The sequence below is a fragment of the Streptomyces sp. NPDC001100 genome (genome assembly GCF_053598575.1).
In genome coordinates this window covers 254982-308678 of sequence record NZ_JBSFKO010000009.1, presented here as the reverse complement: position 1 = coordinate 308678, position 53697 = coordinate 254982, and the positions used below count along the sequence as shown (strand labels likewise).

35 protein-coding genes and 6 pseudogenes are annotated in these 53697 nt (G+C 69.2%); 21 read left to right on the top strand and 20 right to left on the bottom strand.

What is annotated here, in order from left to right:
• A pseudogene (locus ACWDEW_RS16310) lies at window positions 1-640 on the bottom strand (jacalin-like lectin); the annotation flags it as partial.
• A 168-nt stretch (window positions 641-808) separates the two neighbouring features.
• A complete protein-coding gene (locus tag ACWDEW_RS16305) occupies window positions 809-2365 on the bottom strand; it encodes a ricin-type beta-trefoil lectin domain protein (RefSeq protein ID WP_450513367.1) in 1557 nt (518 codons plus the stop codon).
• 640 nt (window positions 2366-3005) lie between these two features.
• On the opposite strand from ACWDEW_RS16305, the gene ACWDEW_RS16300 reads away from it, so the two are divergent.
• Complete coding sequence (locus ACWDEW_RS16300; RefSeq protein ID WP_450513365.1) at window positions 3006-3557, top strand: hypothetical protein; 552 nt, start codon at window positions 3006-3008, stop codon at window positions 3555-3557.
• On the opposite strand, the gene ACWDEW_RS16295 is transcribed toward ACWDEW_RS16300, so the two are convergent.
• On the bottom strand, window positions 3487-6687 hold the full coding sequence (locus ACWDEW_RS16295) for a family 78 glycoside hydrolase catalytic domain (RefSeq protein ID WP_450513363.1): 3201 nt from the start codon (window positions 6685-6687) through the stop codon (window positions 3487-3489). The two genes, ACWDEW_RS16300 and ACWDEW_RS16295, sit on opposite strands and share 71 nt — an antisense overlap.
• A gap of 200 nt (window positions 6688-6887) precedes the next feature.
• On the opposite strand from ACWDEW_RS16295, the gene ACWDEW_RS16290 reads away from it, so the two are divergent.
• Together ACWDEW_RS16290 and ACWDEW_RS16285 are read left to right on the top strand one after the other, a co-directional pair.
• A complete protein-coding gene (locus ACWDEW_RS16290) occupies window positions 6888-7403 on the top strand; it encodes a TetR/AcrR family transcriptional regulator (protein ID WP_450513361.1) in 516 nt (171 codons plus the stop codon).
• Between the two features lie 112 nt (window positions 7404-7515).
• Window positions 7516-8700 carry a CocE/NonD family hydrolase gene (locus ACWDEW_RS16285; protein ID WP_450513360.1) on the top strand — a complete coding sequence of 395 codons (1185 nt, stop codon included), beginning with the start codon at window positions 7516-7518 and terminating at the stop codon, window positions 8698-8700.
• Between the two features lie 182 nt (window positions 8701-8882).
• Here ACWDEW_RS16285 and ACWDEW_RS16280 read toward each other — a convergent pair whose 3' ends face one another.
• Entirely contained in the window at window positions 8883-10088 is a 1206-nt protein-coding gene (locus ACWDEW_RS16280; protein ID WP_450513358.1) for an FAD-dependent oxidoreductase, read from the bottom strand.
• 1023 nt (window positions 10089-11111) lie between these two features.
• Between ACWDEW_RS16280 and ACWDEW_RS16275 the strand changes: the two genes are divergently transcribed.
• Both ACWDEW_RS16275 and ACWDEW_RS16270 read left to right on the top strand, forming a co-directional pair.
• Window positions 11112-12503 (top strand): potassium channel family protein, encoded by a 1392-nt coding sequence (locus ACWDEW_RS16275; RefSeq protein WP_450513392.1) that lies wholly within the window; start codon window positions 11112-11114, stop codon window positions 12501-12503.
• 552 nt (window positions 12504-13055) lie between these two features.
• On the top strand, window positions 13056-13949 hold the full coding sequence (locus ACWDEW_RS16270) for a LacI family DNA-binding transcriptional regulator (RefSeq protein ID WP_450513356.1): 894 nt from the start codon (window positions 13056-13058) through the stop codon (window positions 13947-13949).
• Between the two features lie 312 nt (window positions 13950-14261).
• On the opposite strand, the gene ACWDEW_RS16265 is transcribed toward ACWDEW_RS16270, so the two are convergent.
• Window positions 14262-14759 (bottom strand): MarR family winged helix-turn-helix transcriptional regulator, encoded by a 498-nt coding sequence (locus ACWDEW_RS16265; protein WP_450513354.1) that lies wholly within the window; start codon window positions 14757-14759, stop codon window positions 14262-14264.
• Between the two features lie 138 nt (window positions 14760-14897).
• On the opposite strand from ACWDEW_RS16265, the gene ACWDEW_RS16260 reads away from it, so the two are divergent.
• Entirely contained in the window at window positions 14898-16241 is a 1344-nt protein-coding gene (locus ACWDEW_RS16260; RefSeq protein ID WP_450513352.1) for an aminomethyl transferase family protein, read from the top strand.
• A 200-nt stretch (window positions 16242-16441) separates the two neighbouring features.
• The gene (locus ACWDEW_RS16255) at window positions 16442-17353 is read left to right on the top strand and encodes a LysR family transcriptional regulator (protein WP_450513351.1); all 912 of its coding nucleotides are present in this window, start codon (window positions 16442-16444) and stop codon (window positions 17351-17353) included.
• A 166-nt stretch (window positions 17354-17519) separates the two neighbouring features.
• Here ACWDEW_RS16255 and ACWDEW_RS16250 read toward each other — a convergent pair whose 3' ends face one another.
• On the bottom strand, window positions 17520-17654 hold the full coding sequence (locus ACWDEW_RS16250; protein ID WP_450513349.1) for a hypothetical protein: 135 nt from the start codon (window positions 17652-17654) through the stop codon (window positions 17520-17522).
• Window positions 17655-18413: 759 nt separating this feature from the next.
• Complete coding sequence (locus ACWDEW_RS16245) at window positions 18414-19397, bottom strand: LysR family transcriptional regulator (RefSeq protein WP_450513347.1); 984 nt, start codon at window positions 19395-19397, stop codon at window positions 18414-18416.
• 125 nt (window positions 19398-19522) lie between these two features.
• Here ACWDEW_RS16245 and ACWDEW_RS16240 point away from each other — a divergent pair, with 125 nt between their 5' ends.
• From ACWDEW_RS16240 to ACWDEW_RS16230, 3 genes are all read left to right on the top strand, one after another.
• Window positions 19523-20956: an MFS transporter gene (locus ACWDEW_RS16240; RefSeq protein WP_450513345.1), complete on the top strand. Its 1434-nt coding sequence runs from the start codon at window positions 19523-19525 to the stop codon at window positions 20954-20956.
• A gap of 232 nt (window positions 20957-21188) precedes the next feature.
• Window positions 21189-21356: a transposase gene (locus ACWDEW_RS16235; protein WP_450513343.1), complete on the top strand. Its 168-nt coding sequence runs from the start codon at window positions 21189-21191 to the stop codon at window positions 21354-21356.
• 89 nt (window positions 21357-21445) lie between these two features.
• Window positions 21446-21712 carry a hypothetical protein gene (locus ACWDEW_RS16230; RefSeq protein ID WP_450513341.1) on the top strand — a complete coding sequence of 89 codons (267 nt, stop codon included), beginning with the start codon at window positions 21446-21448 and terminating at the stop codon, window positions 21710-21712.
• A 593-nt stretch (window positions 21713-22305) separates the two neighbouring features.
• Here the strand turns inward: ACWDEW_RS16230 and ACWDEW_RS16225 are convergent.
• Complete coding sequence (locus ACWDEW_RS16225; protein WP_450513339.1) at window positions 22306-23301, bottom strand: Lrp/AsnC family transcriptional regulator; 996 nt, start codon at window positions 23299-23301, stop codon at window positions 22306-22308.
• Between the two features lie 96 nt (window positions 23302-23397).
• Between ACWDEW_RS16225 and ACWDEW_RS16220 the strand changes: the two genes are divergently transcribed.
• The 4 genes and pseudogenes from ACWDEW_RS16220 to ACWDEW_RS16205 form a co-directional block, all read left to right on the top strand.
• Window positions 23398-23634 (top strand): hypothetical protein, encoded by a 237-nt coding sequence (locus tag ACWDEW_RS16220; protein ID WP_450513337.1) that lies wholly within the window; start codon window positions 23398-23400, stop codon window positions 23632-23634.
• Between the two features lie 399 nt (window positions 23635-24033).
• Window positions 24034-25677 (top strand): DHA2 family efflux MFS transporter permease subunit, encoded by a 1644-nt coding sequence (locus tag ACWDEW_RS16215; RefSeq protein ID WP_450513335.1) that lies wholly within the window; start codon window positions 24034-24036, stop codon window positions 25675-25677.
• Between the two features lie 515 nt (window positions 25678-26192).
• The gene (locus ACWDEW_RS16210; protein WP_450513333.1) at window positions 26193-26393 is read left to right on the top strand and encodes a hypothetical protein; all 201 of its coding nucleotides are present in this window, start codon (window positions 26193-26195) and stop codon (window positions 26391-26393) included.
• Between the two features lie 328 nt (window positions 26394-26721).
• Window positions 26722-27993, top strand: a pseudogene (locus tag ACWDEW_RS16205) (ISKra4 family transposase); the annotation flags it as partial.
• 768 nt (window positions 27994-28761) lie between these two features.
• Here the strand turns inward: ACWDEW_RS16205 and ACWDEW_RS16200 are convergent.
• Window positions 28762-30339 (bottom strand): alpha-1,2-mannosidase, encoded by a 1578-nt coding sequence (locus ACWDEW_RS16200; protein ID WP_450513332.1) that lies wholly within the window; start codon window positions 30337-30339, stop codon window positions 28762-28764.
• Between the two features lie 409 nt (window positions 30340-30748).
• Here ACWDEW_RS16200 and ACWDEW_RS16195 point away from each other — a divergent pair, with 409 nt between their 5' ends.
• Window positions 30749-30979, top strand: a complete 231-nt coding sequence (locus ACWDEW_RS16195; protein ID WP_450513330.1) for a hypothetical protein — start codon at window positions 30749-30751, stop codon at window positions 30977-30979.
• Window positions 30972-33641, top strand: coding sequence for a lectin (locus ACWDEW_RS16190; RefSeq protein ID WP_450513328.1), 2670 nt, complete (start codon window positions 30972-30974; stop codon window positions 33639-33641). Before ACWDEW_RS16195 ends, ACWDEW_RS16190 begins: the two co-directional genes overlap by 8 nt.
• A 400-nt stretch (window positions 33642-34041) precedes the next feature.
• Here ACWDEW_RS16190 and ACWDEW_RS16185 read toward each other — a convergent pair whose 3' ends face one another.
• The 7 genes and pseudogenes from ACWDEW_RS16185 to ACWDEW_RS16155 form a co-directional block, all read right to left on the bottom strand.
• Window positions 34042-34518 (bottom strand): hypothetical protein, encoded by a 477-nt coding sequence (locus tag ACWDEW_RS16185; RefSeq protein WP_450513326.1) that lies wholly within the window; start codon window positions 34516-34518, stop codon window positions 34042-34044.
• A 444-nt stretch (window positions 34519-34962) separates the two neighbouring features.
• Window positions 34963-36759 carry a RecQ family ATP-dependent DNA helicase gene (locus tag ACWDEW_RS16180; protein ID WP_450513324.1) on the bottom strand — a complete coding sequence of 599 codons (1797 nt, stop codon included), beginning with the start codon at window positions 36757-36759 and terminating at the stop codon, window positions 34963-34965.
• A gap of 191 nt (window positions 36760-36950) precedes the next feature.
• Window positions 36951-39767 (bottom strand): BTAD domain-containing putative transcriptional regulator, encoded by a 2817-nt coding sequence (locus ACWDEW_RS16175; protein WP_450513322.1) that lies wholly within the window; start codon window positions 39765-39767, stop codon window positions 36951-36953.
• 938 nt (window positions 39768-40705) lie between these two features.
• Window positions 40706-43048 (bottom strand): alpha-L-fucosidase, encoded by a 2343-nt coding sequence (locus ACWDEW_RS16170; RefSeq protein ID WP_450513320.1) that lies wholly within the window; start codon window positions 43046-43048, stop codon window positions 40706-40708.
• Window positions 43049-43774: 726 nt separating this feature from the next.
• A pseudogene (locus ACWDEW_RS16165) lies at window positions 43775-43974 on the bottom strand (response regulator transcription factor); the annotation flags it as partial.
• 43 nt (window positions 43975-44017) lie between these two features.
• Window positions 44018-44536 (bottom strand): sensor histidine kinase, encoded by a 519-nt coding sequence (locus tag ACWDEW_RS16160; RefSeq protein WP_450513318.1) that lies wholly within the window; start codon window positions 44534-44536, stop codon window positions 44018-44020.
• Between the two features lie 99 nt (window positions 44537-44635).
• On the bottom strand, window positions 44636-45364 hold the full coding sequence (locus ACWDEW_RS16155; RefSeq protein ID WP_450513316.1) for a TetR/AcrR family transcriptional regulator: 729 nt from the start codon (window positions 45362-45364) through the stop codon (window positions 44636-44638).
• A gap of 89 nt (window positions 45365-45453) precedes the next feature.
• Between ACWDEW_RS16155 and ACWDEW_RS16150 the strand changes: the two genes are divergently transcribed.
• The 4 genes and pseudogenes from ACWDEW_RS16150 to ACWDEW_RS16135 all read left to right on the top strand — a co-directional run bounded on the left by ACWDEW_RS16150 (window position 45454) and on the right by ACWDEW_RS16135 (window position 48246).
• Entirely contained in the window at window positions 45454-46314 is an 861-nt protein-coding gene (locus ACWDEW_RS16150; protein WP_450513314.1) for an SDR family oxidoreductase, read from the top strand.
• Window positions 46315-46472: 158 nt separating this feature from the next.
• Window positions 46473-46790 (top strand): annotated as a pseudogene (locus ACWDEW_RS16145) (IS481 family transposase); the annotation flags it as partial.
• 206 nt (window positions 46791-46996) lie between these two features.
• Window positions 46997-47542 (top strand): SigE family RNA polymerase sigma factor, encoded by a 546-nt coding sequence (locus ACWDEW_RS16140; protein WP_450513312.1) that lies wholly within the window; start codon window positions 46997-46999, stop codon window positions 47540-47542.
• Window positions 47539-48246: a SecDF P1 head subdomain-containing protein gene (locus tag ACWDEW_RS16135; protein ID WP_450513310.1), complete on the top strand. Its 708-nt coding sequence runs from the start codon at window positions 47539-47541 to the stop codon at window positions 48244-48246. Before ACWDEW_RS16140 ends, ACWDEW_RS16135 begins: the two co-directional genes overlap by 4 nt.
• A gap of 46 nt (window positions 48247-48292) precedes the next feature.
• On the opposite strand, the gene ACWDEW_RS16130 is transcribed toward ACWDEW_RS16135, so the two are convergent.
• Complete coding sequence (locus tag ACWDEW_RS16130; protein WP_450513308.1) at window positions 48293-48511, bottom strand: hypothetical protein; 219 nt, start codon at window positions 48509-48511, stop codon at window positions 48293-48295.
• 570 nt (window positions 48512-49081) lie between these two features.
• On the opposite strand from ACWDEW_RS16130, the pseudogene ACWDEW_RS16125 reads away from it, so the two are divergent.
• Window positions 49082-49486, top strand: a pseudogene (locus tag ACWDEW_RS16125) (SDR family NAD(P)-dependent oxidoreductase); the annotation flags it as partial.
• A gap of 12 nt (window positions 49487-49498) precedes the next feature.
• Here the strand turns inward: ACWDEW_RS16125 and ACWDEW_RS16120 are convergent.
• The 3 genes and pseudogenes from ACWDEW_RS16120 to ACWDEW_RS16110 all read right to left on the bottom strand — a co-directional run.
• Complete coding sequence (locus ACWDEW_RS16120; RefSeq protein WP_450513306.1) at window positions 49499-51598, bottom strand: pentapeptide repeat-containing protein; 2100 nt, start codon at window positions 51596-51598, stop codon at window positions 49499-49501.
• 412 nt (window positions 51599-52010) lie between these two features.
• Window positions 52011-52928 carry an endo-beta-N-acetylglucosaminidase H gene (locus ACWDEW_RS16115; protein ID WP_450513304.1) on the bottom strand — a complete coding sequence of 306 codons (918 nt, stop codon included), beginning with the start codon at window positions 52926-52928 and terminating at the stop codon, window positions 52011-52013.
• Window positions 52929-53184: 256 nt separating this feature from the next.
• A pseudogene (locus tag ACWDEW_RS16110) lies at window positions 53185-53697 on the bottom strand (hypothetical protein); the annotation flags it as partial.

The window sequence follows — 53697 nt, the reverse complement described above, 5'->3', positions numbered from 1 at the left end:
ACTCCGCGATCGTGTCGGCGGAGCGGGTGTAGCGGGTGTTGGTGTCGCCCATCACCACGACGGCGTTGCCCGCCGAGTGGGTGCTGATGAACGAGGTCAGCTGGCTGAGGTTGTCGGCGCGGGAGGCCTCGTCGCCGTCGTTCGTGCCCGCGTTGGTGTGCAGGTTGTAGAAGTCGACGTAGACGCCCTCGGAGAGGCGCTCGCGCATGAACGTGAAGCCCTTGGGGGTGAGGCAGTCGCCCGAGTCGATCTGGCAGGAGTTCCAGTGGACCCGCTCGAAGTCGTCCTCGTCGTAGGGGATCTTGGAGAGGGTGTTGAGTCCGCTGCCGATGCCCGCGCCGCCGCTGGTGGGGGTGCGGTAGGCGTGTGCGGTGTCGGCGGCGTAGAGGTAGGCGTGGTAGTTGAAGTCCTCCTCGACGTGGACGATGTCGTAGGGAGCGATCCGCTGGCCGATCGCCGTGGTGCTGGTGTCGCGGGGTGTCGAGGCGCTGGAGAGGCTCTCAGGTAGGCCCGCGACGTTGTAGGTCAGGGTGCTGAAGGACCCGGAAGCCGGGTCTGCGGCCGACGCGGGCGGTGCGGCTGCGGTGAGCCCGCCGAGGGTGGCTGCTGCCGCCGCGAGGCAGGCGAGGAGTCTGCGCATGGAGGGGGTGTCTCCTGGGGAGGGAAAGCGGTTGCGGTGGGAACATCGCAGAAGTTACCGCCGGTTACCCCGGTCTTGTCGAGGGTTCCGTCGTGCTTTCAAAGGAATCGCCTGCCATGCACGGGTGGTTCGAGACCGGGCCATTGGCGATTCATGACAACTGCGGCGCTATGTGCGGGAGGTGGGCGCCTGCCCCGTTGCTGGAGCCCGAAGGGTCCATCGCTGTCGGTCCGACGTGTCACGGCTCGCCACGACCGCCTCTGTCGACCGGTCGCCGTGGCCAGGTGCCACCGCGAGGTCCTGGCGCTCGCGCAGTAGGAGCTCCCCCTGCCGCGTGATGGTGTACGACACTTCGCCGGAGCGCACGACGCACTGTGAGAGTTGGAGCCTTCGGGTCCGAGGGGCGGCGGTCAGGCGGAGAGCGGGGTCGGCTTGGCTGCGCAGCAGGCCGTCGAATTCGTATGACCACTGTTCGGAATCGGTGGACGAACACGCCGTCAGGTGAATGCTCGCGCCCGCCGCGATCCGGCCGTCGACGGTCAGGCGGCGTCCGGTGGCGAGGCTGCGCAGCCTGCCTTGGGTCTGGCTTTCGGTGCCGGGATCGCGCGGTGGGGCGGAGGGGTCGGATGCGGTGCCGGCTGACGTGGTGGGGCTGGGCTTGGGGCTGGGGGAACTGTTGGCGGGGACGCCCCAGGTCGCCGTGGCCGGGCCGGGTGCACCGCTGTCGACCGGCCAGTTGTGGGCGGCCAGGACGATTGCCAGCAGGGCGAGGGAGGTCAGGGCCCCGGCTGCGGCTGCGCAATGCCCCTTCTCGGGCACGTTGCGGTGCCGGCCGCCCGTGGACGGACCTGTCGGCTCCCATTCCGGTGCGACTGTCCATTCTCCGGGGTCGCCCCGGCCGGGCCGCGTAGCCAGATAGCGGCGGCCTTCCCCGCCGAGCAGCGCCTCGGCGAGCAGAAGCCCCAGCCCGCCTTCGAAGAGCTCGAATTGGTCGGCAGCGGCTCGGCAGTAGGAGCACACCGCCAGGTGCTGTCGGACGTCGGGGAGCAGGGGGTCGCCGCGCCGAATGGGTACGTCGATAAGGCGGCTGTAGAAGCGGCACTCCGCAGACGGCGCGAATTGCATGTGGGCGTGCACCAGGCCCGCCCTGAATTGTTGGCGAGCCTGCTCCGCGGCCGCTCTCGCGACGACCGATTCCATACCGAGCAGAGCGGCAGGTATCTCTATGGGTTCCGCCTCGACTTCGATATGCCACAGAAGGCACTGCGCGAAACCGGACAGTGCCACGAAGGCGCGTTCGGCGAGTTTTCGGGGCGCCGGGGCTTCCGATGTGGTCGCGTGCAGACCACGACTGCCGATTGGTTTGCGTAGTTCTGGTATGGCTGTGCATATTCTGTCGTCTGCGGCCCAGGCGTGGACTGTCTCACGCACCGACATCAGCAGCAGCGGGCGTAGGGCTGCGCCGGTTGCGCTGTTCGCGAGTCGGCCCAGTGTTCGCTGAAATGCGCTGATGGCGATGTACTGGGCGGTGGGGCTCGCCGACGCCAGACAGAGGAGCGCGTAGTCGCGGACGGACGGCCAGTGGCGGGTCAGCAGCAGGGCCGTCGCATGGTGCCGCTCGTGGTCCTCGCCACCCAGCCGGGCTGCGAGGTCCGGATCGGGCTCCCCCGGGGGCGGTCCGGGACGGGGTGGGTAAGGCGGGCGTGGGGGGTAAGGGACCTGCACGGAATCCTTTCCTTTCCCATTGCAGGACGGCATGCGAAATGACGTTCCGTCGGAAAGTGGCGAGTGATTGGTGCGTACCTTAAGGATCGCCTTTTCGCCCGGTTGGGGGCCGTGGCTGTCCTAAGGGAGGCTCACCTTCGCATGTGCGAGTTATCTGCGACAAGCGCTTTCGCTGACCAGTTTTCAAAATTTCACATCAGGAGAGGGTTACCGGCGGTAGCCGTACTTGTATTCGAATGGCTTCTTGAATGCGAAGGTGAATCGCCCTGAAAGTGAACCGTGAAGTGCTTGAAGATTTGAGTTGCCGGCAGGCGTGGCGGCTTCGGTGTTATTTCTCTGGCAATTGCCGCGGCGGGCCGGGTCCTGCCCGGCGGCCATGTGGCGGGCTGTCGGGGCATGTCCGAACCGAAGACCAAGGAGCAGCGGCGCAGCGCGAGTGTCTCGGACGGTGAACTGTGTGCCCTGTCCGTGCGTTTGATGGCCAGGAACGTCGTGACGGGAGCTGGTAGTCGTTCCGCAGCGATCCGCTGGGTCGGCAGGGAAGGCGTCCTCGTCCGACGGCCGCGTCCATGAGGGCCCACCAGCCTCCACCGGCTTTGTCCTTGAGGACCGTGGGCTCTCGACCAGTTGGTGCGGATGCGTGGCGCTGTTCGAATCGGCGCACGAGTTCGTCGGACTCCCGCACCTCCGTGTACTGGCTCCCGAACGGCACCTCGTAGCCCGCCCCGATGCGCAGCAGCCGACAGTCGAGGGAGCGCCCGTGCCACGGCAGTACATGGACGCGGGCGACCAGCTCCTCCAGCTCGAAGGGCTTCGTGGCGTAGTGGCCGGGACCATCGTCAGCCCGTGCGCTTTGGCTCCGGTCCTGTCGTGGGCGGTGAGGAGGAGGACCCGACGCGTCGACGCCGGCGGCCCGGTGGATGCCGAAGGCGGCACCGTCCGGGCGTATCACCTTCAGGACGATCAGGACGATCAGGGCGAGGTGTTGGGCGACGCCGACCGGGACCGCGTCCTCGCCGCGCTCCGCCACGTACGCGAACAGGACGTAACGACAGGACATGTGAACGGGCCGGGGTGCTGCAACGACCTCGGCAACGGAAGCGGAAGTCGGGGCAATACCCTCAGGAAGGGGTGCGTTCCGCTTTCGTCGTGCCGGAGCCGACGGGCCCTATTCTCAGCACCGTACCGGTGACGTCTGTGAGGGCTTCGACCTTGACCCGCCCCCGTCCGCCTGGTGCCTTCGCCGTCACCCGGTACTCCGCCGGACGGGCGTCGCCGATCTCCACCTCCACCACCGCGCTGGAGTTGGGCGGCACCGTCACCCGGGTCGTGTGGGAGCCGTCCGATCGGTGCACGGCGACCTGGACCGGGCCGCGCACGGACGGCACCGTTCCCGCCACGTCGGTCAGGGTTCCGGTTCTGGGGCGGATCAGGAACTCCGCCGCGCCGGGGGCTGTGACGCGGACACCGAGTACATGCCGGGGGATCACGTTGGCCGGAGCCGAGGCCCAGGCGTGGGAGAACGTCATGTTGGACTTCAGCGAGGGATCCCAGGCCTCGGTGACGATGGTGGCCTTGAGTGTGTCGAGCATGTGCAGCCACGAATTGGTGGCCGTGGACGTGAGCAGACCGAGCGCGGCGTCGGCGCGACCGAGCCGGAAGAGGGCGTCCAGGAGGAACTGCGCCCCGTACACGCTCATCCGCATATCGCCCGAGGCAAGGGTGTCCCCGAGCCGGCCGAGCAGGTCGTCGTCCAGGGCGTCCGCGACACCGAGCGCGACCGGGAAGGCGGTGGCGTGCTGGGCGCTGTGCGTGGTGCCCTCGCCGTCGAGGAACCGGCCGGCCGCGCTGTCGAGCAGGGTGGCGCGCATGGCCGTTGCGAGGGTGTCGGCCCTGGAGCGCAGGGACGCCGCGTCGTCGTTTCTGCCGAGCGCCGCGGCGCTCTTGGACAGGGCGTCGAAGGCCGCGTGCTGGAAGGCGTTGACGACGGCGTTGACGTTGGTGAAGACGTATCCGTCGCGGCTGGCGGTGGGCCAGTCGACGAGGTCGCCCAGGTCCTGGCTGGTGGTGCCGGGCGCCTTGCTCACCAGGCCCCGGGAGTCGAGGTAGGTGGTGAGGTTCTTGGCGGCGAGCAGGTCGTAGTCCTTGGCGAGCTGCCGGTCGTCGCCGGTGGCGAGGTAGTCCTCCCAGGCGGACAGCGCGCACATCAGCCGGTACTCGGTGGGCCAGGTGCCCTTGCGGACCAGGTAGTCGTTGGACCAGCGGGCCAGGGCGTAGGAGCGCTGGACGCCGTACTCGGAGAGCTGGTTGATCAGCGCGTCGCCCTCGTAGGGGCCGCGCTCGCGGGTCGGGGTGTCGGTGTAGAGGTCGCCTCGGGTGGCTTCGATGGAGTACCGGCACAGCTCCCAGACCCGGTCGAGGTCCGGGTCGGAGCTGTGGAAGGACGCGTGCGACTCGTCCCAGTCGAGCTTGCGTGCGCGGCCCGTGATGACGGCGTCGGACAGGTCGAGCGTCGTGCGCAGTTCCGCCCAGCGGAAGCCGCGGTAGCCCCAGTGCTCGAAGCTCTGCTTCCCGTCGCGCAGGGTCCACACCTCGCGGTACGTGTTGGTGGCACGCAGCTGGTACCTGACGGTGCTGTCGGCGTTCAGTTCCTCGCCGAGCCGCACCTCGACGGTGTCGCCCGCGCTCCCGGTGACCTCCAGGGACAGCCCCCCGACGATCTCCCGGCCGAGGTCGACCAGCCAGCGGCCGTCGGCGACCTCGGTGACCGAGACGGGGGTGACGTCGTGCAGCCGCGGCGGTTCGATCGGGGCCGGGACGAGGCCGCTGATCGCGGCGCGGACGACGGGCGTGTGCCAGGCGCTGTCGTCGAAGCCGGGCCGGGTCCAGCCGACGGGTTCCTGGCGCAGGTCCCAGTACTCCTGCGGGATCGTGTAGTAGCTGCTGCCCGCGCTGCCCTTGGCGGGCAGCAGGCCGGCCTGGCGGCGTGCCTGCCAGTGGTCTCCCGAGGCGACGGTGGTCCGGCTGCCGTCGGTGTACGTGATCTCCAGCTGGGCCAGGAACTTCTGCTCCGAGGTGGTCCAGCACAGCGCGGCGAGCGCGTTGGGCCCACCGTCGCCCCGCAGGGTCGAGGTGATGTCGAAGGCCTGGTATGCGGTTCCGGTGCCGGAGCGCACGGAGGCCTGCCCGACCACGGTGCCGTTGCTCCACACCTTGGCCACGTACTGCCGGGCGGGGTCGGCCGAGGTGGCGGCGACGTAGAGGACGGCGGCGGCTGTCTCCTTGCCCGTGGCCGTGGTGTACTCGTGCCGCAGCAGCGCCCAGGTGTCGTCGGCCCCGTAGGAGGAGAGCGACGAGGCGCCGGTGGGGAGGGTGAGCGTGCCGCCGGAGACGGTGCCGGCGGAGAAGGTGCCCTTGTCGGAGGCGAAGTCGTCGTCGAGGAGCACGGTTCCGTCGGCGGCGGTGAACGTCACCCGGTCGTAGATCTGTGACTCGGTGAGGCCGTTGCGCAGGCCGATGTTGCCGGAGGAGTAACGGCTGTCGGTGGTGGTGTCGACGGTGGTGCCGCCGACGGTGGTGGTGAAGGTGGTGCCCGTCATGGTGACCGTGACGTCGAGCCACGCGCCGGTGGTGACGGCGAACGGCAGCCGGACCTCGCCGAGGACGGTGTACGTGCCGTTCACGCAGACGTGCTTGCGCAGGACGCCGGGAGTGCCGGCGCGCAGCTGCCACAGGTAGTTGGCGGCGGTGCTCGATGCGCGGAACCACAGGCCGGCCGCCACGGCGGTGATCTGCAGGCGGACGGCGAGCGTCCCGTCGGTCATGACCGGCCCGGCGGGCACCCAGATCGGCTCGGCCTCCCACGCGTCCTCGACCGAGGTGGCGAGCAGGGCGGGTGCCGACCAGGCGGAACAGTTCTCGCCCCAGCTGGCCACCCGCCACCAGTAGGCGGTACGTGGCTGGAGGGGCGGCCCGTCGTACGGCACGGCGACGGAGTCGGCAGATCTCAGTTTCCCCGAGTCCCAGACGAGCCGCCCGTCCTCGAAACCGCCTGGAGCGGCGGCCAGTTGCAGCCGATAGGCCCGCTGGAGGGTACCGGCGCCGAAGTCGGGCACCTGCCAGCTGAACCGGGGGCGCCCCCCGGCGCTCGTGCCGAGGGCTTGGGGAAGCAGGTCGGCCAGCGTGCCGGTCGGCGCGGGTGGCCTGCCGGGGGCCGTGCTGACGCTTTCGGCCGCGAGCGCCCGGGGTCCGGTCAGTACGACCGAGGCTGCCGAGGCGCCACCGAGCTGCAGGAGTCTTCGACGCGATAGGTCCCAGGACATGACGCACCCTCAACTGGTGAAAGGTTTCAATGCGATTGCCCGGAGGTTAGGGTTCCGCGTCCACGTGGTCAATCCCTGTGTCGAGAATTGATCAGGCTCAATAGTGAATCGATTTAACCGGTGCGAAGTCTTGGGCGGCCGGCCTGCGGGCACAGTTGTACGCTCAGGACCGCAGAGTCCGGCGCTCCCGTGCGGCCCTCATGACGGCAGCCGTGCGCCTGGTGACCGAACGAGGCACCACCGCCGTCCCCGTCACGGATCTCGCCGACGCGGCGGACGTCACCCGGAAACTGCTGTACCTGCACTTCGGTGACCGGGACGGGCTGCTCGTCGCGGCCGCGGCCGATCTCGTGGAGCGGGAGCTGGTGGCCCAGGCGGCTCGGGCGGCGAAGGACCTGCACGCTCAGGTGCTTGTGGCGGCCGGACACTTCGCCGAGCACCAGGCGTTCTACCGCCCGATGCCGACGGGGTCCTGCGCCTTCGCCATGGCCCGGACGCTCAACGGTGTGTTCGGCTCCCTGAACCGGGCGACCGTGCGGGACCTCTTCGGTGCACTGGACGAGGCCACTGTGAACGACGTGGCGACGTTCTTCGCCGGCGGCGCGAGCGCGGTCGTCCACGACTGGCTGATCGACGGCGCGGACCCCCTCGTCCCCGGCGAACTGGCGGACCGCCTTCTGTGCCTCGCGTCGGTCATCACCCCCCACCAGCCGTAGAACACGGCACGGAGAGCCCCGTGAACATCGGCAGCCGTCTCACCCGGCGCATACAACAACTGCGCCGCCCACCACCAGAGACCTCCGCGTCGAGCGCGGCCTGAAGGTACCGATGCGGGACGGAGTCGTCCTGCTCGCGGACCACTGGTACCCGAGGACCGGCAGCACCGGTCTGCCCACCGCCCTGATCCGTGTCCCCTACGGCCGTACCCGCGCGACCGCCTCGCAGATGGCCAGGCCGCCGGCAGAACGAGGCTTCCAGGTGCTGGTGCAGAGCACCCGCGGGACCTTCGGCTCCGGCGGCACGTTCTACTTCGAGCAGCAACGGCGGTACGCCGTCGTCGTCCTGGAAGGCGCGCACCATCCGGTCCCGCTGCTCGGGCGGGGTGCCGCCGTGCAGGAACGGGACGCGGTCCAGGTCGAGTTGGGCCGACAGATGGCGGGCCAGCAGGTCGCCCATCACCCGGTACTGGGTGAACACCAGTGCCCGCTCGCCCGCGGCCACCACCTCGCCGAGCATCTCGGTGGCTCGTTCGAGCTTTCCGGAGCGTCCGGCGAGCTGCCCCGCGTCGGTGTCCTCGGCGCCGAGGTACTGGGCGGGATGGTTGCAGATCTGTTTGAGGTGGGTGAGCAGCCGCAGGACGTTGCCCTGGCGGCGGATGCCGGTGCCCAAGCCCAACCCCTCCGGGCCCGTGTCGAACGCCTCGTCCACCGCGGCCCGGTACAGCTCGGTCTGTTCCGCGGTCAGGTCGCACGACACCGTCGACTCCAGCTTGGCGGGCAGTTCGATCCGCCAGTGCGCGCCAGAACTCCTGCATCCGCACCCGGGCCGAGGAGAGGAACCGCGTGCCCGGCGACCACGTGTTCCAGGGCCCAGCGCGCGGCCACCGACCAGGCGTACACCGACCTGTCCAGCCGTGTGCCGTCGTCCCTCGGCGCCAGCTGGGCCAGCGCACGCAGTACCTCGCTCAGCGGCACCAGCAGCGCGGGCACGTCCGCGTCGGCCAGCCGGCCACCCCGGGCAGCAATGTGGGCAGTCGATCGAGGACCCGCGTCCCGCCCTCCGGGCCGAGGAGGCCCCCTGACACGGCATCCGCCGCCGGGTCCGCCGTGCCCCAGAAGGCCATGCGCCCCCGCCCCGGCAGGTGGGCGTCCGGTACGAACGTCGCCTGCAGACGATGTGGCAGTCCAGGGGTTCCCACTGCATTCATCCAGTCGTCCTGTCCTTCGGGGTGCAAGGGGCCGACGGCCTCCGCGGGAGCCGGAGGTGTACGCGGGGGACGACGAGCAACTGTGACGCGCTCCCACGCTCAGAGGCTGCTCGCCTTCGCTGCCCGGTGATGGACATGCGGGGGAGCGGGGTGCTGGCGCGGCTCGGTCTCTCACATGTGGTCGAGCCGCTGTTGACCGTTCGGTTTACCGAGAGCCGTCGGCGGGCTCGGGCGGTGCGTCCATGCGCACCGCCCGAGGGAAGGGTGCCTATTCAGGCAGAGAGAGGTGGCCGATTACCTTCTGGCCGACGAACGCGGACATCCGCACCGCGTGGTACGCGTAGTCGCGCATGGCGTCCTCGTAGGCGCCGATGCCATCGAGGAGCGGTGTGTCGCCGAGCGCGACGGCGAGCAGTTGCTCGCCCAGAGTATGAGCATCGCGCAGCGCGGTGTTGGCGCCGATACCCAGGGCCGGGCTCATGGCGTGGATGGCGTCGCCCATGACGGTGACGTTGGAGGGTTCCCAGGCGTCGACGGGCACACAGCTACGGCATTTGAGGGCTTGCACAGTGCCGGTGTCCCACAGGCGGACCGTGTCGACCAGGGAGGGGTGCCAGGCGGCGACGCGCTGAAGTGCGTACTCCTTGAGTCGGTCGGGACCGGCGGTGAACAACTCGTCGTCGGGGAGCATCTGCTCGGCGAGGGAGTTGAAGATGCTGAGCGCGTAGTCGGCGGTGGCCTCACGCCGGAAGTCGGCGTCCTGCTCCGCGATCAGCGGCGAGGTGGGGTCGGTGCGCTCCAGCGGGCCCAGGGTCAGCCCGGTGAAGTCGGAGGCGTAGGCCAGCGAGAAGGCGTTGAACATCTGTGCCGGCAACTTGGCCTTGGCCTCGTCGGTGAGGTGGATCTTCGCAGCGATGTGTCGCGAGCCGAGATCGGCGATCCGGACCTGGGGCAGGCGCTGGGTGCGCACGGAAGAATTGATGCCGTCCGCGGCGATGAGCACGTCGGCCTCGACCGTGGCCCCGCCCCCAAGCAACACGGTGATCGACGAGTCGGGGTGAGCGCGGTAGCCGGTGACCCTGGAGCCGAAGTGCACGGCCTTTTCCAGACCGATGTAGAGGATCCGGCGCAGTGTCGAGCGGCACACCACCAGGTGCTCGGGGATGTCGGTGGGTACACCGGTGCCCTCCGTGGCCGACCTGTCCCGGCCGGGGCGGAGGTTGAACTGCTCGTCGAAGAGCATCATGTCCTCGCTCGGCATGCCGCAGGTCGCCAGGAACAGCTCCCACAGGCGGGGCTCCAGCGCTGCGTGCAGCGCGGAGGTGCCGGTGGAGTTGATGTGGATCCGGTAGCCGGCCTCGCGTGCCGCGATATCGGCGTCGCGTTCGTGGACGGCCACGTCCAGGCCGTGCCGGTTCAGGTAGTGGGCCAGCGTCAGCCCGGCGAGCCCGCCGCCGGCGATGACGATACGCATTTCAGACACAGTTCTCCCAGTGCAGATTGTTACTCGTACTCCGAGCACACCAGGACTCCCTTAGAGGGAGGACGTTGACGCAGCTGAGCGGAAAACCGGTGACCTGCGGTCCGGACTACCAACCGGAAAGCATTTTCGTGTGCCCTGAAAGCATACACAAAAGTGTGAGGCTGCCATCGGATCGGTCCTGCGATGTGCTGTTCTTCACTGATCTCATAAATCCTTCGGCGACTTCCGATCCAATGGCCAATTCAGCTTGACGAATCGATGGAATCCTGCTCGGGGAAGGTGATTTGACCATCTCGATATTTTCTGCTCACGTTCGTCTATCTTTTGTCTCGTTGCAGTTGAAACTCTTGTCCGTGCGTACTCCACCGCTGGTCGGGGGCACGAGTCCTGAAGAAGCAGGAGAGGCCTGCTTGATTCCGGCTCCTCCCGAACTCGCGGACGGAGCGCGCTGATTGGACGGACTATGGTCGGATACGTTCTTCATCACGATCTGTTGGTGGACGGCCCCATATAGCTCGTATCTCTGGCAGCCGTTCGCCCTTCGAGTGCGCGTACCGACAGGGTTGTTCAGTGGACGGGCGCCCTGCCGATCGGCCGGGTCGGATGTCTTTGGGGTCCCTGCAGGAGTGGACGTCGTTCCGCTGGTCGATCCGGTCCGTGGAGAGGGGGAGATCTTGTCTTTGCGGACCTGACTATGACCGCCGTGATCGCACGGGCGCTGATCGACGCCGCCAGCCGGGGAGGTGTCTGCGGCGCGCTCAATCAGCGCTTCGACTCCCGATATCCCGTTGAGGGCGCAATATTAGGTTTCGCCCGGCGTGCAGGACACCGCCTTTATCATCACCTCTACCGCAAGAGCGACCGAACCACCTCGCCCCTCCGGCGGCGGCTTGGTATGGCCAATGACGGGGGGACGCTGCGGACGGCACACCGACGCGCGGCTGTTGACCGGATCCGGCGTGGCGAGACTCCCTCATTACGCCCTCTTACGGCAGGACGTCCAGGACCGTGACCATGCACTCGGCACGCCCCAGCAGCAACCGCCACTACGTCGTGATTGGCGAGACGCACCTGGCCAGTCGGGTGTGCGCCACGCTGCACGCGGGCCCCCACGCGATCCAGCATCTCGCGCGGCCTCGTGACGAAGATCTCCGCACCGCGTTGAGTACACGGCCTCACGGAGTGGCTGTTCTTCTGCATGACGACGTGGCTGCGCTGCGCTATGCCCTCGCCCTCGCTCACCTCTCGCCGCTGACTCCGTTGATCGCCACGGTCTTCGACCGCACCGTGGCTGACGAACTGAGCCGCCTGCTGCCGCAGTGCGATGTCACCTCGCCGGCTGACCTGGTCGCGCCCGCGCTGGCCGGTCCGTGTCTGGACCCCGCAGTCGTCGCGGTGCAGCGGCACGGAAACCTGATCCGAGCGGTCCGCGAGAACCAGCATGTCCTGCGTGCTGGGGACTGGCACCAAAAGCCTCGGGCGCGGTGGAGGACTCGGGCCAACTGGGCACTGCGCCAGCTGCGGCCTCACGACGCCGGCACTCGACTGCTGATCGTCGGGATGCTTGCCGTCCTCGTCGCCCTGATGGGGGACTGGGTGTGGCTTGCCGGTCACGGCCACCCCGCGTCGGAGGCGTTCTTCGACGCGGCGCGGGTTGTCGCGGGCGTCGGCCCCGCTGTTGCTCCTACTGGGGCCCAGGCATATCAGGTGTTCGCCGGACTCGCGATGCTGGGCACTGTCGCATTCAGTGCGCTGTTCACCGCCGGAGTGGTGGACCGGATGCTCGGCCCGAGGTTGATCGGCCTTGTGGGGCCACGGACCCTGCCCCGCTCAGGACACGTCATCGTGGTTGGCATGGGGCAGGTGGGCATGCGCTTGTGTGTCGAGCTGCGCAGCCTTGGCATACCTGTCGTCGGCGTCGAACGTGACCCGCAGGCATCGGCTGCGCGACTCGCCCGCAACACGGGAGTGCCCGTGATGACGGGCGACGGCGGTGACCGCCATGTGCTTGAGCGCCTCCGTCTGGGTAGTGCCCGTGCCCTGGCCGCGGTTGGTTCGGACGACCTCGACAACATTGCCGTTGCGATCGCCGCGCACGGGGTCTCGGCCAACACACGGGTGCTCATCAGGGCAGGCGAACATGAGGCCATCGCCGAAACGCGTTCCTTGCTGCCCATGGGAACCATCCGGGATGTCACCGGCATGGCCGCCGCCTACATCGTGGCCCGCCTCCTGGGGCAACCGCCGGCAGGTGTGGTCGCCCATCAGGACGATGTTTTCCTCCAGAACCCCGATGACACCTTCAGTCGTAGTGTGCTGTCGGCCCGGGCCCGCTGCGAGCATCTGTCTGCAAACCCGGCGGAGTCGGTGTCAACGATCTCGAAGACAGTCACCTGGAAAGACTAGATCGATTTACCACCTTTCTAGTGAATTGCCCAATCGATTTCGTAACCCCATTCCCGCGGCGGCATGCGGGATCGGGGGGCGCCGATGTCAACCGCGCAGGACGTCGCCGTCAGGTGATCGAGGGCGTGCACGGCTACGACGGTGCCGATGTCTGTTCTCGCCCGGCTCGGGCGCGGGGTGCCCAGCGAGAGCGCCCGATGGATCATCGAGGCGTTGGAGACTGCACCCCGAGCTCTCTGCTGTGGAGGCTTCGGCTGGATTGACCATGGGATGGGCTCCTGAAGCTCGGCCTTGGAGGAGGAACGTCCGAAGATCGAACGAACAACTCGGTGCCGTGAAAGGTTCACCGGCCGTGGGAGGTTCCCCAGGGCGGTCGAGGTGCAGCCTGGTCTGGCAAGCTGAAACGATCTAGCGCGTAGAGTGAATCCAACGTGCTTACACGTTCTAGGGGCGGGTGGTTTCGGCGATGCCTTTTCGCGGGGCGTGCAGCGTGCAGAGGCGCGGATGGGAGTGGCCAGCATGGGCCGTTCAGGTCGGGTGACGTTGACCGACGTGGCCAAGGCGTCCGGTGTGTCGCGGGCGACGGTGAGTTTCGTACTCAATGACGACCCGCGCCAGACGATCTCCGCGGCCACCCGGGAGCGCGTGATGGAGGCCGCCCGGGACCTGGGATACGTCCCCCACGGGATCGCCCGCGCGCTGCGTGAGGGGTCTTCGCGCATCGTGGTGCTGAACGTCGACTGGGGAATGGAGGGCAACTTCTCCCGCAGCTATGTCCGGGGCCTGGACGAGGAGCTGGCCGAACACGACCATATGCTTCTCGTCAGGTACGGGCACTCGATCCCCGAGGCCACCCAGAAGCTTCTGGACACCATCGTGCCGCGGGCGGTGCTGCGGCTCGGCGAGGTCTACATGCAGGGCCACGCACCGAGTGAGGATGACTGGGAAAGCGGGTTTGCCGCTAACGCCGCGCTGCAGATCGGATACCTCGCTGATCGGGGGCACGCCCGAATTGCGATGGCGGTGCCTGACCATGACTTTCCGCTGATCGAGGCCCGGTTCGGTTTCGCGCAGGAGGCGGCCCGGCGTCGAGGGCTTCCACCATTGGAGTGCTTCGTCGTGCCGGGGCCGAGGGAGGCCGGTGCGGCCGCGGTCGAGTCGTTCCTGGCCACTCACCCTGAGGTGACGGCCCTGGCGGCCTTGGACGACGACATCGCGTTGCGCAGCCTCACAGCCCTTCGGGACCTCGGGATGCGGGTGCCCGAGGATGTGGCCGTGATCGGCTTCGACGAGACCGAGCACGGTTCCCTGTTCACACCGGCGCTCACCACCGTCCACATCGATGCCGAAGTCCTCGGACGGATCGCCGCCCGCAACGCCCTGGGCATCGACACCGGAGGACTGGCGCCCGTCCTGGGCCGGATCGTGGTGCGCGCGTCGGCGTGACTGCCCCAGGCCCGCGAAAGGCCGGCGGCGGGATGGCCGAACGGCAGTTCGGTCGACACGGTGCCCGCGCGGTTTTCTCGGATCCTCGTCGCGAGGCCAGCTGTCGCAGACGGACACCGGCTTGCCCCGGAGCTGACGTAGCCGAGACCGGGAACAGCCGGAAGCCGGGACGAAGTAGCCCCGTCCGGCTCCCAAGCCGCGCATCTGGGTTGCGCGGTTCTCCCACGCTGTCGCTGGACAGGCGATGGATTGGCGCGCTTCACGACAGCGACAGGGCCGTGGTCGCGCCGAAGTGTGGTCCACGGCCGTCCCTCACGATGTGCTGGGGACCACCGGCCACATCCCGGCGTAGGCGGGATCCTCGCCCTCCAACGCGAAGAGCAGCTTGCGCAGTTGACCGATGACCTCGTCCTTGCCTCCGTCGCCCAGGATCTCGGCGAGGGCGCTGTCGATCGCGGCGATGCGTGCCCGGCCGTCCGCGACTCCGGCGAGGCCCGCTTCGGTGAGCTCGTGCAGGATGACGCGCTTGTGCACCGGATGGGGCAGCCGGCGAACCCATCCGACGCGTTCGAGCTGTGAGAGGGCGGTCGTCACGCTCTGGGGCGTGATGTGGAAGAGCCGGGACAGGTCCGAGGCGGACATCAGACCGAGTTCGTCGAGGTGGACCGCGAGACCGAGCTGGGTCACGGTGACACCGAGTCCGTCCAGCGTGTCCTGAAGCCGGCCGTGCACGGCCTGCTGTGTCCGCCACAACACATGAGGCAGTCCGTCCTGCCATGCCGGACCCGCGCTGTCCTTCGCCGAAGCCATCGTCGCCCTCCGTCTGTACGGGACGTCAGTATCCGCCCGAGAACATTGTTTCAGACGTCTTAAAACTTTACAGCCATCTGTTATACGGTCACGGGGGCGCAGCGACGAAGCTGTGCGCCGCTGACCGAGAGGAATCCCATGCCCAGTCTCGAAGAAGAGATCAACAAGGCGGGAGGGGCGCTCGCCCTGCTTCGGCAGGGCCGCTCCGGGGCGTACCCGTTCCCGATCAAGCCCGAGTTCAGCAACTGGCGCGACGAGCAGGAGGCCTGGCGCAACAGCGCCGCGCTGATGGACCTCTCGCACCACATGACCGACCTCGTCGTGCAGGGCCCCGACACCTACCGGCTGCTCGAACACCTCGGGGCCAACAGCTTCCAGGGCTTCGGCCCAGGGAGCGCCAAGCAGCTCATCACGGTCCGCCCCGACGGCTACATGATCGGCGACTGCATCCTGTTCTGCGTCGGCGACCGCCACGTCCGGATCGTCGGCCGGCCGCCGGCCCTCAACTGGGTCCAGTTCAACGCCGCCACCGGCGACTGGGACGTCACCGTCCGCCGGGACGAGCGCACGGTGAACAACCCGAAGGGCCGGGAGCTGTTCCGGCTCCAGCTCCAGGGCCCGCACGCCGCCGCGATCTTCGAGAAGGTCAACGGCGGCCCCATGCCGGACATCCCGTTCTTCACCATGGGCCGCTTCAACGTCGGCCCGCACGAGGTCACCGCGCTCAACCACCGCATGTCCGGCTTCCCCGGCTACGAGTTCACCGGGCCGTACGCCGACATCGACTCGGTGCGCGACCTCATCGTGGAGGCCGGCGCCGAGTACGGCCTGCGCCAGGTCGGCGCCCGTGCCTACGCGTCCGTCGCCACCGAGTCGGGCTGGATCGCCAACACCCTGCCGGCGACCTACTCCGGCGAGGACATGAAGGCGTTCCGCGAGTGGCAGTCGGCGCGTTCGTTCGAGGGCAACCTCGCCCTCGGCGGCAGCTTCGTCGCGGACCGGATCGAGGAGTACTACACCACCCCGTGGGACCTCGGCTACGGCCACATCCTCAAGTTCGACCACGACTTCGTCGGCCGCGAGGGCCTTGAGGCGATCAGGGACCGGCCGCACCGCCGCAAGGCCTGGGTGCTCTGGGACCGTGACGACGTCGGGAAGATCTTCGCGAGCATGTACGAGAAGGGCGAGGGGCGCTTCAAGTACATGGAGATGCCGGCGGCGTTCTACACCGCCTGCCAGTTCGACCGCGTGGAGAAGGACGGCGAACTCGTGGGAGCGGCGATGCTCACCTCGTACTCCGCGAACGTCCGCGGCTGGATCTCGCTCGGCACCATCGACCCGACGGCCGCGGCCGGAGACCGGGTGGAGATCGTCTGGGGCGAGCCGAACGGCGGATCACCCAACCCGGCCGTCGAACGCCACGCCCAGACCCGCGTCCGCGGCACGGTCATGGCACGCCCGTTCGCGACGAAGAAGCGCTGACGCGCGGGCGATGCGGTTGGGCGGGCCGACCCGGCGCAGATGGGAAGACCCGAGGTCTCCCGGCGATGAGGGGCCTCTGTTACGATAACTAGATCGATCTAGTTGCTGTAAGGGCGGCGACCGGCTCCGCCCAACCGCATCACCCCATGTCCGACACGGTCCGGAGGGACACCGGTGCCGTGGCGGACCGGAGGAACACCATGGACCGTCTGCTTCTCATGCGCAGTTTCGTCATCGTCGCCGAGCTCGGCAGCTTCAACGGGGCCGCCAAGGCGCTGGGGTCGTCGGGATCACTGGTGTCGCGGCATGTCGCCGAGCTGGAGCGACAGGTCGGCGTCCGGCTGGTCAACCGCACGGCCCGCTCGGTGAGCCTCACCGAACCGGGCCTGCGCTACGCCGAGTTCGCCGCCCGCATCGTCAAGGAGATCGACGCCGAGGACTCCGACATCGCGGATCTGCACGACAGGGCGGAGGGCACGCTCAGCATCATCTGCCCGAAGTGGATAGGGAGTCTCGACCTCGGAGACGCCATCGCAGCGTTCTCCGCCGCCCACCCGAAGATCCAGATCCGGTTCGAGCTGGGAGGCGTGTCCGACCGGACCTACGACTTCCTGGACGGCGGTTTCGACCTCGCCTTCCACACCCGGGACCTGCGGGACTCCAGTGTGCGGCTGAAGAAGATCGCCTCGCTGCCCTTCGTCCTGTGCGCGTCGAAGACGTACGTCGACGAACACGGCGCCCTGCAACACCCCGGCGACCTGGCCGGTCGCGACTGTCTCGTGCACGTCAACGATCCCGTCTGGCGCATCGGACACGGACCCGCCTCCACCCTGCACAAGATCCGCAACGTGGCCTTCTCGTCCAACTCGTACATCGCCCTGCAGAAGGCGGCCGTCCACGGGCGCGGCATCGCCCTGCTGCCACAGCGGTCCGTCTACGACGACCTCGTCTCCGGGGCCCTGCAGGTCCAGCTGCCCGAACTGACGGCACCCGACCGGCCGTTGTACGCGATCCACGGCCCGGGACCGGGCACCCAGCGCAAGATCACGGTCTTCCTGGACTTCCTCGCCCAGTGGTTCGCCGAGAACCCGATCCCCACGATCGGTTTGTGACGCCAGTCCCGTACGAAACCTCGCCGGGTCGAGCCGCAAAGAAGCTCTCCCGCGGTTGTCGATGATGTGCTTGGCAGGCTGTCCGGTGGCCGTCAGCCGTACTTTCGTCAGTGTCTTGGGGCGTAGCCAAGTCTGTCGGTGCACTCCTGCGCGCGGCGAGTGGCGGCTAGGAGCGCTCCGGTTCGGCGCGGAACCCGGCGTACACGTCGTTGCCGAGGATCGCGACAACGCCTTCCGCCAGGTCGGCGGCGCTCCGGGACCGGCGGTTCTGGGTGCCCTGCTCACGGCCAGAGCTCTTCATGCCCTCCCGGGCCACGTCGCCGACGCCGGCGAGACGGGAAGGTCCCAGCAGGGCATCGTCTCGGCGGCGGACGCAGGCGAACTGGGTGCGGTCACCCAGATGAACCTGGGTGCGGACACCGGCCCGGCCCTCGGCGCGCCGGGCGTCTCTGTTTGGTTATGGCTGCGGCACTGATACTGATCGCCGCCCTGCGCCCCGTTGTCCTGTCGCGTCGTCCCCGGGAGACGAAGATCACTCCAGCCCAGAGTCGGACGGCAGTCACTCCGAGGCCGGCGTCGGCTCCGAACGGTAGCGCTGACGACGCTCGTAAGGACTCTTCCAATGCGGTGGCTCCGGCATCGGCGGTGCCTGACCACCGAGTCAAGTGACAGAGTGGCTACGGCGATCCGGCGCGATGAGGATCGGCCGCTCCTCGCCCAATGTCATGAGGGATCGTTGGATCCGACCGGATCATCCGGCTCGGGCCGATCGAGCAGGTCGACATGCCGGCCGTCGATGTCCGTTCCTTGTTCCTCCTGGTCTTCATCGACGCCGAACTACATCGAGGCCGACCAATGCGGCGTCAAACGCGTTGGGCCGTCACGTGGTCGAGGGTCTCGACGACTTCGGCGTCCGGGAGAACAAATGGCGGGCGATCTGCGCTGCGGGTATTCCGACGTCCTGTGCGGGCGATGGCTCGCTTGCTGAGAGAGTGAAGCCCCTTGTGCGGCTGTCGTTCGCGCGCCGACGAGGTGGTCGACCACATCGCCGAGCCCGGGATCACGTCGTCGGGGCAGGTGGGAGAACGTTCGATGATTGAGCCGTGGTCGGACGATGAGGGTTCGCTGCGATTGCTGCCTGTGTGTCCATCGGAGGGGCGGCGGGTCGCCGGAATGTGGTGTGCGCGCGGCGCAGGAAGGCGCGGGTCGCGGGACTGGCAGGTCCGTCGGTCTGCCACGCAAGGGCAATGGGACTGCGTAGCTGCGGTCCGGTGATCATCATCCAGTGGGCCTGGACGGGAAATCGAGGGCGGGGTACTACACCAATGCCCAGTCCTTGCCGGGCGAGTTGGATGACCACGGAGGGCTCCGTTGCTTCGCAGATGACCTGAGGATGCAGGCTTGCCGCAGCGCATGCCGCGTCGAGGCTGGTCCGCACGCCGGTGCCCCGGTACAAGGTGATCAGGGGGTGTTTCGTCAGGGTCGCCAGAGAGATCGTGTCGCGGTCGGAGAGCGGATGGCCGGGGCCGACGACGGCGACGAGCGGTTCGTCGAAGATCACCAGAGCGCCGATCCCGGACGGGGTTTCGCGGCCGAGGCCGATCAGGGCGACATCGCACTGTCTGGCCCGAAGCCGGTCTATCAGGTCGTCGGAGTTACCCACGGTCATGGAGATTTCCACATGCGGATGGTCCGCATGGAATGTGGTCAGCAGCACGGACAGGTCGGCCTGTGCGGCGGAAGTGGTGCCGATGGTGCCGATGGCCAGGTGGCCGCGCAACAGCCCGGTGAGTTCGTCCACGGCGTGCCTGGCGGCCGCAGCCGCGTCCAGTGCGGCCCGCGCGTAGGGCAGCACCGCCGCGCCGGCGTCGGTGAGCCGTACGCTTCGCCCGGACCGGTCCAGCAGCGGCTGCCCGAACTCGCGTTCCAGTCGGCGGATCTGCGCGCTCACACCGGATTGTGCGATGTGGAGGCGTTCCGCGGCGCGGGTGAAATTGGCTTCCTCCGCCACCGCGACGAAGTAGGCGAGCTGGCGGAGTTCCATAACGGATGATGCTAGCAACGAGCAAAACCTGCTGTTGGACGTCTGGTTGGCCGAAACCGCAGGGTGGGCGTATGCCATCTGCCGATCGGTCTCGTTCTCGTAGTCCCTGGTGGGCTCTCGCCGCGGTGTCGGCCGGGCTCTCCCTCGCGGTGCTTTCCACAACGGTGGTCAGCGTTGCCCTGCCCTACCTGGGTAAGGACCTGGGTGGCAGTGCCACTGGTCTGGAATGGGTGGTGGACGCCTATGTTGTGGTCTACGCCAGCATGCTGGCGCCTGGCGGAGTCCTCGGTGACCGATGGGGCCGCAAGGGATTGTTCCTTGCCGGGGTGGCATTGTTCGCGGTCGGTTCTGCGATCACCGGGCTGGCGCCGTCGATGGCGGTGCTGCTGGCTGGCCGGGTGATCCAGGGCCTGGGACCGGCACTGTTGGTTCCGGGCAGTCTGACCATCATCCGCGCTGTGTTCGACGACCCACGCCGCCGCGCGACCGCGATCGGACTGTGGTCGACCTGTGCCGGGCTGGCGATGGCCGCCGGCCCGCCACTGGGTGGGGTGATCGTGGCTGGGTTGGGCTGGCGATGGGTGTTCCTGCTCAACGTGCCGTTGGCCGGGCTGGTCTTCGTGCTGGGCGCGGTCTCCGTGCCCAGGCTGCCGCGCGCTGAGGCGCAGGACCGGTTTGACGTGCTGGGGGCGGCGCTGGTGGTATTCGCGCTGGCCGCACTCGCGTTCGGTGTGATCACCGCCCAGGACCGCGGATGGACTGCCCGGCTGGTCTGGATCGTGCTCGTGGCCGGCCTGCTGGCCCTGGCCGGATTCGTCAGACGGCAACTGCGTCAGCCCCGGCCACTGGTGGATGTCCGGCTGTTCCGCTCGCGCGCTTTCACCGCCGCGAACCTGGCCGCGTTCGTAGTGTTCTTCACCTTCATCGGTGGAATCGTCTACTTCACCGCGTACGTCCAACAGGCCCGGGGCGCATCCCCCATCAATGCCGGACTGAATATCGTCCCCATGGGCATCGCCTATGCGCTGGGCTCCGGAGTCTCCGGGCGGTTGGTCGGGTGGATCGGCGAACGCTGGCCACTGGTTCTCGGCCTCGTCGTGGCCGGTGTGTCGGCGCTCGGCCTGCTGCGGCTTGACGTCACCTCCCCGTACAGCGCGATCTGGTGGAACTTCGCGCTGCTCGGCGCTGGCATCGGGCTGTGCGGCACCCCCATGAACACCATCGCCATGTCCGCCGTCGACGCCAAACGGGCCGGCATGGCTTCGGCCGTCATCAACACGCTCCGGCAAGTCGGCCAGGTGTTCGGCGTAGCTGTGCTGGGGGCTCTCGTCTATGGCGCGGTACCCGGTGGACATGTGCGCAGCAGCGCCGACCGCGTCCGATTCGTCACCGGCCTGCACCATGCCCTATGGGTGTCCGGCCTGGCACTGCTTGCCACCGCAGCGATATGCGCGGCCCTGTTGTTCAGCCGTCCTGGAGCCCCAGAACCAACAGCGTCCACAAGTGCGCCCAGCACCCGCACGCTGTCACGGCGCGCACATCAGCCACCGCGAGGCTAGGAGGTCGTCAGGTCCGATCTTCGTCGGTCCGTGATCGCTCGACCGTGGGACTGATCCGCGTATGAGCCAACCGTTTGCCATGTGCCTGCGGGGATGTGGACCGAAGACCGTATCCGTGCGACTTGTCGGACGAGCATCGGGCGTTGGTCGAGGCGATGATCACGGCCTGGAATCAGGACCGGTTGAGGCGGTCGGCGACCGGAGACCCGGGGACTTGTGATCTCCGGAGGTCGTGAACGCGATCTTCTACCAGAACCGGACGGGCTGTCAGTGGCGCTGTCTGCCCCATGATCTGCCGCCCTGGTCGGCGGCACTCTGCTACTTCACGCTCTGGTGCCAGGACGGCTTTGGACAGCGGATCCAGGAACGTCTGCGCTGTCAGGTGCGGGAGAAGGCCTGACGATTGGAGGACCCGTCTTTCGTGATCACCGGCACCCAGCCCGTGCGTCTAATGGGACGCCGGGGCGCAAGCGGGGACTGGCCGTCTATGTGCAGGGGCTGGTCATCGGCGTCGTCCTGGCCGCCTACCCCCACGACAAAGCCGTCGGCGCCGCCCTGCTCGATCTAGCGGCCGAACGGTGCGGGAACCGTCTGGAGAAGGCCCTGGTGGACCAGGGCTTCAAGGACCAAGTCATCATCCACGGCGCGCGGTTGGACATCACGGCCGAGGTCGTGCGCCGCAACCCGGCCGGCCAGGGTATGGGCTTTGTCCCGCGGCCGAAACCGCGGGTGGTCGAACAGGTCAACGACACCTGATGCTGCACCGGCACCTGGCCCGCGAGTACGACTACCGGCCCGACAACTCCGTCCCATGCGGCTACGGAGCCTCCACCGCGAACATCTCCGTCGCCTCACCGTACCCGCCCCGCCCTGGCGCGCCACTCGCTGGCAGCCGCGTGAACATCACCGAGTCCCCAACAGATCTCCAGGGCCGCTACGACGAAGCCGTTGTCCGGGCCTATGAACGCCGCAGTCAGACAGAGGACTTGACCGGCGCACTCGCCGAGACCGGAGCGCGTCGCGGACCTGGCCGCCGCCTACCTGGCCATCGTGCTCGCCTTCAATCAGCACCAAGACCAGGCGTTCCGGGTTCGTGAACCGCACGAACTCCTCGGCATGCCCACAGATGACCCGGCCATGAACGTCACCCGCAGCCGTCACGGACGACTCACTTGCCAAGCTTCCTCACCCAACCCGGACGAGGCCGCTGCCAGAAATGAACTTGACCCCCTTTCGGTTCTCATCCCTATTTTCGAGAAGTCCGATCACTGAGCGCTGCTCAGGCCGTCGACAAATGTTGCTTGCTCTCGCATCCGCAACCACTCGGGGTGTGAGCACGTTACGGGCCCCTATGTGGATGTCGTATGGACCAGGCGGCCGTGGAAGATGAGGGAGGCTGCCTGCTTCAGGCGTCGGACGCGGATGCTGACCTCGTAGGCGCCGATGCCGTCGATGGCGGCGACGCTGGTGGTGAGGTAGCGGTAGAAGTCCTCGGCGTCGCGGCAGATGACGCTGACCATCAGGTTGTGGTGGCCGCTGATGGCACCGGTGAAGGCGACCTCGGGGTGTCGCGCGAGTGCTTCCCCGGTCTCTTCGAGGCGGGCGGGGGAGACGCGCAACCAGAGGGTGGCGTTGAGGGTGTGGCCGAGGCGCTCGGGCAGCAGCTCCACGTCGTAGAAGAGCGTGCCCGAGGACTCCAGGGTTTCCAGTCGGCGGGCGACGCGGGCGTTGGACCAGCCGGTGAGTTCGGCGAGGCGAGTGTTGGTGGTGCGGCCGTCCTCGGCGAGGGCGTCCAGCAGGGGAGTGTCCTCGTCCGTGGGGTGCCGCAGCGGTCCGGTGGGCGCGGTTGGCCGGTCGGCGGTGACCTGCCGCACCTGCTCTGGGGTGAGGCCGTCGCCGTAGGCGGTCCATTCACTGGTGCCGGTCTCGCCGAAGGAGTGCAGGAGGAGGTCGATGCTGACGTCAAGGACCGAGGCGGAACGGGGCAGTTGACGCAGAAGAATGTCGTCGCGCTCAGCCTCGACGGGGGAACGGATCATGCAGATGATCTCCGAGCCACCGGAGGCCAGGTTGGCGTAGGCGATGTCCGGCCGCTTGGCCAGGGAGTCCGCCAGGGGCCCGACTCGATCCGGGCGGGAGCGGATGCGGGCCACCCACTGGGCCTTGCCGTGAACGGCTGGGTTGACCAGGCCGACCACGCGCATCACCCCGCTGCGGCGGAGGGCGTGGTAGCGGCGGGCGGCCGTTTGCTCCGACACGCCGGTGACCTCTGCGATGTGCCGGAACGGGAGGCGGGGCGCACATTGGAGGATGTGGAGGATTTTCATGTCTACATCGTCGATCACGAGTGAAGTCTGTCATGCCACTGGTGCGAGGTAGAGGTTTTTGTTCACTTTGAGCTTTTGGCTTCATAGATGTGAGCTGCGAGGCGGATGCTGGTCATGTCCAAAAGAAAGGGCGTGACTTCCATGGGTATGCGGCTGGCGCCGACGGCGGCCTGTATCGGCATCTTCGCCGTGCTGACGCACCTCACCGCGGCGGGCGTGGCGCCGTCCCGCCGGACGGCGCTCCTACCGGCTGGTTTCTCCCGCATGCAACGGCTGGTCGATGACATGACCCCGAAGCCCGCAGCGGCACTCCTGGGGGCAGATCGGCGAGGGGTCGCCGTCGCCCTTTGACCGGGCCCGGAGTGCCCTCCTCTCCCCCCTGCGGGCGCTCCGGGCCTCTTGGCCCGTGCTGGCCAACGAGCCAGTGGCTCCACCGCGCACGAGCAGTACCACTTCCCCGGAGAGGTACCCGTCCCCATGGACCTCACCGCCGACGCCCTTCGATACCTCGTTCGTGCGTGCCCGCTCCCGAGCTGAGCCGCACGCTCCTCTGGCCGAGGGCCGAGCGGAATTCGGGCTGACGGCGTGAGCCGCGGGGCGCTGTCGCCCACCTGCGTCTGAGGGACACCGCCGGCTGCCTCCTCGGACAGTGGCTGCCCGCCTCACCATGGCAGCTCCTGAGCACCACCCACCCCTCCCCCCAACCGACTACGGTGCACCGCGCCGTACGGGAGAAAACGGAGAATTTCCGTGAACGTCACCACACCGGCGAGCCGGTCGACGGACAGGCGGGCGGCCACCATCGTCATGGCCTGCCTCGGCGTGTTCGTCGCGTACCTGCCGATCACCACGGTCGCCGTCAGCTTGCCCGCCATCCAGCGGGCGCTGAACACCTCCACTGCCGAACTGTCCTGGGTTCAGGACGCGTTCGTCCTGCCCATGGCCGCGTTCATCCTGACCGCTGGCGTCTTCGGCGACGTACACGGCCGCAAGAAGGTCTTCCAGGCCGGCCTGTTCTTCAGCGCCGTCGGCGCGACGGTCGCCCTTTGCGCACACAACATCCAGACCCTGTGGGCCGGACAGGCGCTGGCAGGCCTGGGCTCGGCCGCGCTGTTGCCCACCACCCTCGCGCTGATCAGCCATGCCGTGCCCGACTTCCGCGAGCGCGGCAAGTTCATCGGCATGTGGGCCATGGCCCTGCTTGCGGCTCTGGCCGTCGGCCCGGTCATCGCCGGAGTGATCCTCAACCACTACTCGTGGCGCTGGATCTACCTGCTGTCCATCCCCCTCTCGCTGGCCGCGATGGCAGTCGCCGCCCCGTTGCTGACCGACTCGCGCGCCCCGCAGGGCCGCAAGCTCGACTGGCCCGGCCAGATCAGCGCGGCCGTCGGCGTCACCGCCCTGGTCTACGGCGTGATCGAGGGCGGCGCCGACTCCTTCACCGCGCCGAAGGTGGTCGCCGCCCTCGCACTGGGCGTCGTCGCGCTGATCGCGTTCGTCGTGGCGGAGAAGCGCAGCGCCAGCCCCATGCTGGACCTGGCGGTCTTCCGCAGTGCGGCCTTCACCGCCACCGCTCTCATAGCCCTGATCACTTTCCTCGGACTGATCGGCTTCTTCTTCGTCCTCAGTCTGTACTTCGGCATGGTCCAGCAGCTCGGCACCCTGGAGGCCGGCGCCCGCCTGCTGCTCGTCCCCGCCGCCGCAATCGTGGCCGGCGCCCCGGCCGGACGGCTCATGCACCGTGTCCCGGCTCGCTGGATGATCACCGTCGGTCTGCTCTTGATCGCTGGTTCGCTGCTTGCCATGACCAACCTCGACGCCCACACCTCCTACGGCTCGATCGCCTGGCGGCTGATCGTGCTGGGCGTCGGTCTGGGCCTGGTCACCACCCCGATGACGGCCACCGCCGTCGCCTCCGTCCCGCACCACCTGGCGGGCATGGCCTCGGCCGCCAACAACGCCTTCCGCCAGGTCGGCGGTGCGCTCGGCCCGGCCGTCCTCGGCGCCCTGCTGTCCACGCGCGCCGTCCACACCCTGCCCCGCCACCTCGCCGACGCCGGTGTGACGGGCATCCAAGCCCACACGATCGTGGCCACCGCGAAGGACGGCGGGCTGGGCGCGGTCGCCGGGATGAATCTCGGCTCCACCGCCGGTCAGGTCTATGGCGCCTTGGGTGACTCCCTCATCGATGGCATGCGGCTGTGCCTCATCGTGGCGGCGATGCTGGTGCTGATCGCTGCTGTGTGCGCGGTCACCCTCCTGCGCCGCCCCAAGCAGGCCGCAGCGGGTGCGTCGAAGATCGCGGACAAGGCGCGCCACGGCCGGTCGACCTCGCCCAGTGAGGAGGCCCAGGAGGCGGGCTCCGCTCTGCCCCTGGGGCAGCGGCACGGCTGACCTGGGGATGTGAGGAACGGGGCATCACCTCGGGCCGGTGTGACCGGCCCGAGGTGTTCAGGATGGTCGGTTCGCCTGGTTCGACGACGAAACGGTCGGAGGCGGTGACCATCCACAGGTATCCGGCGGCCGCTGCCAGGGCCTCGAACTCGATGCCCGTGCAGTCCTGGTAGGCCTGGCTGAGCTGGACAATGCCCGCCTCGCCTCGGTGCTCGGCCAGCAAGTGCCGCCAGCGGTGCGTATAGCGGGCCAGGAAACCTGCGACGGACCAGTTGCGGCTGAGTGCTGGTTGCCAGTGGGTGCGGCTCTTCTGCGGTGAGCTGGTGATGCTGTGCGCCGTTGCCGTTCGTGGTCGTACGGCGGATCGTCGTGTCCCAGGGCGTGGTCTTGGAGGCGGCGATGGTGTCGTGGTCGGAGGAGTTCGATCGGCGGGAGGCTGCCGCACGGCGGGAAATCGCCGAACTGCTGGACAGCACAGGGGAGTTGACCAGGCTTCCTGCTGTGCGGGAAGAGGTGTGTCCCGGCTGGAGATCACCCGGGAGACGATGACGGAGATCCTGTCCGGCGACGAGGCGGTCACGGTGCCCGGGGCCGGGACGGAGCCGGAGGCCGGTGGACCGGAGGAGGGGCCCATCGGGATGGGGTCGCCGGTTGGGGGGCGGCTGGTGCCGCCGTGGACGCCCGGGCCGGTCGTGGGGGTCCTGCCACGTTCGTAGCAGGACATCGTCGAGACGCTCGCGGATGCGGTGCATCCGATGCGGGCGCATCACCTCTGTGCCGCGCCGGGTTTGTCGACGGACAAGAGCCAGGTGGAAGGCTTCCGGTCGAGACTGAAACGGCTGGTCGAGAGGGGCTGGTTGAGCGGGGCTGGTTGACGGAGGCGGAGCCGGGACTGTTCGCGCCGCAGCCCGCGGTGACGGCGGGCGCGGTTGCGCCGGAGCAGGGCCGCAGGGAGAGTTCGCACCGCCGCGCCGGTGTGGGGTCGGGCCCTCGTCCTGGCGTCGATGGTGCCAACCGATTCCACGCTCGAAAAGCGAGAGCCCGATGCCTGGAGCGTATGCGGCCGCCGCGGCGGCTGACCCCTTTGACCGAGCCGCTTCTTTCCTCGCTTCCCTCATCCATTCCCTCTCCCGTCCCGAGGCACTGCTCCTGCCCCACGAGTGGGTGGAGGAAGACGCCGAACAGGGAGTGAGGGAGCTGGTCCGCCTCCTCCTGCAGGGCCACTTGGACCTGCGCGCCCGCCGGGAAGAAGCCGAGCTGGCCATCCTGGACAGGGGCGGCCGTGCTCAGCTCGCCGCGGGTCGCACCCGGCTGGAGAAGGGCCACCGGCGCCAACTGGCCACCGTGGTGGGGCCGGTGACCGTCACCCGATGCGCGTTGCGCGCACCCGGCGTGCCCAACTGCTATCCGGCCGACCAGGTGCTGGGGCTGCCACGCGAACGGCACAGCCCGGGGCTGCGCCGGCTGGTGGTGCTGGAAGCCGCCCGCGGTTCCTACGACAGCGCCCTGGAAGCGATCGAACGCCGCTGCGGGACGCGAGCGGTCGGCAAACGCCAGGCCGAACAGCTCGTGCGGGTGGCTGCGGCGGACATTGCCGCCTTCTATGCCGCGCGCACCCCTGCCCCGGCAGCCAGTACGACGCTGTTGGCGCTCAGCGTCGACGGCAAGGGGATCGTGATGCGCCCGGAACACCTGCGGGAGGCCACGCGGAAGGCGACGGAGCGTGCGACGCGCACGTTCCGCAGCCGTCTGTCCACCGGGGAGAAGTCCTGCCGCAAGCGGATGGCCACGCTGGCCGTCGTCCACGACGCGGATCCGGCCGTGCGCAGGCCGCATGACATCATCGCCCCGCCCGGCGGCCGCACCACCCGCCGCACCCCGCGCAAGGGGCCCAAGGCCCGCGCGAATTGGCTCACCGCCTCGGTTCAACACGACGCGGACCAGGTCATAGCCACCGCGTTCGACGAGGCACAAGTCCGTGATCCGCAGCACCGCCGGTGCTGGGTGGTCCTGGTCGACGGCGCCGCCCACCAGCTCGAGTTGATCCACACGGAGGCCGCCCGACGGGGCGTCACCATCCATGTCGTCCTCGACATCGTCCACGTGATCGAGAAGTTGTGGGCGGCATCGCGGTGTTTTCACGCCGCCACCGATCCCGCCACCGATCCCGCCGCCGATCCCGCCGCCGAGACCTGGGTCGGGGCCATGGCCGCCCGGATCCTGGCCGGCGACGCCCTCGGTGCCGTCGTCGGCATCCGCACCCAAGCCGACAGGCTGACCCTTTCCGCAGACCAGCGGGCCGCAGCCGACCGGGCCTGCCGCTACCTGGAGAACAACGCCGCCTATCTCCACTACGACAAGGCCCTCGAGGCCGGAGCACTTTCTCGCCTTCACCGCCATTGCCGCGGCCCTCATATGCCACCGGAGGCTCACCAACTGAAATGACGTCTTATTGACCGTCCGTTGCGAGCCCCGTCAACTGCACTCAGCAGGGATCAGTCGCACCTGGCCTGGTGTGCTGAACTGGGGGTCAAGGGGTCGCAGGTTCAAATCCTGTCGTCCCGACCAGCTTTGACGCAGGTCGGAGGCCGTTCTCTCCTTTGGGGGAGGGCGGCCTTTCGTGTTCCCGGAGGGCTGGTGGTCGCAGGCCGGGTGCCGGGCCGGTTCGGGAGCCGGGCGGGGTGGGGGAGCGGAGTCGCTTGAGGGATTCGCGGAGTCGTCGGATGTGGTCGCGTGGTGATCGCAGTTGCTCCAGCCGGGCCTGACGGCCGGCTTTCTGTTCTGCCCGGGTGAGGCTCTGCCGGATGGTGTCGACGGCTTCGCGGGCAGCCTGCTGGGTGAGGTGGCTGTAGATGTTGGCCGTGGTGTCGGGGATCCGCAGGGTGATGGCAGTCGCGGCGCCAATTCCAGTGGCAAGAGTGCCATCGCCTACGGCCGTGAGGCGGAACGCGGTGGCCGACGCTGCGCCGCTCGGCCCAGCAGCGCAGCGTCGGCCTGGCGCGCTGCACCCGCTGCCCGTGGCCTGGTCAATCGGCCACGGTGGCGACGGCGATTCCTCGGACTCGCCGGTGCGGCGCCGGCGCTTCAGGAATTCTGCAGGTATGCCGCCAGCTTGCCGATGAGGCGGGCGGCGTCGTCCAGGCCGCGGGCCGTCTCGCCCAGGTCGCCGGCGAGGAGGTTCTGCAGGGCTTGCCCTGCTTCCTGGCCTTCCTGCCCGCCGGGGGTGTCTGACCAGGGGCCGGGAACGGTCGTACCCCGGTATCCGACGGGGTCGCCCCCGAGCGAGGTGCGGTAGCCGGTGAAGTCGGCGGCGCCCTGCGCCGGTCCGGCGGCGGACTCGTCGGTCAGGAACTGGATCCGGGAAAGCTGGGTCTGCTCGGAGCCGTGGTTGTCGGTGATGCTCAGACGGTAGTGGGCGTAGGACGCGGGGGAGACGACGGCGTACTCCTTCGTCTCGTATCGCTGCCTGAAGTGTTCGCGGGTGCGGGAGTCCACGGTCGTCCAGTGGCCACCGTCGTGCGATCCCTGGAGTTCCCACTCCTCCGGATCCCGCTCGGGGGCGTCGTTCGCCGAGGTCAGCCGGTAGACGGTGACGGCGGCAGGGTGCGCAAGGGTGAAGTCCAGCACGGCGGAGTCACCGTCCCCCAGCCATTTGCTCCGGGACTTGCTGAGCAGGTTCTCCGCGATCTCGCCCGCCGCCTCGAACTCGTCGCTCGCTTCGATGCCGACCACCGTACGCGTGATGTCCCGCAGTTCACCGGTGGGTTTCCGCACATCTGGCCTGTCGGCGGAGCTCAGAGCGACCGAGGCGCTGGTGCCTCGCCGGTCGGTCCAGGACACGCGCTCCACCGGCGCCCCTCCGTCGTCGAGCAGCAACCGCAGCTCGCCGGAGGGGGACCAGGTGCCGCCATGCCCCTCCTCGGTGGAGAACCGGTGCAGCCGGGCCGCGGCCGTGCCCTCGGGGTAGGCCCAGCGGTCGGCGAGCGAGCCGCGGTACTCGGTGACCGCGCCGTCGGCGGTCCTGCGGTGTCCCAGGAAACCGGTCTGGTCCGCGCGCAGCCCGACCGCCGCCTCCGAGCCGTCCGCCCCCCGCCACGCGAGGTGCGTGGGCATGGCACGCTCGCCCATGTCGATGTGGACGAGCAGTCGGGGCGCGGGCTGCCAGGCGGTGGCGCCGGGGGCACGGACCTCGGCACTGAAGGCGATGACGGACCGGTGGGCCGCCCGGGCCGCCCTGGCGCGCTCCGCCTGGTCCCGTTCGTGTGCGGGAACCACGGTGACGGCGCGCAGCCGCAGCAGTGTGTCCGAGCCTTCCGGGCTGCGTACTTCGAGAACGTTGGCACCGGTGGACAGGAGTTCCCCCGGTGCACTGAGGACGATGTCCTGCGGGTCGCTGTGCGGCCCGTCCGCCGGTATCGCCAACCGCTCCGCGAGGGCCTTGCCGTTGAGGAGGACGTCCATCGGAGCGCTCGCACCGAGAACGGTCACCGTGACGACGGACTCGTCGCTCTCCTCCCGCCCGTCGACCGTGAAGTCCACCTTGATGTGACCACCGGGACCCAGCGCGAGGTGTGAGGAAGCGATGCCGCAACGGTGGTGGGTGACCACGGCGTTCGAGAGCTGGGCCGGGTTGGTGGAGAAGTCGGCGAATGCGGGTTCCATGCGTGTCCCTACGTCGTTCGGGGTGCACCGGTGTGACCGGTCGAGATGTGCGTGGCGCGGCCTTGCAGGCCGCGACACCTGCAAAACGTACCGGCAGCCACTGACAACGGGCCTGTTGTGCCTACGAGTTGTGCGGCAATCAGAGTCAACAGGGCGGTAAAGAACGGTACTTGGCGAGTTGCAACGGGTGTCGATCTCCGGGCGCGGTGCTGCCCGGGCGTTGGATGAACAGCGCGGCGTTCGGTCCCGGGTGTGTGCGCCCCAGTGCGGCGAACCGCATGAGGTCTGTTCCGCATCACGGCTCGTACGTCGTTGCAGCGACGGCAACTTGTTACCCGGGCGTAGCGGATGGACACCTGCCTTGTCTAGGCTCTGCGCGACCACCGGGCAGTGCACGGAAGGATCTGACATGGGCATGCTCCATCGGCGACCGAGGGCTGCGCTCCTGTCCGTCCACCGTCCGACGGTCGTCACCGACGCCTACGACGTCCCGCCCGCGTTCAGTTCCTCCGCCCCGTCGCCGGCCGACGCCCAGGCGCGGGTCGCCCAACTCGCCGTGGGCAAGGCCTCGTACATCTCCGGCGAATGGATCACCGCGTCTGTGGACGGTGTGCTCGGCGAGGTGCTCACCCGTGGCTGACGCCCTGCGCCCCCGCGCGCTGCTGCGTGTCCTGGCCGTCGGGGCCGCGACGCTGGCGCTCTCCGTGTCCGGTCAGCCGGCCGGTACGGCACGGGCGGCAACCGGGACCGATCCCGTGTCACGGGTCAACCCCTACATCGGCACCGGTGGCAACGGCGACTTCAGCGCCGGGAACACCTTCCCCGGCGCCGACGTGCCGCACGGCATGCTCCAGTGGTCCCCCGACACCACGTCACGTCCGAAGGGCGGCGGCTACAACTACGCCGACTCGGCCGTCTCGGGCTTCAGCCTCACCCATGTCTCCGGAGTCGGCTGCGACGCGGCCGGGGACCTGCCGATCCTGCCAGTGGTCGGCTCCCTCGGCTCGGACCCGGCGTCCACGACTGAGTCCTTCTCGCACTCCAACGAGACGGCGTCGCCCGGCACTTACTCGGTCGGCCTGGGCAACAGCACGACCGTGGCGCTGACGACCACCACGCACGCCGGGATCGGCCAGTTCACCTTCCCGTCCTCCACCCGGGCGAGCCTGCTCCTCAAGGTGCGGGACACCCAGACGCCGTACGCCTCCTCGACGCTCGGCCTGTCCGGCGGGGACACGGTGACCGGGTCGATCACCAGCACCGGCTTCTGCGAGGACACCACCCCGGTCACGCTCTACTACGCGATCACCTTCGACCACCCCTTCACCGCCACCGGCACCTTCACCGGCGGCGAGTACCTGACGTTCGACACCACGAGCAGCAGGACGGTGGAGGCCCGGGTCGGCATCTCCTACACCTCGGTGGCGGAGGCCTCGGCCAACCGGGACGCAGAGGTGACCGGAAAAACCTTCGCCGCCGTCAGGTCGGCGGCGTCTGCGGCGTGGAGTACCGAGCTGTCGAAGATCGCCGTCACCGGCGGAACGTCCGACCAGCAGGACGTCTTCTACACCGCGCTCTACCACGCCTCGCTCTTCCCCGCCGTCATCAGCGACGCCGACGGCTCCTACCGGGGCTTCGACGGTGCGGTGCACACGGTGGGCAGCGGGCACGCGGCGAAGTACGCCGACTTCTCCACCTGGGACACCTACCGTTCGCAGGCCCAACTCACCGCGCTGCTCGACCCGTCGGCCGCCTCCGACATGGCGCAGTCGGTCGTCGACGACTACCAGCAGGGCGGCACGCTCACCAAGTGGGGCATGGAGACCAGCGAGACGCACATCATGGTGGGCGACTCCGCCGTACCGCTGCTCGCCGCCTACTACGCCTTCGGCGCCCGCGACTTCGACACGTCGACGGCCCTGTCCGCCATGGTCAAGGAACAGACGACCGACACCGACGTCACCCCCGGCGTGACATACCTGGACTCCTTCGGCTACCTGCCCACCAACTCGCTCTACGGCTGCTGCCACGAGTACGCCACCACCTCGACCCAACTGGAGTACGACACCGACGACTTCGCGCTGTCGGTGTTCGCGGGCGCCCTCGGTGACACCGCGACGCAGAAGAAATTCCAGGACCGGGCACAGGACTGGGAGAACATCTACAACTCCTCCTCCGGCTACATCCAGCCCCGGCACTCCAACGGCCGCTGGATGGACGGCTTCAACGCCAAGCTGATCACCGGCACGTCGAGCAACGACTTCGCCGAGGGCGACGCCTTCACCTACACGCCGATGATCCCCTTCAACCTCGCCGGGCTGGCCTCTCTGGAGGGCGGCTCCTCGTCCCTGGCGTCGTACCTGGACAGCGTGCTCGGCGGCTTCCAGGGCCTGGGCAGCGTCATCGGCACCCAGTCCAACATGGGCAACGAGCCGAGTATCGGGCTGCCCTGGGAGTACGACTGGGTGGGCGAGCCGTACAAGACCCAGTCCACCGTGCGGGCGGTCCAGGACCAGCTGTGGACCAACACCGCGGGCGGTCTGCCCGGCAATGACGACCTCGGTGAGATGAGTTCCTGGTACGTGTGGTCGGCCCTCGGTCTCTACCCGGAGATCCCGGGCACCGCCGACCTGGCCATCGGCAGCCCGATGTTCACCTCCGCGGTCGTCACGGCAGGCGGCCACACGCTCACGGTCAACGCCCCAGCGGCGGCGGACGGTTCGCCGTACGTCCAGTCGCTGAGCCTCAACGGCGGCTCCTGGAACAAGGCGTACGTACCGGCCTCGTACGTCGGCAGCTCCGCGGAGCTGGACTTCGCCCTCTCCTCGTCCGCCAACACCGCCTGGGCGGCGGCCAGTTCGGCCGCACCGCCGTCCTACGACGGCACCGCGGGCACCGGAGTGGCCCAGCCCAGCGGGCCGTTCATCGAGACCGCCACCGGCAAGTGCGCCGACGACGCGGGTTCGGGCACCTCGAACGGCACCGCCATCCAGATCTACACCTGCAACGGCACCACCGCGCAGACCTGGAAGGCCGCCCCGGACGACACCCTCCAGGTGCTCAACGACTGCATGGACGTGACGGACGGCGCGACGACCTCCGGTACGAGGGTCCAACTGCACACCTGCAACGGCACCCAGGCCGAGCAGTGGAAGGCGAACTCGGCCGGCGAGATCGTCAACCCGGCCTCCGGCCTGTGCCTGACCGATGCGAGCAACGGCGCCACGAACAGGACCCAGTTGACCATCGCCACCTGTACGGGCAGCACCGGCCAGCGTTGGACACCTCCCACGTCCGCGTGACGAACGTCGAAGAAGCGGCCACTTCGGACATGGCCCTGGAAATTCTGCGCTGTCATTGCTATCCGGCTGGGATGTCGTAGAAGGAGATGCGAAGCGGCGTCGGTTTGCGCCTGGGAGTGCCGGCCGGGTCGGCAGGAAGCCCGGTGTTTTCGGGGGCCTACGCGTTGTACGCGGCGCTCGCGGAATCCTGTGGCCGGTACGGCATCGCCCGGGCGGAAGCCTGCCCGGGTCTGATCCCGGTGCGGGTAGGGCGGCGTCCGCCCGGAGCGACGGTTCGGAACTCCGCAGGCGCGGGTTCAACAGCTCCTGGGAGTCGGTGGCGATGCCGCAGGAACATGACAGATCGTCGGATGAGTCGGTTCCTGCGGCATCGGGAAGGAGTCACTCACGCACGACAGGCTCAGCTGAAGACGAAGGGCCCGGGCGACTGTGCGGCGTTCGACGTACAGGTGACGGAGATGCCGAAGATCACCATCTTCAGCGAGCCCTGGTAGAAGTCCAGGCTGTCGCCGACGGCCACGGTGCCGGGAAGCGGGCCGACCTTGACCGCACCGCCCGCGGGTATGGCCGGGTTTACGGTCCCGCTGAACACCCGGTTGGCGCCGGTGGAGTTGGTCATGGTGAGCGTGGAGCTGATGGAGTTCGCCGACAGGGCGAGCGGCGTGGTGATGGCGGTGGAACTGAGGGTGATGGTGGCTGAAGTGCTGCTGACCTGGGTCGCGGTCAACGTGGCCGTGCCGCCCCCGAAGATTCCGCAGGAGGCGGTGATGGTGGCGGAGGTCGGGGTGACGGCGGCGGACGCGGAGGGCGCGAAGGCCAGCGTCGTGGCGGCGATGACACCAGCTGTGAGTGCCGCACCGGTGGCTAAGCGGTTCATGGGGATCGTGTTCCCTTCCCGTTGGTGGGAGTGCCATGTGTGGGATGGCGATCCCGGGCCGGGTGGGTGCGGGCACACTGCGGGGGATCGAATGTGACGGTCCGTCAGAACTTACGATCCCCATTGATACGCCAGTAACACGGGCCGACACAGTTGAAATTTGGCCGACTGTGTACGAGGGGCTGCACATCCGATCAGTGACGTGGGTTGCCCGGTGCGCGAGAGGAATCCTCCACACCGAACCGGCTCCCTCGGCATCCACCGAGCCGAAGGAGGCCGCGCTGCCGCCGGTGACCTGCGTAGGTGATGAAGCCGGTCCGGGGGCTGGCCATGGAGACTTCTTCCGGTCCCGCCGAGGCGATTTCGGAGAGCCCCGAAAACGACGAGTTCCAGTGAGCAGGGCGCAGGGCCGACTCCCGACGCCCGGAACTCGGGGGTCCGGCGTCAGCGCGGTGCGTCGGGCAGTGCGACGAGCAACTGCTTGTCCGTCACCACGGCCAGCGACAGGGTGCGGTAGCCGACCGACGTGAACAAGATGGTGATCTTGCCGTCGCCCTCGCTCATGACCTCGCCCTGGCCCCACTGGTCATGCTGCACGCGGACGCCCGGCAGGTAGGCGTGCTCGTCCCCGGTGGAGCGTGTGGCCGTCTCCGCCGCCCGGACGGTACCGGCAGCGGCGCCCGCGCGCGCACCGGCCCGGGGCCACCGGCGGCGCCGTGCGGTCGCCTTGTACGGATGTCCGGCGTCCCCGGACCGTCCACGCCTCGGCCCGTCCGCAGGCTTGACCGCGGCCGCCATGCAGTTGTCGCAGGCCGCGCACGGGACGGGCACGGAGTCGCCGAAGTATCCAAGGAGGAACCGCCGTCGGCAGTCGGTCGTCTCGGCGTACCCGCGCATCATGTCGACCCGGGACTGTTCGAGCTTGAGGTGCGTGGCGTGGACGGCGAGTGCGCTCTGCACCGCGGCGTCGACGTCGTCCTCCGCGGAGGCACCGAGCGCGCCGGTGAAGCGGCTGCCGTCCCGTCCGGTACGGACGGCGCCGGCTTCCTCCAGCAGGTTCAGCACGGAGGACAGTGCCGTCGCACTGAGTTCGCAGTCGGCTCGGAGCCCGGTTGCGCTCACGGCGCCCCTGTCGCCGCGCAGGCGCTCGGCGACGCGGCGCAGTGCGTCGGCGTCGGGAGCGCCGGAGGCGAAGAAGCGTTGCAGACCCAGGTCCTGCGGGCGGTAGGCGAGGATCGCCCTGGCCGGTGCGCCGTCGCGGCCGGCCCGGCCTATCTCCTGGTAGTAGGCGTCGAGCGAGCCGGGGACGGACGCGTGCAGCACGAACCGTACGTTCGCCTTGTCGATGCCCATCCCGAACGCCGAGGTCGCCACGACCACGTCGAGGTCACCGGAGCTGAACCGGTCCTGGGTCTGCCGGCGTTCGGTGGGGGAGAGGCCCGCGTGATAGCCGGCGGCGGAGAGCCCGAGGCCGCTCAACTGCTCCGCGTAGCTGTCCGCCGCCTTCCGCGTCCCCGCGTACAGAATCCCCGGCTTCTCCTCGACGGCCGCCCGTTCCACGACGAACCGCTCCTTGGCAGCTGCGTCCTGAAAGGCGGACACTTCCAGGTGGATGTTGGGACGGTCGAAGCCGGCCACTATCTCCACCGGGTCGTTCATACCGAGACGTTCGGCGATGTCGCGTCGTACCGGGGCCGCCGCGTTCGCGGTCAGGGCGAGCACCGGCGGATTGCCGAGCCGCTCCCGCGCGTGCCGCAGGCGCAGGTAGTCCGGCCGGAAATCGTGCCCCCAGGACGACACGCAGTGTGCTTCGTCCACCACCAGCAGCCGGGGGCGGACGGCGGCGAGCCGGTCGGTGACATCCGTCTTGGCGAGCTGCTCGGGAGCGAGGAAGATCACGTCGACCGAGGAGGAACTGATGCGGGCCCATGCCGTCTCGTTGTCGCTCTGGCGCTGCGCGGAGTTGATGGCGGCGGTGCGCAGCGCGCCGGATCCGAGCAGGCTCTGCATCTGGTCCCGCTGAAGCGCGATCAGCGGCGAGACGACCACGACCGGACCGCCGAGCAGGACCGCGGGCACCTGGTACACGGCGGACTTGCCCGCGCCGGTCGGCATGACGGCGAGTACGTCACGCCCCTTCATCACGGCCTTCATCGCGGTCAGTTGGGCCGGACGCAACTGCTGCCAGCCGAAGACCCGACGCGCGGTGCCGCGCAGACGCCGGGACGTGAGTGTGAGCATCGTTCTCCTTGAAGCGTGAGCGTCCAACCGCTGGGTGTCTGGCGGCTACCCCGGTTCGCCGGAATATCGCCTCGCGCGACTCGGTCGCCTTTGTCGAGACCTGAGGTGCCGTCAGCTCGCTTGCTCGAAAGAACGCCCCTGACCCGCGGGAACGATGAACTACCGCTGGAGTGCCGATAGGTGATGAGTGGTCAGCTGCGTGCAGGCAGCACCGTGTCTGACGGATCCAGGCCGAGATGATGGTGGAGCCTGGCTCGCAGCGGCGCGGCATCCGGGTGATCGAGTTCCTCGAAGAGCGCCAGGGACAGGGTCCAGGCTTCGCGGGCGGCTTCGGGATTCCGGGCCGCGTGGTGGGTGTCGCCGAGGTGGGCGAGGATGTCCGCCTCGTAGTAGCGGTCTCCGATGTCGTGGAAGAGCGCCACGGCTCTTTCGTAGCAGGTGGCGGCCTCGCTGTGTTCGCCGAGGTGGTGGTGGGCGTATCCGAGGGAGTCCCAGGTGTGAGCCTCTCCGGAGACGTGGCCGGTGTCTTTCACCAGGGTCAGTGCCTCCTCGCAGTAGGTGATGGCATGCCGGTACTCGCCCATCTCCGCGTGGTCCCAGCCGACGTTGTTCAGTGCCAGTGCCTCCCAGGCACGGTCTCCGGCGGCGCGGAATCCCTGCACGGCCTGCCGTGAGTGTTCCAGTCCCTCGGCGAGGTGACCCTGTTGGGCCAGGACTTTGCCCAGCGCGAGATGGGTGTGCGCCGTGCCCGACGGCTCACCGAGTTGCCGATACAGGTCCGCGGCGCGTTCGAGGTGGGCGCGGGCTTCCGCGGGACGGCCGAGGGCCGATTCGGCGTTGCCCATGTTGCGGTGGGCGCAGGCCTCCGCCGCTACGTCGGCCAGTCGGCGACCGGCGGCCAGCCCGGCCGTGTGGGTGGCGGCCCAGTCGGACCAGAGCACCTGCCGCTGGTGGTAGGGCGTCAGCGCCGCCGCGAGCTGCCAGACGTGCGTGTCGAAGCCGTCCTGGACCGCTTGCTGGAGGGCGGCGAGCAGCACCGGATGCTCGGCGCTGAACCACGCCATGGCCTCGTCGCGGTCGGTCGGTTCCTCGGGGGCGACGCCGGGCTGGGCCGGGGAGGGGACAATCCGGTCCGCCGGTGGTCCGAGAAGGCTTTGCGCCCGGAGCGCGGTGTGCAGGTAGTGGTCGAGCACGCGATGAGTGGCCTGGTGGCGGTCGGCGTCGCTGTCCTCGGCGCGGGCGAGTTCGCCGGCGTAGGCGCGGAGCAGGTCGTGCAGGGAATAGCGGCCCGGCAGGTGTTCGGTGAGCAGATGCGTACGTGTCAGTTCGGCGAGCAGGATGCGAATCCGCGTGGGTGCCACGGCGGCCAGGCTCGCGGCGGCCTCGGCCGAGATGTCGGGTCCGGGATGCAGCCCGAGCTGTCGGTAGAGCCGTGCGGCACCGGGGCTGAGGGCGTCGTAGGACCAGGAGAACACGGCCCGTACCCGCGTGGCTGGATCACCGCCGTCGAGTGCGTCCAGACGGCTGCCGGTCTCGCGCAGTTCGTCGGCGAGGGTGGAGAGCGGGATGTGGGGCTCGGCGGCGGCCCGAGCGGCAAGGACGGCGAGAGCCAGCGGCAGGCCCGCGCAACGGGCCACGATCTCCGCGACGGCGGCGGGTTCGGCGGCGAGACGGTCGGCGTCGAGCCGGTCGGCCAGCAGGGACCGGGACTCGTCCGGGGACAGCACGTCCAGGGCGAGCAGATGAGCGCCCTCGGCGGCGGCCAGGCTGGTGAGCCGGTTACGGCTGGTGACCACGACCAGGCAGCCGGGTGCACCGGGCAGCAGCGGCCGGACCTGCTCGGCATCCCTCGCGTTGTCGAGCACGATCAGCATCCGCCGGTCGGCCAGCAGACTCCGGTAGAGCGCCGCCTGGGCCTCCAGTCTCGGAGGGATGCGGGCGGGCGGTACGGCAAAGGCGTCCAGGAAGCCGCGCACCGCCTCCGCCGGGTCACCGACCGCTCCTCCGGGATCGAAGCCCCGAAGGTTGACATAGAGCTGACCGTCGGGGAAGAACTCCCGTACCCGGTGCGCCCAGTGCACGGCCAGCGTGGTCTTGCCCACACCCGCGCTGCCCGACACGGCTGAGATCACCACAGGTGCCGAGGGGTGCGCAGTCGCGAGGAACCCGTCCAGCCTCGCGAGTTCCTCGTGTCGGCCGGTGAAACCGCGTACTGCGACGGGCAGTTGTGCGGGCGCCACTCCCCGCGGCGGCCTGGAACGTTCCGGCGGCGCGGGTCGCGGGGGAGCGGTCGGTCCGGGCAGGTCCCCGCGCAGGATCGCCTGGTGAACTCCGCGCAGCGCCGTACCGGGGTCCGTACCGAGTTCCTCCGCCAGACGCCGTTGCATGGAGGCGTAGCACAGCAGGGCCTCGGCGTCCCGGCCGGTGGCGTGCAGGGCCCGCATCAGTTCCTCGGCCAGCGGCTCGACCAGGGGGAAATCGTCGAGGAGCGCGGACAACGGGCCGATCGTCGCAGCGGAGGCACCGAGCCGTGCCTGGATCCGGGCCCACTCGATGGTCGCGTCCACCCGATCACGCCGCCATGCCTGGCGCATCTGTTCGACCCACGGGCCGTCCAGCCCACTCAGCGGTTCGCCGCGCCACAGACCGAGTGCCTCGCCGAGAAGGGACACCCGTGCGGTGTCCGGCACGCCGACGTCGTGGGCCCGGCCGACCAGGTGGTGGAAGTGGTGCACATCGACCTGATGCCGGTCGGCCTCCAGGACGTATCCGTCCGACCGGCGACCGAGCCGCAGTCCTTCGCCGGACGCGTCGTCGAGCCGGGCACAGACATGACGAATCCGGGTGATGTGCGCATGGACCGAACGCCGGGCACCTTCTGGGGGGTTGGGTCCCCAGACCCGGCTGATCAGGACGTCGGTCCCCACCGGACGCCCCGCGTCCACGGCCAACGCGGCGAGCACGGTGCGTCGTTGCGGCGGACCGGTGTCCGCCCTTCCGTCGGTCACGGCGATCTCGACTGGGCCGAGTAAGCGCAGCTGCACCATGTTGTCCTCTCGAAACCTGCACTGCTTCTACGGATTTTGCTCATATCCGTGCGCTCGGCACAGCCGGAAGGGCAAAGCGTGACCACTTGTCGGCTCTGTGTCGGACATCCGAGGTCGACGGTGGCGGAGACCTCGAAAGACTCCTCGCGTTCGACGATCTCGCGAGAGCGACCGGGCGGCCGACCGGGTGTTCGGCTTGGGTGTGAGCCGGGTCGGCGCGGGCGATGTTCTTGTCGAACGTCGCGATGGCGGGGGTGAGTTGGGTGGTGGCCGCGCTCTGGGCCGCCTCGGTCGCCTGGGCGGTGATCAGACGCGTTCATGGGCTGCGGGCCGGGCTCCGGGTGGCTCCCGGCGGCAGCGTCTCGTTCGGTGTCACGGTCGGTGGCGGGCACGTACTCCGCCTGGAACTTCCGTTCCAGGCGGAGTGGCGGCTCGTGGTACCCCCAGGGGGTACCCGCGATGGGTGTTTCGGGGTGTGGAGCCATGGGCGGGATCTGGTGCGGGCGCGGCCTGCCGATCGGGTACGGCCGTGCGGTCACGGTGTCCGGGCGTGGCGGTGTGCCGAATTCCAGCCGTTCATGGGTTCGACGGTAGGAGCTCAGGTGTCGTATCGGATCCGTCGTTCTGCGACGTTGCCCCGCCCACGAAAGCAGGGGACGGCGGCAGGGCAGGAATGCCACCGCCCCGGCGGAGTCGGCCGACCCGACGGGCCACCACGACGACCGGTTCGGATCGTCGGCCGGTCCAGGTCCACCGCCTGGTGTCCCTGAGCACGCCAGGCGGTGTGACCGCGTTTCCGTGACGACTGCGCCCCTGCCTTGTCGGACCTGTGGCCGCCGGTGGCGCGAACGGCGTCATGCCGTCGCGACCACCGGTCGTGCTCGGGTGTCCGTCAGGTCTCAGGCACCCCAGTGCACTTTGAACACCCACGCGTGCTGCCCCGCCCTGCGTGCGGCCTCGGGGACGTCGATCACCAGCGCCCCGTTACCGAGGGTCCATGTCAAGGGGCGGCCGTGGCCGAGCATCGTCACCTTGTCGCCGCTGCGGATCGGGATCGGCGCTTCGACGGTGAGCTTCGCGCCCGGTTCGGCCAGCGAGTGGATGTAGAAGGCCTCGTCGGGGCGGACCGTGAACCTCAGGTCGTCGCCGAGCTGGGCCATCCTCGACCAGTAGGTCGTGTCGTAGATCGCCTCGCCGTTGACGCGCAGCCAGCGGCCGGTCTCGCGCAGCCGGGTCTGCATGATCTCGGGGATCGTGCCGTCGGCCCGAGGTCCGATGTCGAGAAGGAAGTTGCCGTTCTTCGACACGATGTCGACGAGGTTGCGCACGATCTCTTCGGCCGTCATGTAGCCGTCGTCGGGGGTCGCCCGGTTGTAGCCGTAGCTGAACGGGTCGAGGCCCCGGCTGGACTCCCACTTGGCGACGACCGTGTTCTCGTACGTCGTGTACTCGGGCGTGGTGAAGTCGTGGAAGGCGATCCCCGAACGGTCGTTGACGGTCACGTCGATCGGACGGCGGCGGTTCTTGGCGTGGTTGAAGTACTCCGCCAGCACATCGAGGCTGTCGTTGGCGCCGCCGATGTCGCACCAGATGAGCTCGGGGTCGTAGCCGTGGATCAGTTCGAGCATCTGCGGGGCCTGATACTCCGTCACGAAGTCCTTGCCCGCGGTGTATCCGGTGTACGGCAGCGGCTGAAGGGTGTACGGATTGCGCGGGGCGTGGCCCATCCACGGGCTGTCGGGGTTGAACCACTCCGGCATCGAGAAGTAGAGCCCGCGGTGGAGTTCGGGGGTGTGACGGCGCGAGGCGTCGAAGAGTTCCTTGACCAGGTCCCTCTTCGGGCCCATCTTCACGGCGTTGCGGTCGGAGACCTTGGTGTCCCACAGCGCGAAACCCTCGTGGTGCTTCGAGGTGAGCACGTGGTACTGGGCGCCCGCGTCCCGGAACAGTTCCACCCAGGCCCGCGGATCGAACTTCTCGGCGGTGAAGCGCGGGATGAAGTCGTCGTACGCGAAGTCCTCGCCGTAGGTGTCCCGGTGGTAGGCGTACGTCGGGTTGTTCGGGTCCTGCATCTGGTCCCAGTACCACTCGGCGTACTGCTTGCCGACCGGCGCCCAGGCGGGCACCGAGTACACGCCCCAGTGGATGAAGATGCCGAACTTGGCGCCCTGGAACCAGTACGGCGCCTGGTGGCCGGCGAGGGAGGTCCCGGTGGGCCGGTAGTCGGCGACGCCGAGGGTCAACTGCTCGTGGGAGACCGCTGCTTGGGATCCGCGCCCGGTCACGGTCACCGTGCCGTCCCGCACGGTGCCGGGCGCGGCACCGCTGCGGATGCCGACGCGGACGCGGGCCTGTTCACCGGGGTCCAGGCGCCGGACACGGGCGGGCTCGACCGTACGGGCACCCTCGGCGTCGACACGCACGGACACCCCGTCGCTCGCGAGGATCGCGACCGTACCGGCGTTCACGACCGTCGCCTCCACGCTCTGTGCGCCGGACGACTCCAGCAGCGAGTTCGTGGAGTGGGCGTCGCGCAGGGCCAACGCCCTTCCCTGGGCGGCGGGTTGGAGGGAGAGGGCGAAGACGTGCAGGGAGGTCTTGCCTGCCTCGGCCGGGTTGGTCGCGGGGAGGGTGAGGGCGACCGCCTCGCGTTGCGGGTCGAGCCAGACCTCCGAGGTGCCGATGCCCACGCTGTGCTGGTCCTTGGTGCCGTCCGGCTGGTAGCGGTACGGGGCGGAGAGCGAGCCGCCGGCCGCGTACCAGTCGGCGCCGCCGAGGCCGGCGGTCGTGGTGGAGCCGTCGGCGTAGTGGACGGTGGCGTTGCCGGAGGCGTTCCCGTAGCTGCCCGAGGTGAGGAAGACGGCCGACAGGTAGCGGCCCTGGGGCAGTTCGATGCGCTGGCCCATCGCGACGACGTTGTTCTTGGCGCCTGCGGCCGAGGAGGGGAAGAGGAAGGGGATGCCGTCGACCTCGACGCGGCCGGTGGGGAGTTCCTCGCCCGGGAAGGTGTAGCCCGAACCGTCGAAGTCGCCGCCGCGCGCGGAGGCGGTGTCGATGCCGTCGTTGTCGTAGAGGCCGTCGAGCGGGACGGGGACCGGCTCGGGGACGGGGACCCACGGTCCGGTCGCGGTGGCGACGAGTTCGGCGGCGTGTGCGGCGGTGGCCGAAGTGAGGGGAAGGGTTGCTGCTGCGGCGACTCCGGCCGCGGCGCCCAGGACCTGACGTCTCGGATACGTACTCATGAGCGGCTCCAATTCCTCGGATGTCTGATGATTGATTGGGGCCGCGACACTGTCAACGGTGCGGACGGAGAAGGAAGTTGGAGAGATTCATAGGATGACTCGACTGCATGTCCTGCTCGGCCGGTTCTTGGTGGATCCCGGTCGCACCACCGCGCGCCATGGCGGAAGGCCCTGCATCCGGGCGAGCTGGACCGGGCCGCTCCTCTCCGGAACTGCCTCTGGCGATAGGAGTTCTGTCATCTCTTCAGGGGCGGCCAGGCGGCTGCACGCTGGATCGAATGCGGGGGCGGCAGATGGTCATGTCCCTTGTGACGATGTCGCCGTGGGGAGTTCGGCGGTGTCGTGGCTGGTCTGGACGGAGTCCGTGCAGCCTTCGGGGAGGCGAAGGCGGGCGAAGGCGGTCGGATCGTCCTTCGAGTGCGGGAGTACCTGCCTCACCTCGGGGGATTGCCGTCCGAGCGTGTCTGCGACGGTGTCCCGTCGCCGGCGGACCGACTCGGCGTTCGGTTCCACCGTCTGCCACGCCGACTCCCGATTTTCGTAGGGGGCGTTCTGTCCGACGACCGGGACGACAGGCGTGGTGGTCGCCTCATCGAGCAGCCTCGCCGCGGGGCGGCCGCCGGCCGTCACCGCGCCTGAGCATGCCCGTCGGCGTGCCGAGGTGACCGTTGCTCCCTTCGCGGCGGGTTGCCCGGAGGCCCGGGGCACGCAAGACGAGGTCCTTTGTCACGCTGTGAGTCCCGCGTCGGGGCCAGGATGGCGGCCTGGACGCGGTTGGTGACTTCCAGCGCGCTCAGGACACGGCTGACGTGGGCCTTGACGGTGCTCTCGCGCATGGCGAGGCGGGTGGCGATGCCGGCGTTGGTGTCGCCGCGGGCGAGCAGGGTGAGCACGGTGGTCATGCGCGGGGTTCTCCGTTCCCGTCGTGGATGGGGGTACCTCCTGCTCCTGGGGGAGGGGGCCGTGAGCTCAGGGGGCGGGCGGGGTGGTCAGGAGGCGGGCGTGGACGCTCCAGCCGCCTTTGCGGTTCGGTCTGGCGGTGACCTGGCCCGGGTAGATGGCCGCGCGTTCGCGCATGCCGATCAGGCCGCGGCCGCTTCCGGTGCTCCGCCTCCGGGAGCGGGGCTCGCGGAAGGGGCCGGTGTCCTCGACGTCGATGTGGATCGTGCCGGGCCCGACGGTCACCCGGACGCTGCTGGCGGTGTCGGCGGCGGCGTACTTGAGGGTGTTGGTGAGAGCTTCCTGGACGATGCGGTAGACGGCGAGCTGGAGGCCGGGTGACAGCGAGGTGAGGTCGCCGTCGATGTCCAGGGTGATGCTCGGGCCGGCGGCGCGGACGCGTTCGACCGGCGGGTCGAGGTCGGCGAGGCCGGGTTGCGGCGCGCGCGGGGCACCGCGCGGCCGGTCGTTGTCGCAGGTTCGGCGATCTCGGTGGTGCTCCGGCCGGAGGCGAGCGCGCCAAGCATCGAGTCCGACAGGGACAAGCACCGGAACGTGGGAGTCGCACCGCCCGCCGCCTCACCGGCCGCCGTTTCCTCAAACGATCTCCTCGGAGGTCTGACCTGCGCGAGGGCTCCTGACGTGCGATCAGGTATGCGGAGCGCCGCCGTCCGATGCCAGGCGTGTGAGCCACTCGCGCAGCAGGTGCTGCTCGGCGTTGCTCAGGACATCGGTGTCGTCGGGGAGAGCCGCGCGCAGTGCGCGTGCCGCCGCGGCAGGGCCGGTCTCCGTGGTGGGGACCGTCGGTTCGACGCGGGTGATGGCGGCGACCATGGACTCGCGGAGGATGGCCAGCAGCTCTGGATTGCGTCGGTCCTCGGGAGTGGAGTGCCAGGTGATGACCGCGCCCTGCCCGGTGGCCTGGATGATCTGGGCGGCCAGTTCCTCGTCGACCCGCAGCCACCCCCCGGCCGCCAGTCGGCGGACCCGGCCGTAGAGGATCTCCAGGCCCGCACGGTGTGCCCTGTCCGCGCCCCGACCGGTGGCCCTGTTCATCACCGCGAACAGTTCGGGGCGCGAGACCCCGAACTCCACGACCAAGTCCCAACCGCGGCGCAGCTCCTCCACCGGGTCCTCGGGGGCGAGGTCGAGCTGCGCGCGCTTGCTCTGCAGGAACTGCCCGTAACCGTGCTCGGCGACCGCTTCCAGCAGCCCCTCCTTGTCGCCGAACAGGCGGTAGATCGCCGGCGGCTGCATTCCGGCGGCGGCGGCGACCGCGCGGGTGCTCACCGCGTCGGGGCCGCTCTTCTCCAGCAGCTCGACCGCCGCCTCGACGATGCGGCGACGAGGGCTGTCGGTGGAGTCGCGTCTAGCCATGAACCAACGATATCGAAGATTTGGTTCCATCGGAATTTCCAGTGTTACCGTTGAAGCGATTCCACTGGAAACATCGCTGGGAGAACCCAATGATCATCGTGACCGGAGCCACCGGAAAGCTCGGCCGCCGCACCGTCGAATGCCTTCTGCGGCGCGTCCCCGCCGACCGTGTCGGCGTCAGCGTCCGCGACCCCCGCAAGGCACAGGACCTCGCCGACCGCGGCGTCCGCGTCCGGCAGGGCAGCTTCGACGACCCCGCCTCGCTCGTGCATGCCTTCGAGGGGGCCGAGCAACTGCTCCTCGTCTCCCTCGACCGCATTGGCGAGGAGTGCGTCACCGGCCACCGCACCGCCATCGACGCCGCCGTGAAGGCCGGCGTCGGCCGCATCCTCTACACCAGTCAGATGGGCGCCGCCCACGACTCCCGCTTCCAGGCATGCCGCGACCACGCCCGGACCGAGGACCTGATGCGCGCCACCGGCCTGCCCTGGACCGCGCTGCGCAACGGCTTCTACGCTTCCAGCGCCGTGCAGTTTCTGGAGTCCGCCCGCCGCACCGGCGACATCGCCCTCCCCGCCGACGGTCCCGTCGCCTGGACCGGCCACGACGACCTCGCCGAGGCCACCGCGGCGATCCTTGCCGAGGAGGGCCGCTTCGAGGGGCCCACACCGCCGCTCACCGCCTCGGCGGCACTTGACTTCGGCAGCGTCGCAGAGATCGCGACCCGAGTCACCGGACGGCCCTTCACCCGCAGTGTCGTCCCCGACGACGCCTTCCGCGAGCAGGTCCTGGCGCACGGCGCCCCGGCCCCGATCGCCGACCTGATGCTGAGCATCTTCGCAGCTGCGCGGAACGGCGAGTTCACCGCCGTCGCCTCGACGCTGGCCGAGCTGATCGGGCGAAAGCCCGCCACCTTCCGCACCCAGCTGGAGCATGCCTGGGCCGAATAGATCCAGGGGCCCGAAGACAGCCCCGGCCTGACTCACCGCCCGCAAAGGCTCATCCTCTGTCGCCCGAGGACGTCGATCACCGGAGTCGATCACCAGATCGGCGGCCTCGGGCACGAACCCAGGCTCTGCAACAGATTCCGCACCATCCCAGAGGATTCCCGTGCCCCACCCCATGCCCGGCTGACCATCCACGGCAGACGGCTCCAAGTCGCATCTGCGAGCTACGGCGCGACCGCAAGCTCGGCCCTGCATGGATCGGCCCGATCCTTGGCATACCAAGCTCGACGGTCCACCGTGTTCTGACCCGCCACGGTTTGAACCAGCTGCACTGGATGGACCGGCCCACCGGTCGGACCATCCGACGCTACGAACGATCACGTCCCGGCGAACCGGTCCACGTCGATATCAGAAAGCTCGGCAACATTCCCGACGGCGGCGGACATCGGATCATGCCCCGCCGACAGCTCGCCGACAACGGATCGTGCTACGGATCCCGCCTGTTCGCTCGGCCTGAAGTCCTTCGCCTCCGGCTTCGGGTTCCTCCCTCCACGGCCTGGCCTGCCCGCGTCCTTCCAAGGCCTTCGGCGTTGCTGTTCGGTGGACGAGGCGGAGAAAGTGGGTGGGGCAGGGCAGTCGTTTGCGTGTCCGTACCCGTCTTTACGGGGGAACGAGGGAGGGCGCATTGAACGCCGACGAGGAACGCCAGTTCCGCGAGTTCGTGGCGGCGCGGTCGAGATCGCTGCTGCACACGGCCTACCTGCTGACCGGGGACTGGGAACAGGGCCGGGACCTGCTCCAGACCGCGCTGGCCTCCACGGCCCGACGCTGGTCCAAGCTCCGCGACCGCGAACAGCCGGAGATCTATGTGCGCCGCGCGCTCTACCACGCCCAGGTGGATCGCTTCCGGTTGCTCAGCTGGGGGCGGGAGACGGTCACGGACTCCCTGCCGGACCAGCCGTCCGCACAGGGCGCCAACTTGGCCGACGCCGTCGTCCAGCGACAGGACATCATGACCGCGCTGCGGCGGCTGCCCAAGCGTCAGCGTGCGGTGATCGTGCTGCGCTACTTCGAGGACCGGCCCGACAGCGAGATCGCCGCGATCCTGGGCGTCTCCCCGGGCACGGTCCGCAGCCAGACCCACAAGGCCCTCGTCACGCTCCGCACCACCCTGGCCGAGGCAAGGCCGTCCGCCTCCTCCAATGCCTCCGGAAGGGGCGTGACCGCGTGAACGACTCGACCGAGGAGCTGCTGCACGAAACGTTGCTGCACGACACCTTGCACACCCATCTCCGGGAGTGCGACGGCGATGCCGACGGCCATCTCGTCGGCCTGGCCGACGGCGCGTTGCGGGTCGCCCGGCGGCGGCAGCGGCTGACGCGCGCCGGTGTCGGGGTCGCCCTCGCCGCGGCGGTTGCCACCGCCTGGGTGGCTGTCGCGGACGACGACCTGCCGCGCGCCCACGTGGTGCAGCCCGCCGAAGGACGAGGCGTCACAAAGGCGGCCACGATTTCTCTCCTGCCGGTCACCTCGGCGACGGAGCGGGCCTGCACCCCGGCCGGCGGCGGCTATACCGTGCACCGCACCGAGACCCACTCGGCGATGTGCATTCACGCCGACCCGGCCGGCGGCATGAGCGACGTCCGCGTCTCCGCGGCGAAGGCCGAGAAGGGCACCGTCGACGGCAGCTGGCGGGTGGAGGTGACCCTCACGCCCGCCGACCGGACCCGTTTCGCCACGCTGACCGGCTCCCTCGCGTCGGCCCCGGCCCCGCGCAACCAGTTCGCCATTGTCGTGGACGGCAAACTCTGGGACGCCCCCAGCGTGGCCCACTCGGTCACCGTGGGCCGTGTCGAGATCGTCGGCGCTTACGACGGAGACCTCACCAGCGCCATGGCCCACGACCTCGCCCAGCGACTTGACCCCGGTAGGTGAGCGGCCAACTCATCCTGTGGGAACGGCAGTTCAGGGAAGGCGTCCGTCATGTGGGGCGCCGCCCTGCCGGGTCGCGGAGACCGAAGTCGTTGAGGGCTTGGATGTGTCCGCCGCCGTGCCGTGCCGGTGTTCGGCGCATGATGTCGAGCAGTTCTCGTGGTGTCTGCCCCGACAGGGCTCGGAAGTCTCCGTTCATGTGGGACCGCTCGTGGTATCCCGTCAGGCTGGCCGGATCGGCGGGCGAGTTCAGGTCGGTCGATGCCACGGCTGGAGCGCTGCGGAACCTGATGATGCGAGCGAGTGTTTGAGCAGGTAGCCCGATGTGGTTGCGCGGCAGCCCTTGCATGACGCTGTCCGAGGTCGATGTCCAGGGCCGGCTCGGGCAAGGACACTGCGCCGCCACGATCACACAACAGTCTCCATGCCTGGGCGGCGGCAGGTGATGGGGGCGTTCCGCTGCAAAGCCACCGAGCAGGCGAGGTGTCGAGAATTCGCCAGCGACCGGCCCAGTGCGATGCGGCGGCAGCTGTTCAGCGGCGTTCGAAGTCCAGCCCGCTCCCATGATCTGCTCAGGGCCGGTCACCGTCTTCGCCAGGTGGAGGGAGGTTCAGGAGCTGGTATGCGCCCAGCGGACGGCCGTCAGAGGTCAGAGGTCAGAGGTCAGAGGTCAGAGGTCAGAGGTCAGAGGTCAGAGGGTAGCTGCGGTCCCAGGGGCCGACCGGGCTGCCGGTGGGCTCCGGGAAGTGCGGGGTGAAGCCCTTCGGCCACCGCTTGGGGACCGCGCCTTCCATGGTGGCGGGGAACGGCCCAGGACGAGGTCGCCAAGGACACTGACGTGACAGGCATCGACCTCGCCGCGTGGCAGCGCACGATCGACGTCAACCTCACCGGAAGCCTTCGCACGCTCAAGCACGCGCTGCCCCACATGGTCGCCGCCGGCGGCGGATCCGTGGTCAACACCCCGTCCGGCGCGGTCTACGCCGGGATGCCCGACAAGGTCGCCTACTCGGCGACCAAGGCCGGCATCGGCGCACTCACCCGCCACGTCGCCCGCCGCTACGGCAAGGACGGCGTGCGCCGCAACGGGGTGGCCCCCGGCCTGGTCATGACCGAGCAGACCGAACGCAACCTGCCCGAAGAGTTCCGCGACACGATCCTCGCGACCACCCCGGCGCCGCGCCACGGCCGGCCCGAGGACGTCGGCGCCACCGTCGCCTTCCTCCTGTCCGACCTCGCCCAATGGACCACCGGTCTACGGTTCGGAGGTTCCCGCGCTGGGGGAGTGGTGCTTGCCGGGGGTGGTGGTGCGTACGCGGAAGGTGCCGTCGGGGGCGGTTTCGGAGCGGTCCCGGATCGTGCCGGCGATCGTGCCGGGCCACTTGGTCGTGCTGGACCAGACCGCCTCCGCGAAGTCGGCGCCGTCGGTGCGGGCTCCGCTCAGGTCGGCCCCGGTCAGGTCCGCGCCGCGCAGCCGGGCTCCGACCAGCTTGGCGCCTCTGAGGCGCGCCTCGGTCAGCTCGGCTCCGGCCAGGTCCGCGTGGGTGAGATCGGTGCCTGTCAGCTTCGCTTTGTACAGAAAGGCCAGAGTGAGCCTGGCCCTGATCATCTGGGCCTGGGAGAAGTCCGCGGCGAAGAGATGGGCGTGGGTCAGGTCGGCTTCGGTGAGGATGGCCTTGGTCAGGTCGGCCTCGCTCAGGTTGGCGGAGGTCAACTGGGCCCGCAGGAGCTTCGCGCCGCGCAGATCCGCCTTGTCCAGGGCGATATCGGTGAGGTCGGAGTCGGTCAGGTCGGCCGCGGTCAACTTCGTTCCCGAGAACAGGGCGCCGGTCAGGTTCGTACGGGTCAGGCGGGCGCCGGAAAGTTTCGCGCCCACCAGATAGACGTCGGCCAGGTTCGCGCCGGTAAGGATCGCCCCCGTCACGTCCGCGCTCACGGTGTTCGCTCCGGCCAGGTTCGCGCCTTTCAGGTTGGCTCCCGACAGGTTCGCCTGCGTCAGACGTGTCCGGGTCAGGTCGGTCCGGCTCAGGTCGGCGCCCGTCAGGATCGCTTTCGTGAGGTCGGCCCGGCTGAGGTCCGTTCCGGCGAGGCTCACGCCCACGAGATCGATACCGTGCAGCTGCGCGCCTGACAGGGAAACGGTCGTGCCGGACTTCAGCGCACTCCTGAGGCTGTCCCGCCCGACGGGTCTGGCGGGCCGGACGGCCCGCGTCTCCTTGCCGTGGCCGACGTCACCGGCGCGGAGCGGCCGGAACACCGGGGCGGCATCGCAGAAGGCGATCAACAGCCGTTGGAAGAAAGGAGGTTGACTCTTCTCCTTGGACTTGTAGGACTCGGGCGACCAGCCGTGCACGCGGTACACGTCATCGAAGAGCTGCTCCGAATCGTCCCGCATCCGGGCGGCCGGCCCGACGGGCCAGACGGTCTCCGAGGTCCACAGCGCCCCGGCCAGGTTCGCACCCGTCAGCTCCGCGCCGCTCAGGTCGGCACCCGTCAGGTCGGCCCGTTCGAGACACGCCCCGGTCAGGTCGGCACCGGTGAGGTTCGCCCGGACGAGCACCGCCCCGCCCAGGTCCGCTCCGCGCAGCCGTGCTCCCGCGAGGTCCGCGTCCAGCAGGTCCGCGTGCGTCAGGTGCGCTCCGGTCAGGTCGGCCTCTGTCAGCCGTGCCCGGACCAGCCTCGCCGAGCCCAGTTCCGCGCGGTCCAGGCGAGCCCGCGTCAGGTCGGCGCCGATCAGATTCGCCACATAGAAGAAGCTCCGGGACAGGTTCGCCTCCCGAAGGCACACCCCCGGCAGCGTGCCCAGTTGCGCGTAGACCCAGGGCAGATCCACCCCGGTCAGGTCCGCCCCGTTGAGGTGGGCGCCTTTCAGGTTGACCGGCCGGGCCACCTCCTGCGCGCGGATGCGCCGGGCCAGTTCGTCGGCCCACGGGTACGGTCCGTCGGCGGCCACGGGAGGGTGACCGGGCGGCGTGTACCAGTAACGGCGGTCGGTCAGCCGTATCTCCGTTCCCCCGTCCAGGGCATCGGGTATCAGGATCCGGAGCACGAGCCGGCCGGCCGGCTTGAGCACGATCGGGGTGACGATCCCCAGGACCAGCGCGATCAGGGACCTGACCGTATTCGCCGCTCCCGCCGTGCCGGCCCAAGTCGCCGCCGTACAGCCGACCGCCGCACCCAGGAGCGCGTGCAGGCACAGGCCTGCGACGAGGGCGCCGGGGCCGGGCCCGTCGGGGTAGTCCCACCGCCCGTACCGGTGTGTGAACGGGTCTTCGTCGCGCAGGAGGGCAGCGCGGACGATGAGACATCTGTACAGGGCGGCACCGATCAGCCCCCACACCGCATATGACCACATGAGGTAACGCTATGGGTCGGGGGTGGATCACCAACAGGGCCATTCCACAGGCTGGTTGACGCTGCACCGGGGTGACGGACCGGGGTTGCTTCACGGCGCCCGGGCCGGCCGTGACGGGTCGCCCCCGGTACCCGCACCGCGAGCGTCCATGTCCAGCCGAGCATCAGTGGCGAGGTCATCGTTTCGTCGTCTGCCGGTGGAACCTCCCGCACGATCCGGCCGCCGGCGTTCACAGCTGGTGGGCGGGCCGGTCACGATCCGCACCGCGTCCGGCTGGGGATGCCGCCAAGCGGCTCGCCGCGATCGACCGCGCCTCCGACATCGTTGTCGAAGGCGCGGCCTGTCCGGGGCGCGGCCCTACGGGATGCGGCACGCCCCGCGGGAGCTCCGGACGCCGGGGAGTGTGGTCGGCCTACGGCGTGTAGTGGGCGTCACTGCCGTACAGCTGCCTGGTGAACGCGGAGACGTCGGCGCTGCGATCGGCGCCGTCGAGGTTGTACGTCATGAAGACGCCGTACCCCTCACTGACCGTGCGGGCGGCGAGGGCTGCGGCCGTGCTCTGCGAGGTCCCGCCGATCTGGACGGCCGCCGGCGACAGCTTCGACTTGGGCAGTGCGATGCCGGGGACCTGCCAGGTGCCGTAGTACGGGTTCCAGGCGTAGTCGAACTTGGACGAGACGTCGACGCCGCCGTAGGACAGACGCGACGCGGCCGGGCCGATGTTGTAGAGACTGATGATCTTGATTGGCATGTTGGCGCGCAGTGCCGACACCAGGTACACGAACGAACTGGCGTTGGGCTGGCTGGTGCCGTTGTTGCCGTAGTCGGCGTACTCGTCGTCGAAGTCGATGCCGTCGAGGCCGTACTTGGTCACGGTGTCCGACAGTTGCTTCGCGAACGTCGAAGCCGCCTGCTGGGACGGGAAGTTGGCGAAGCCCGCGCCCTGGTGGTTGCCGAGCACCGAGAGGACGACCTTGATGCCCTTCTGCTGCAACGGCCGTATCTGGGTGGCGGCGTTGTCGAGGACGCGTTGCACGTTCTCGTTGAAGTACAGGGTCGCCGCCTTCGTGCTCGTGTCGTAGTTGATGTTCGCCGCGAAGATCACGGCGACGTCGAAGACGTTGGCGCCGCCGTTGGCGAGGGTGTACTTGCCGACGTTCAGCATGCTGTTGTTGTTCACCTCGACGTACGCCACCGAGGTCGGTCCCTGTTTCGCGGCAGCGGGGGCCGCTGTCGCGCCGGTCGTGACGGTCGCGCCCAAAGCGAGGGCCGTCATGGCCGAGAGCGCGAGCGCGGCCGTCCGTATTCTGCTCCGCACCGGAGTGAACATCGTTGATCGGTCTCCCATCGCTGGAGTGGCGCCCGACCTGTTCGCGAGCGCCGAGTGAGCCCCCCGGATCCTTCCGTTCCCGTGACCGAATCCCCAGAACCGCGCGAGAACTCTTCACGACTCCCACGCGCGTCGCGTCAGGCCGTAACTCCGGTCCCGGCCAAGGGAGTTGCTGGAAGGCTACGCTGCCGCACCGTCTCAGGGCTGCGACCAACGGACCCCATGGCTCGTAGCACCTCCCGTCGCCCAGGAGGGCTCAGAGGACATTGACACGGGGGTGGGCAAGGGGCGAGCACGGCCAGTGTGTGGCGCTTGCCCTCCGCGCGTTTGCGGTCGTAGAACCGGCGTGACACCGCCGAAGCCGGCGAGGCGGTCGGCGGTGCCGAAGACGGTCATGTCGCCGCCGGTGGCGGCCAGTTACTCCGCGCCGAGACTGATTCCCAGGCCGGGCACGCCGGCGATCACTTCGATGTGCTGCCGTTCGGCGGCCTGGACGGCGGTCTCGGCCGGCCGGCGCGAACGACGTGGCGGTTGCGCAGCCAGGTGTCCAGTCGTTGGCACCGATGCGGCGGATGGCAGCTGGGGTCTGATACCCGGTCAGCAAGGTGACGGGATGCAGGTCGCGGCGGACGCGGACCTGGACGGCGATGATGTCGGCGTCCTTGGCGTCCTTGGCGTCAGTCTGATCCGGCCCGAGGACGGCGTCGAACACTGTCCGCGTCGTCGACTCCGGTGCTCCGCCCGCCGGCAAGGCGGGCCGGAGCCGTCG

Coding starts and splice junctions, on each gene's coding strand:
- ACWDEW_RS16290 (WP_450513361.1), top strand. CDS start 6,888: ATGACGGCAGCCGTGCGCCTGGTGACCGAACGAGGCACCACCGCCGTC.
- ACWDEW_RS16200 (WP_450513332.1), bottom strand. CDS start 30,339: ATGGAACCCGCATTCGCCGACTTCTCCACCAACCCGGCCCAGCTCTCG.
- ACWDEW_RS16115 (WP_450513304.1), bottom strand. CDS start 52,928: ATGTTCACTCCGGTGCGGAGCAGAATACGGACGGCCGCGCTCGCGCTC.
- ACWDEW_RS16295 (WP_450513363.1), bottom strand. CDS start 6,687: ATGTCCTGGGACCTATCGCGTCGAAGACTCCTGCAGCTCGGTGGCGCC.
- ACWDEW_RS16285 (WP_450513360.1), top strand. CDS start 7,516: ATGCGGGACGGAGTCGTCCTGCTCGCGGACCACTGGTACCCGAGGACC.
- ACWDEW_RS16185 (WP_450513326.1), bottom strand. CDS start 34,518: ATGAACCGCTTAGCCACCGGTGCGGCACTCACAGCTGGTGTCATCGCC.
- ACWDEW_RS16155 (WP_450513316.1), bottom strand. CDS start 45,364: ATGGCTAGACGCGACTCCACCGACAGCCCTCGTCGCCGCATCGTCGAG.
- ACWDEW_RS16150 (WP_450513314.1), top strand. CDS start 45,454: ATGATCATCGTGACCGGAGCCACCGGAAAGCTCGGCCGCCGCACCGTC.
- ACWDEW_RS16120 (WP_450513306.1), bottom strand. CDS start 51,598: ATGTGGTCATATGCGGTGTGGGGGCTGATCGGTGCCGCCCTGTACAGA.
- ACWDEW_RS16250 (WP_450513349.1), bottom strand. CDS start 17,654: ATGAAGAGCTCTGGCCGTGAGCAGGGCACCCAGAACCGCCGGTCCCGG.
- ACWDEW_RS16255 (WP_450513351.1), top strand. CDS start 16,442: ATGGACCGTCTGCTTCTCATGCGCAGTTTCGTCATCGTCGCCGAGCTC.
- ACWDEW_RS16275 (WP_450513392.1), top strand. CDS start 11,112: ATGCACTCGGCACGCCCCAGCAGCAACCGCCACTACGTCGTGATTGGC.
- ACWDEW_RS16260 (WP_450513352.1), top strand. CDS start 14,898: ATGCCCAGTCTCGAAGAAGAGATCAACAAGGCGGGAGGGGCGCTCGCC.
- ACWDEW_RS16220 (WP_450513337.1), top strand. CDS start 23,398: ATGTCCAAAAGAAAGGGCGTGACTTCCATGGGTATGCGGCTGGCGCCG.
- ACWDEW_RS16195 (WP_450513330.1), top strand. CDS start 30,749: ATGGGCATGCTCCATCGGCGACCGAGGGCTGCGCTCCTGTCCGTCCAC.
- ACWDEW_RS16180 (WP_450513324.1), bottom strand. CDS start 36,759: ATGCTCACACTCACGTCCCGGCGTCTGCGCGGCACCGCGCGTCGGGTC.
- ACWDEW_RS16245 (WP_450513347.1), bottom strand. CDS start 19,397: ATGGAACTCCGCCAGCTCGCCTACTTCGTCGCGGTGGCGGAGGAAGCC.
- ACWDEW_RS16265 (WP_450513354.1), bottom strand. CDS start 14,759: ATGGCTTCGGCGAAGGACAGCGCGGGTCCGGCATGGCAGGACGGACTG.
- ACWDEW_RS16170 (WP_450513320.1), bottom strand. CDS start 43,048: ATGAGTACGTATCCGAGACGTCAGGTCCTGGGCGCCGCGGCCGGAGTC.
- ACWDEW_RS16280 (WP_450513358.1), bottom strand. CDS start 10,088: ATGCGTATCGTCATCGCCGGCGGCGGGCTCGCCGGGCTGACGCTGGCC.